31 protein-coding genes, 1 tRNA gene and 4 pseudogenes (1 of these 36 cut by a window edge) are annotated in these 41,564 nt (G+C 69.3%); 19 read left to right on the top strand and 17 right to left on the bottom strand.

The annotated features are described in order from the left end of the window. Positions 1–144: 144 nt before the first annotated feature. The 3 genes from K228_RS26910 to K228_RS0109365 all read right to left on the bottom strand — a co-directional run bounded on the left by K228_RS26910 (position 145) and on the right by K228_RS0109365 (position 1,298). Positions 145–567 carry an MmpS family transport accessory protein gene (locus K228_RS26910; protein ID WP_080671566.1) on the bottom strand — a complete coding sequence of 141 codons (423 nt, stop codon included), beginning with the start codon at positions 565–567 and terminating at the stop codon, positions 145–147. A 318-nt stretch (positions 568–885) separates the two neighbouring features. Then, positions 886–1,119 (bottom strand): hypothetical protein, encoded by a 234-nt coding sequence (locus K228_RS0109370; protein WP_025618211.1) that lies wholly within the window; start codon positions 1,117–1,119, stop codon positions 886–888. After that, complete coding sequence (locus tag K228_RS0109365; protein WP_025618210.1) at positions 1,119–1,298, bottom strand: hypothetical protein; 180 nt, start codon at positions 1,296–1,298, stop codon at positions 1,119–1,121. The genes K228_RS0109370 and K228_RS0109365 overlap by 1 nt, the downstream gene beginning before the upstream one ends. 126 nt (positions 1,299–1,424) lie before the next feature. Here K228_RS0109365 and K228_RS0109360 point away from each other — a divergent pair, with 126 nt between their 5' ends. After that, the gene (locus K228_RS0109360; protein WP_025618209.1) at positions 1,425–2,504 is read left to right on the top strand and encodes a helix-turn-helix domain-containing protein; all 1,080 of its coding nucleotides are present in this window, start codon (positions 1,425–1,427) and stop codon (positions 2,502–2,504) included. A 421-nt stretch (positions 2,505–2,925) separates the two neighbouring features. Then, positions 2,926–3,342: a hypothetical protein gene (locus K228_RS28785; protein ID WP_245603437.1), complete on the top strand. Its 417-nt coding sequence runs from the start codon at positions 2,926–2,928 to the stop codon at positions 3,340–3,342. Positions 3,343–3,424: 82 nt separating this feature from the next. Here K228_RS28785 and K228_RS0109350 read toward each other — a convergent pair. After that, a tRNA-Leu gene (locus K228_RS0109350) sits at positions 3,425–3,508 on the bottom strand. A 213-nt stretch (positions 3,509–3,721) separates the two neighbouring features. On the opposite strand from K228_RS0109350, the gene K228_RS0109345 reads away from it, so the two are divergent. The 5 genes and pseudogenes from K228_RS0109345 to K228_RS0109325 all read left to right on the top strand — a co-directional run. Further along, complete coding sequence (locus K228_RS0109345; protein ID WP_025618208.1) at positions 3,722–5,017, top strand: tetratricopeptide repeat protein; 1,296 nt, start codon at positions 3,722–3,724, stop codon at positions 5,015–5,017. Positions 5,018–5,166: 149 nt separating this feature from the next. Further along, positions 5,167–7,767, top strand: a complete 2,601-nt coding sequence (locus K228_RS0109340) for a fibronectin type III domain-containing protein (RefSeq protein WP_025618207.1) — start codon at positions 5,167–5,169, stop codon at positions 7,765–7,767. Between the two features lie 25 nt (positions 7,768–7,792). After that, positions 7,793–8,788, top strand: a complete 996-nt coding sequence (locus K228_RS0109335) for an AAA family ATPase (RefSeq protein WP_025618206.1) — start codon at positions 7,793–7,795, stop codon at positions 8,786–8,788. A gap of 3 nt (positions 8,789–8,791) precedes the next feature. Beyond that, a pseudogene (locus K228_RS25460) lies at positions 8,792–9,956 on the top strand (DUF58 domain-containing protein). Further along, positions 9,932–12,118, top strand: a pseudogene (locus tag K228_RS0109325) (transglutaminase TgpA family protein); the annotation flags it as partial. The pseudogenes K228_RS25460 and K228_RS0109325, both read left to right, overlap by 25 nt. Here the strand turns inward: K228_RS0109325 and K228_RS25455 are convergent. Then, positions 12,118–12,617, bottom strand: a pseudogene (locus K228_RS25455) (SDR family oxidoreductase); the annotation flags it as partial. The pseudogenes K228_RS0109325 and K228_RS25455 sit on opposite strands and share 1 nt — an antisense overlap. Beyond that, entirely contained in the window at positions 12,614–13,588 is a 975-nt protein-coding gene (locus K228_RS0109315; RefSeq protein ID WP_025618204.1) for an LLM class F420-dependent oxidoreductase, read from the bottom strand. The pseudogene K228_RS25455 and the gene K228_RS0109315, both read right to left, overlap by 4 nt. Positions 13,589–13,688: 100 nt before the next feature. Here K228_RS0109315 and K228_RS0109310 point away from each other — a divergent pair, with 100 nt between their 5' ends. Further along, positions 13,689–14,567: a DUF1028 domain-containing protein gene (locus tag K228_RS0109310; protein ID WP_029723435.1), complete on the top strand. Its 879-nt coding sequence runs from the start codon at positions 13,689–13,691 to the stop codon at positions 14,565–14,567. A gap of 90 nt (positions 14,568–14,657) precedes the next feature. On the opposite strand, the gene K228_RS0109305 is transcribed toward K228_RS0109310, so the two are convergent. Together K228_RS0109305 and K228_RS0109300 are read right to left on the bottom strand one after the other, a co-directional pair. Continuing rightward, a complete protein-coding gene (locus tag K228_RS0109305) occupies positions 14,658–15,359 on the bottom strand; it encodes a maleylpyruvate isomerase N-terminal domain-containing protein (protein WP_025618203.1) in 702 nt (233 codons plus the stop codon). A gap of 18 nt (positions 15,360–15,377) precedes the next feature. Beyond that, positions 15,378–16,265 carry a phosphatase PAP2 family protein gene (locus tag K228_RS0109300; protein WP_025618202.1) on the bottom strand — a complete coding sequence of 296 codons (888 nt, stop codon included), beginning with the start codon at positions 16,263–16,265 and terminating at the stop codon, positions 15,378–15,380. Positions 16,266–16,515: 250 nt separating this feature from the next. Between K228_RS0109300 and K228_RS0109295 the strand changes: the two genes are divergently transcribed. Further along, positions 16,516–18,633 (top strand): MMPL family transporter, encoded by a 2,118-nt coding sequence (locus K228_RS0109295; protein ID WP_025618201.1) that lies wholly within the window; start codon positions 16,516–16,518, stop codon positions 18,631–18,633. 29 nt (positions 18,634–18,662) lie between these two features. Here K228_RS0109295 and K228_RS0109290 read toward each other — a convergent pair whose 3' ends face one another. Then, positions 18,663–20,120: an MFS transporter gene (locus K228_RS0109290; RefSeq protein ID WP_025618200.1), complete on the bottom strand. Its 1,458-nt coding sequence runs from the start codon at positions 20,118–20,120 to the stop codon at positions 18,663–18,665. A 492-nt stretch (positions 20,121–20,612) separates the two neighbouring features. Here K228_RS0109290 and K228_RS0109285 point away from each other — a divergent pair, with 492 nt between their 5' ends. Continuing rightward, on the top strand, positions 20,613–21,503 hold the full coding sequence (locus K228_RS0109285; protein WP_025618199.1) for a PhzF family phenazine biosynthesis protein: 891 nt from the start codon (positions 20,613–20,615) through the stop codon (positions 21,501–21,503). Between the two features lie 795 nt (positions 21,504–22,298). On the opposite strand, the gene K228_RS0109280 is transcribed toward K228_RS0109285, so the two are convergent. After that, on the bottom strand, positions 22,299–22,940 hold the full coding sequence (locus tag K228_RS0109280; RefSeq protein WP_033776694.1) for a GCN5 family acetyltransferase: 642 nt from the start codon (positions 22,938–22,940) through the stop codon (positions 22,299–22,301). 250 nt (positions 22,941–23,190) lie between these two features. Next, on the bottom strand, positions 23,191–23,541 hold the full coding sequence (locus K228_RS0109275; protein WP_018223563.1) for a histone-like nucleoid-structuring protein Lsr2: 351 nt from the start codon (positions 23,539–23,541) through the stop codon (positions 23,191–23,193). 450 nt (positions 23,542–23,991) lie between these two features. Between K228_RS0109275 and K228_RS0109270 the strand changes: the two genes are divergently transcribed. After that, positions 23,992–25,542, top strand: coding sequence for an MFS transporter (locus K228_RS0109270; RefSeq protein WP_025618197.1), 1,551 nt, complete (start codon positions 23,992–23,994; stop codon positions 25,540–25,542). Positions 25,543–25,546: 4 nt separating this feature from the next. Here K228_RS0109270 and K228_RS0109265 read toward each other — a convergent pair whose 3' ends face one another. Then, on the bottom strand, positions 25,547–26,338 hold the full coding sequence (locus tag K228_RS0109265; RefSeq protein ID WP_025618196.1) for a YaaA family protein: 792 nt from the start codon (positions 26,336–26,338) through the stop codon (positions 25,547–25,549). A 138-nt stretch (positions 26,339–26,476) separates the two neighbouring features. Here K228_RS0109265 and K228_RS0109260 point away from each other — a divergent pair, with 138 nt between their 5' ends. Further along, positions 26,477–27,040: a CDP-alcohol phosphatidyltransferase family protein gene (locus K228_RS0109260; RefSeq protein ID WP_025618195.1), complete on the top strand. Its 564-nt coding sequence runs from the start codon at positions 26,477–26,479 to the stop codon at positions 27,038–27,040. Continuing rightward, positions 27,037–27,670 (top strand): annotated as a pseudogene (locus K228_RS29420) (hypothetical protein). The gene K228_RS0109260 and the pseudogene K228_RS29420 overlap by 4 nt, the downstream one beginning before the upstream one ends. A gap of 83 nt (positions 27,671–27,753) precedes the next feature. Here the strand turns inward: K228_RS29420 and K228_RS0109250 are convergent. From K228_RS0109250 to K228_RS25450, 4 genes are all read right to left on the bottom strand, one after another. Then, positions 27,754–30,150 carry an arylsulfatase gene (locus K228_RS0109250; protein ID WP_025618194.1) on the bottom strand — a complete coding sequence of 799 codons (2,397 nt, stop codon included), beginning with the start codon at positions 30,148–30,150 and terminating at the stop codon, positions 27,754–27,756. A gap of 61 nt (positions 30,151–30,211) precedes the next feature. Continuing rightward, on the bottom strand, positions 30,212–30,886 hold the full coding sequence (locus K228_RS0109245; RefSeq protein ID WP_025618193.1) for a hypothetical protein: 675 nt from the start codon (positions 30,884–30,886) through the stop codon (positions 30,212–30,214). A gap of 132 nt (positions 30,887–31,018) precedes the next feature. Beyond that, positions 31,019–32,281, bottom strand: a complete 1,263-nt coding sequence (locus K228_RS0109240; protein ID WP_025618192.1) for a DUF2254 domain-containing protein — start codon at positions 32,279–32,281, stop codon at positions 31,019–31,021. 209 nt (positions 32,282–32,490) lie between these two features. After that, on the bottom strand, positions 32,491–33,000 hold the full coding sequence (locus K228_RS25450; RefSeq protein WP_025618191.1) for a GNAT family N-acetyltransferase: 510 nt from the start codon (positions 32,998–33,000) through the stop codon (positions 32,491–32,493). A gap of 199 nt (positions 33,001–33,199) precedes the next feature. On the opposite strand from K228_RS25450, the gene K228_RS0109230 reads away from it, so the two are divergent. Further along, on the top strand, positions 33,200–33,541 hold the full coding sequence (locus tag K228_RS0109230) for a hypothetical protein (RefSeq protein ID WP_025618190.1): 342 nt from the start codon (positions 33,200–33,202) through the stop codon (positions 33,539–33,541). Between the two features lie 14 nt (positions 33,542–33,555). Beyond that, complete coding sequence (locus tag K228_RS0109225; protein WP_025618189.1) at positions 33,556–34,026, top strand: DUF6328 family protein; 471 nt, start codon at positions 33,556–33,558, stop codon at positions 34,024–34,026. Here K228_RS0109225 and K228_RS0109220 read toward each other — a convergent pair. After that, on the bottom strand, positions 34,016–34,891 hold the full coding sequence (locus tag K228_RS0109220; protein WP_188116183.1) for a formylglycine-generating enzyme family protein: 876 nt from the start codon (positions 34,889–34,891) through the stop codon (positions 34,016–34,018). The two genes, K228_RS0109225 and K228_RS0109220, sit on opposite strands and share 11 nt — an antisense overlap. 261 nt (positions 34,892–35,152) lie before the next feature. On the opposite strand from K228_RS0109220, the gene K228_RS0109215 reads away from it, so the two are divergent. The 4 genes in view from K228_RS0109215 to narI are tightly spaced (each overlapping or abutting the next) and all read left to right on the top strand, a layout consistent with a single transcriptional unit that may run on beyond the window. Then, on the top strand, positions 35,153–38,818 hold the full coding sequence (locus K228_RS0109215) for a nitrate reductase subunit alpha (RefSeq protein ID WP_025618187.1): 3,666 nt from the start codon (positions 35,153–35,155) through the stop codon (positions 38,816–38,818). Further along, positions 38,818–40,545 carry a nitrate reductase subunit beta gene (narH, locus tag K228_RS0109210; protein ID WP_025618186.1) on the top strand — a complete coding sequence of 576 codons (1,728 nt, stop codon included), beginning with the start codon at positions 38,818–38,820 and terminating at the stop codon, positions 40,543–40,545. Before K228_RS0109215 ends, narH begins: the two co-directional genes overlap by 1 nt. Continuing rightward, a complete protein-coding gene (gene narJ, locus K228_RS0109205; protein ID WP_025618185.1) occupies positions 40,542–41,168 on the top strand; it encodes a nitrate reductase molybdenum cofactor assembly chaperone in 627 nt (208 codons plus the stop codon). Before narH ends, narJ begins: the two co-directional genes overlap by 4 nt. Further along, a protein-coding gene (gene narI / locus K228_RS0109200; protein WP_025618184.1) for a respiratory nitrate reductase subunit gamma crosses the window boundary here: on the top strand, positions 41,165–41,564 show its 5' portion. Its footprint extends 359 nt past the window's final position; only the first 400 of its 759 coding nucleotides appear in the window; its start codon is at positions 41,165–41,167; its stop codon lies beyond the right edge, outside the window. The genes narJ and narI overlap by 4 nt, the downstream gene beginning before the upstream one ends.

The following is a 41,564-nucleotide window of genomic DNA, read 5'->3' as shown; positions in this document are numbered from 1 at the left end:
TTAGTGTACGACACAAACTCTAATAGTGCACGACAAAAACGCGCCCTGGCATGGATTCACCTCGCGACCTGGACGGGTGTCGACTGACATCGAAAGCGCCCCGCCTGGCCTTACGGCCGGGCGGGGCGCTTCTGCGCGTGCGGGTCAGAAGTTGTCGGCGGTGCAGGTCACGATCGCGAACTCACCGGAGGACGCGTTTTCCTTCGCCAGCTCCCCGTCAACCGTGATCCTGCATTCGATCTTGCCGGAGCTAGACCCCATCAACTGCGCTGAAACCATCGGGAGCGCGAACGAATCGTTTGACGTCAGTTCCTTTTTCCACGGCAACTTCGCGCCGTTCTCTTGTGACTGATCCGAGCCCAGGCTGTAGGTGATGTCGGCTGTCTTCGGCCCGGTCACCTCCATGACAATCGTCTTCTCACCCTCGGTCTTTTGATCCGTCCCGGCTACCTGCTCTTGGGCGCCGGGACCTGTCGTGTCGCTCTCGCCACCAGCAGAGCAGGCAACGGCCATAAGGGATACAACGGCCACAACGGACACGCCGGCTACGATCAACTTGGTACGCAACAGATCTCCTCAGATCGGCAAAAGCACGAGGTCCGCGGCCTCAGGCCGCTACAGCTCTTAACTGCCAGGCCGCCGCCGCGACACGCCTTGCCTGGGGCCGCAGCCAGGCTCCCGGCAACCGCAGAACCCGCCCGTCGGGCGTAGCTCGTTGTCCCCGGCGCACTGGTGCGTTTTGACCACGATTCCGGGGGCGCAGCCCAGGCACTGTACGGCCGGATCGGTTGCGGGTTTCACGTCGCCTCCAGAGATAGGGATGGGCCGAGAAGGTCATGGGTGAGTAGTCCGGCGTGGCCGTCGATCTGCCGGTGGTCGTGCAGGTCAACGCCGGCTCCCGGCCCGCTGTGGGGGCGCCCAGTTGCCCTGCCCGGCCGTGGCGAGGTAGCCGTAGGCGGTCTCGGTGGGCGGACACGGCCACCCGGACCCGCAGATCGGGCACCGATCGACGCGCGGCCAGTGCTCGGTGATGATCCGCCGGGCGGACAGGATCATCCGGTTGCGTAGCTGGACCGTCGACAGGCCGGCCGGGCTGCTGGGCCGGGCGTGGGTGGCCATCACCGCTGGTTGGCCCGTTGCCGGGCGAGCGGGGTCAGCAGCGGCCGGTTGTCGAAGATGACCGTCGGCTGGTTGTGCAGCGGGGAGTAGGCGCCGGCCCGCGCCACGTACCGGGTGGCGGGGCCGACCTGGTCCAGCCGTGCGGGCCGGCGGCGGAGTCGGCGGAGTAGCCGGATCATGCGCGTGCTCCCTCACCCTGGCGCCTCGGACATCCATCCGACCGCGTCGTGTGATTTCAGCGTGCGACGACGGGACTACGCTCGGAAGGAGGTCGATGTTTTCAGGCTTTTTCAGCAGGGGGACGTGTGGACGATCTCGGCGCCCAGCTCCGGCAGACTCGTACCGAGGCCGGGGTTACGTTGGCCTCAATGGCCGCTCGAACCTCGTATTCGGTGTCACATCTGAGCAATGTTGAGGCTGGGCGGAGGACAGCAACGCCCGACATCGTGCTCGCCTACGCGCGGCTCCTCGGGGAGGGTGAGATGAGGCGTCGACAGATGTTCGGCTTGGCGGCCGGCGTCGTCGGCCCGGTCGTGGCCGGCGAACTGATCCGGGCCGGTTTCAGCGCTGCGCTACGCGGCCGGACTGCTGAGGAGGACTGGCGGGAGCGGGTCGACCAGTACGGTCGGGACTACATGGCGGTGGGAGCCGTGGCGCTTCAGTCCCGCCTCGCGAACGACCTTGTGATCCTGCAACAGCACTTGGATACGCCGGTCATGTGGTCACACGCCGCCAGGGCGTTGGTGACCTACGGCAAAACCACTCCCAACCCCACCGAGGCCATCCGGTGGTACGACCTAGCCGGCGTGGCCGCCGACCGCTCCGACGATCTCGCCGTGCGGGTGTGGGTCCGGGGCCGGGCCGCAATCGCGTTGGCCTACGAGGGGGCGGCGCTAACCACGGCGCGGCGATACGCCGATCAGGCTGTCGCACTGTCGGACCGGCCGTCACTCGGGAGCGTCCAGGCGTTGATGGCGCAGGCACACGTGGCGGCCGGACGCGGGGACCGCAGCGGCGCTGTCGCGCTCGATACCGATGCTCGGCGGGTGTTCGACCAGGTGGCATCGCCGGATGGCGAGGTGTCTGATACCGCCGTCCCGCCGTGGCGGATGGCCACGTTCCGGAGCATGTTGTATGCCCGTCTCGGGATGCCCGGCCCGGGTGCCGAGGCCCAGGAGGAGGCCGACCGTACGCGACCTGTTGATCTGCCGCGTTTCGCTACTCATATTGAGCTGCATCGTGGACTCACGATGGTTAGAGCCGGTGACAGCGCGGCCGGGGTCGCCTACGCCCAGCGGGCAATGGATGCCCTACCGGCCGACCGTCGATCGCAGAGTTTGGTACTCATGCTGCGTGAGGTGGAGCAGGCCGCCTCGCGGCGGTAAACCCCGGCGCCCTGCCGCCATCGACGGTACTCCCCGCCTGCACGTCACGCCGTCACCTGTCCGTATGGATGTTCCGGCGCGTCGCGGCGTACGCCCTACCACGGAATGATGGTTCCGAACAGGTTCGAGCTGTCCGCTACGAAGTAGCGGACATTCACAACGTCACTGGGACGACCAAAACCATTCGCCGATATCACTTGTCGACTATGGATAAGCTACTAAAATTGTTCCGGCTGATCAGTGATCACGAGCAACGGTGACGGGGGACCTTCGTACGGGGTCGTGGCCCTCGGTCGCGCACCATCGCCGCCCCCAACCGGGCGAAGATCCATCGACACACCCACGAGAAGTCTTCCCATTCATTCGTACGTGTGTTCGACTAGCACGCTCCTGTCAGCACTCACTGGAGGTCTTCGACAGCGTGAACTACCCCTCCCGCCCCCACCGTCGCCCCGCCATGCCACTGGTCGCCCGCGCGGCACACGCCGCCACCGCCGCCTACCAGCGCGCCATGACCAGCAAGCGCGAACACCTATACCAGCAGGAGATCTACCGGCTCCGGCAGGAGGTACAGCGGCTTCGGGGCGAGGTCCGGGCCTGCTTCGATGTCATTGACACGATGGGACACGACATGGAGGCGCGGCGCCAGGAATTCGTCCTGGGCGAACTCTCCCGACTAGACGCCCACAGGCGCACGGTGATCGTCGATCAGCGGCGCCTGCTGGAGGTTCACCTTCGCGAACAGCTCGCCGCCGAGGCCGAGAAAACCGTCCGGGCCACCTACGCGGAGGGCTACGCCGACGGGATCATGCGCCGCAGGACCCACGGCCAAAACTGAGTTCCCCTACCTGTCCCCTACAACGAATCAGGCCCCCTCACTGGAGGGGGCCTGACCTGCGGTGCAGGAGATCATATTTGAGTGTCCGAGGGGGGACTTGAACCCCCACGCCCTATACGGGCACTAGCACCTCAAGCTAGCGCGTCTGCCATTCCGCCACCCGGACTTGCTTCATCCAGCCTACCGTTGACTACCGAAGTGATCTTCTCACCTGTCGGCTACCCGGCGGGCCGCACGAGGAGTTACTCTACACCGCCTGGATGGATCATGCACATCGGCTCTCGGCGGGTGGCAATACCGGACAGGAGCGCTGTTGCAGTAGCGTCGGGGCACGTCGGGCCGGCAGCATGACCACGTGTCGTATCCCTCGCCCTCTCCCTTGGCCGCGGTGCAGCATCGGGCTCTCGCTCTGCGTCACGCCGGTGACCTGGCCGGCGCGCGTCAACTCCTCACTGACACCGTGGAGTCGGCCCATCCGCCACCGTACGGCCCGGACCATCCCGAGGTGCTCAGTGCCGCGCACCTCCTGGCGCGACTGCACCGGGAGGCCGGCGACCCGAGCGCCGCCCGCCGGGTGTTGGAGGAGGCGCTCGCGGCGGGTGAGCGCCTCCGGTCGGACGCCGATCCCCTGTTGCTGGCGCTCGTCTTCGAGCTGGCGACCGTGGCGGACGAACTCGGCAACCGACACGAGGCCCGCCGCAACTTCAACCGGATCTTGACCGCCGGCCCAGCCGCGCTCGGGGCCGACCACTCGTCGGTCCGGGCGGCGCGGGCCTACCTCAACGAGGCCGTCCTGGCTGACGGCTCGTCCGGTACGCCGAACCCTCCACTCCCCACGCAGCACAGTCCGGGGCGTCCGGGGGCTGGGGCGGTCGCGGCGCAGCCCTCGGACGTTCGACGGGCGCAGCCGCCTTTTCCACCGGAGTCCGCGCCGGCTCCACCGGGGGCCCCGCCGGTTCCACCGGTGGCCGCGCCCGTTCCACCGGGTCCGTCTCCCGATCATGCCGGCCACGCGACACCACAGCGGCCGGCGGTCAGACCGAGACCGGGCGGGCACGGCGGCAGGCCACGGCCCCGACCAGACCAATCCTGGGGGCCACGTTCCCCGTACGGCCCTGTCGACGCCCGCCCCGCACCTGGGGTTTCAGCCAGTGACCCCGCGCCGGGCCCAGCCCGGATGACGGACGACACCGTTGTCGGTCTGCTGCCTGCCGCGCGTCCGGCACGGGAGCCGCAGCGGCGGGGCCGGAGCTGGACCGCGGTGGTCGCGGTGCTCGCCGCGGCGGGCGTGGCTGCGGTGGCGATCGTCGGCACGGGCCTGGTGGTGTTCTTTCGGACCGGGCCGACCGAGCCGGCGGCCGCTCCGCTGCCGGAGGCGCCGCGGGCGTCGGCGGCGCCGAGTGCACCACCGCCGACGGACCTGAGTCTGCGGGATGACCTGACCTCGGTGACTCTCACCTGGACGGACCCGTCCGGCGGCGCCGTTCCGTTCGTCGTTGCCGCCGGCCAGGCGGGGCAGCAGCTGGGGCCGAAGGACCAGGTGGAGCCGGGGCGGACCAGCTACACGCTCAATGGTCTGAGCGCAGGGGTGGACTACTGCTTCACGGTGCTGGCGGTGTATTCAACGGAGACGTTCACCACGTCCGGGCAGGTGTGCACCGATCGCGAGCGGTAAATTGCCAGACAGTACGCTGCGTACACACGGGTGGACGGTACGGGATTCCCTGTCGTTGCTGAGCCAAATAGGATGGCACCCGACTTCTGGGAGGGCCGCCGTCTTCGGACCCGTCAAAATGTTCAAACGATACGGGGAGGCAGTTGGTTGTGGCCGCCGTCAACGATGTCGGGACTCCACGCCGCCGGTTTCGTGGTGGGCTGGTCACCATCGCCACCGTGACGGCGCTGCTGGCGGCGATGGGGCTCACTGTGCTCGGAGTGGGCGCCGCTGACAACGCGGTGGCCACCTTCGACGCCAGCTCCTGGCTGTGGAGCAGTGTTCGCGGTGAGTTGGCTCGGGTCAACGGGGTGACGGCGCGGGTGGACACCCGGCTGGAGGTTCCGGGTGCGCGGCAGCATCCGGTGCAGGTCACCCAGACCGACCGGCTGCTCGTCCTGCGGGATTTGAGCACGGGCCAGGTCAGCTCGCTGGACCTCGCCACGTTGCGGATCCTCGCGACCTCCCCCACCACGCCCGGTCTTGGGGTGAACGTCGTGCTGCACGACGAGGCGGCGTTCGTGGTGGACGCGGTGCAGGGCGTCATCCGGCAGCTCGACCCGCGGTCCCTGACACCGATCGGCAACTCGGTCCACTTTCCGCCCGGCATCACCGGTGGGTCGTTTGATGGTGAGGGTCGGCTGTGGATCGCGGTGCCGAGCGAGGGAACTGTCTCGGCGATCAGCGCCGCGCCGCTGCCGTCCTCGTCGGCCTCGGCTGAGGAGGGCCTGAACCCGGAGTTGATCGAGACGTACGACATCACCGAGCCGCAGCACGAGTTGATCGTCTCCGCGTTGGACGACGGGGTGGCGGTGCTCGACCGGACGGCGGGCTCCCTGATCATGGTGCGCCAGGGGGATGTGACGCGGACCCCGTTGGTGACCTCCGGGCCGGCGGTGCTGCCCACCCGTACCAATGGGTCGGCGGTGCCGGTGACGGTGCCGTCGCAACGGCAGGTGCACGTGGTCGCGGGCGGGGTGGTCACGAACTTCACGGTGCCCGGCGATGGGGGCGACCTCAGCCCGGCGGTGTCGTGGGCGGGTCGGTTCTACTGTGCCGACGAGGCCACCGGCACCGTCTACGTCTTCGACGACTCCGGTCAGCTGGTCGATTCGATATCCGGCGCACCGGCTGGTCCGCTTGAACTGGAGGTTCGGGAGAACCACCTGTTCATCAACGCTCCGGACGCCTCGACCGCCCGGGTGGTGGACGACCGGCACCGGATGCGGGAGGTCGACAAGTACGCCAACGACGTGCTCGGCGGTGACCCGCCGCCCGCTCCCCCACCGCCGCCCCCGCCGCCGAAGAAGCCGAAGAAGAGTCGGCCGGGTCCACCGGAGGCGGTCACCGCGGCGGCCGGGGACGCCCAGGCCCGGGTGAGCTGGCGGGCCGCCGCCGCCAACGGCGCCGAGGTCATCAAGTACGTGGTGTCCGGTGGCGGGCAGCGCGTCGAGGTCGGCGCCAACCAGCGGGCGGTGGAGATCAAGGGGCTGACCAACGGGGAGACGTACGCGTTCTCGGTGTTCGCCGTCAACGCCAAGGGGGATGGCCCGGCCCGGACCAGTAATCCGGTGACGCCGACGGCGGAGGTGCCGGACCCGCCGGCTAGCGCGACCGCCGAGGCGCGCCCGGACGGGACGGTCGCGGTGCGCTGGCCGGCGGCGAACGGGCAGGGCAACACGATCGACCGGTACGTGGTGACGGCCACCTCGGCCGGCACGAACTCCCTGGCCGGGGAGGCGACCGGGACGGAGTTGGTGGTGCCGGCGGGCGAGTTGGAGTTCGGCCGGCAGTACGCGTTCTCGGTCGTCGCGGTCAATGACAAGGGTGCGGGTTCGGCGGCCTCGCCGGTGAGTAACACGGTGGTGCCGTATGCACCGCCGGGGGAGCCGGTGGAGCTACAGGCCACGACGGTGGCGGAGCAGTCGGGGACGGTCGCGGTGCGGTGGGGGCCGGCGGCGGCGAATGGCCGGCCGGTGACGGCGTACCTGGTGGACGTGGGTGGCCAGCAGAGCGAGGTGACCGATACTCAGACAACGGTCAGCGGGCTGGGTGACGGGCAGCAGGTCACGGTCAGGGTGCGGGCGGTCAACGAGGCCGGGCCGGGGCCGGAGGGGACGGCTACCGCGCGGACCGTGGCCGCGCCGAAGGTGACGGTGACCGGTTCGTCGGCGACCGCCACGTCGGTGACGGTGAATTTCACTGTGGATGCTGGCGGCGGCAAGGCGACCTGCACGCTGAGCACCAGCGGCAAGCCGGCGAAGTCCGGCCCGTGTTCCCGGATCACGTTGTCCGGGCTGACGTCGAGCACGGCGTACACGTTCACGGTGACGGCAACGAACGCGGCCGGCCCGGGCAGCGCGACCCGAGCGCAGTCGACCGCGGTGGCGCTCGGGACCGCTACCTGCGAGAACGGCGACTCCGGGGACCAGGCGACATATTGTGACGCCGATATCGATGGCCGCAACGGCAACGAGATCTTCTCGGTGCCGCGGCAGGATGACCCTCGGCAAGTCGGGTGGGCCAAGCCGGGCACGCGGTTGAAGGCGCACTGCCGGAAGGCGGGCGAAGAGGTGTACGCCTTCGTCTACAACGGGCACAAGAGGAGCACGTGGTGGGTGCAGGTCGACTTCCAGGGGCGCAACTACATTCCGTGGGCCTGGCTGAACCTCGACGGCGGTGACGACATCAACGTTCTGCCAACCTGCTGACCGACGCCAGGCAAGGAGCACCAGCGTGAGTTCCCCCGAGTTGCTCAGTCAGTCGGAGGTGCAGGGCTTCGCCGCCCTCGCCGCCCGGCTGGCCGAGAACATCAACGCGGTTGTCCTGGGCAAGCCGGAGGTGGTCCGGTTGGCCCTGACCGCCCTCTTCGCGCGGGGTCATGTGCTGCTGGAGGATGTGCCGGGGGTTGGCAAGACGACGCTGGCCCGGGCGGTCGCCGCCACGGTGCAGGGTCAGTGGCGGCGGATCCAGTTCACCCCGGACCTGCTGCCGTCGGACGTGTCCGGGGTGACGATCTACAACCAGGCCAGCCGGGAGTTCGAGTTTCATCCGGGGCCGGTCTTCGCCAACATCGTCATCGCCGATGAGATCAACCGGGCCTCACCGAAGACCCAGTCGGCGCTGCTGGAGGTGATGGAGGAGCGCACGGTGATGGTGGACGGGGTGCGCCATCCGGTTCCGCAGCCGTTCCTGGTGGTGGCGACGCAGAACCCGGTGGAGATGGATGGCACGTACCGGCTGCCGGAGGCGCAGTTGGACCGGTTCCTGGTGAAGTTGTCGGTTGGCTATCCGGATGAGGCGGTTGAGGTGGAGGTGCTGCGGGGCGCGACGGCGCGTTCTCCCGAGGCGCTGACCCCGGTCACCGACACCACGGCGGTCGAGGAGATGGTGCGGATGGCGCGCCGGGTGCACATCGCCGAGCCGTTGTACGCGTACGCGGTGCGGGTCGCCGCGGCGACCCGCGACCATCGGCAGGTCCGGGTGGGGGTGAGCCCGCGTGGGGTGATCGCGTTGACGCGGGCGGCCTGCGCGTACGCGCTGATCGACGGACGGGGTTGGATAATGCCGGAGGATCTGAAGCTGCTCGCGGAGCCCGTCTTCGCGCATCGGCTGCTGCTCACCCCGGAGGCGCAGGTGCGGGGGGTGACCCCGACGGAGGTGCTGCGCCAGGCCATCGCCTCGGTGCCGGTGCCACTGCCGTCCGGGCAGGCCGCTGCGGTCCGCGGTTGAGCTGTGGGGGTTACTGCCCGGGGAGTCGGGTTGCTTGTCGCTGCCGCTGCCCTGCTGGCGGTGGGCTTCCGGTTCGCGTACCCGGAGTTGGCCTTGTTGGGTGCGGCGGGGGCGACCGCGGGCGGCTACGCGTTGGCCGTAGCTGCGTGGCGGCCCCGGTTGGCGGTGGTTCGCCGGGCCGAGCCGGACCGGGTTTCGCGCGGTGAGCCGGCGACGATGACGGTGACCGTCCACAACAGTGGCCGGCTCCGGTCGGCGAACCTGGTCGCTGAGGACCGCTGTGGTGGGGTGCCGGTGCCGGTGCCGGTGTTGCGGTTGCGGCCGGGGAAGGACACCACGGCCCGGTACGAGGTGCCGACGACCCGCCGGGGTGTGGTGCCGGTGGGGCCGCTGCGGGTGACCCGGCGGGACCCGCTGGGGCTGGTGTCGTTGTCGCGCCCGTACGGCGAGACGGTGCCGGTGTGGGTGCACCCACGGGTCCATCCGCTGAACGTGATGCCCACGGGCGCGGGGGCGCAGCCTGGACGGTCGGGTGGATTCCGTCCCGCACGGTTCGATCACCTTCGACTCGCTGCGGGAGTATGTGGTCGGGGACGAGCTGCGTCGGGTGCACTGGCGGACCAGCGCGCGGGTGGGGGAGCTGATGGTCCGGGAGAACGTGGACACCAGCCTGCCTCGCCTGGTGGTGTTGCTGGACAACCGGGCGGTGGCTCACCCGCAGCGGTCGGCTGGTCCGGCGGAGTCGTTCGAGTCGGCGTGTGAGGCGGCGGCATCGGTGCTGACGGCCGCCTACCGGGCCGACCTGCCGGTGGTGCTGGTGCTGGTGGCCCCGGAGGAGGAGGTCAGCGCGGCGGGTGCGCCGGATGCCGGGGCGGCGGGCCCGCTGGACCGGTTGGCGGCGGCGGGGCTTGGGGCCGACACCCTGGACGCCACCCTGACCCGGCTGCGGGGGGACCGCCTCGGCGACACGCTGATCGCGCTCACCGGCCCGGGCGGGCGGGCGACGCTCGGCCGGTTCGGTGCGCTCCGCGGCGCGTACCCGTCGGTGGTCGTCGGGGTGTTCGGGGCGGCGGAGCCGGCGCAGCCGCCGACGACCGGCCTGGTGGTGATCGACGCTGTGGACGGGGCCGCGTTCGCCGCCGAGTGGGATCGGGTGCGGCGGTGGTGAGGATGGCCGAGCGCGGTGCCCGCCGCGATGCCGATCTCCCCGCGGGCAGAGGCCGCGGGGTTGCACAGCTGCCCGCACCCGGGTCGTTTCTGACCTCGGAGCTGCCGCTGGCGGTGGTGTTGGTCGTGTTGGTGGCGCTGGCCGGGGTGGTCCTCGGGCGGATGTACGCCGGCGGGCTGCTCACGCTGCTGGTTGCCGGTGCTGCGACCGGCTCGGTGCTGGTGGGAGTGCTCTGTCGGCGGCTGCCCTCGTGGCTGGTGGCGCCGCTGTCGGTCCTGGGCCTGGCGGCGTGGACGCTGTGGTCGTTGCGGCTTGCCGCCGATCGCTCCGACCTGCCCGGCCCGCTCATGGAGATCGCTGGCGAGGCCGCCCGCAACGGCATTCCCCGACTGTTGACCGCCATGATTCCGGTGGAGCCGACCCCGGACACGATCCTCGTTCCGGTGGTGGCCGCCTGGTTGGCCGGGCTGGCCGCGAGTGAGGTGACGTTGCGGGCGGGTCGGGTGCTGGTCGGGTACCTGCCGCCGGTGCTGCTCTTCGCCGGCGCCGTCTACCTGGTCGGGCCGAACGCTGAGCCGGCGGTCGGGCCGACGCTGGTCTTCGTGGCGGTGGCGGTGCTCGGGCTCGCGTTGCCGGGACGGGTCCGGCCGGCCGCTGCGGACCGGATGGCGGGGCTGGCGCCGAAGGCTCGCGCGGCGACGCGGATCCGGCTCGTCGGGGCGTCCACGGCCGGTATCGCGGTCGTGGTGGCACTGGCGGTCCTGCTCGGTCCAGCGCTCACCGGCATGATCGGAGGCCGGCCGGTCGACCCGCGCCGGTACGTGGAGCCGCCCCGCGTGGACTCGCTGGACGAGAATCCGTTGATCCGCATCTCGGGTTGGGCGCTGCATCCGGAGCAGCAGCTGCTGGAGGTGACGACCCTCTCCACCGCCGGGGCAGACCCGGCCGGCGCCGGGACGCGGATCCGGCTGGCGGTGCTCAGTGACTACGACGGGGTTACCTGGCAGGTCGGCGCGACGTACCGCAACGCCGGTCGGGTCCTCCCGGCGACGGACACCGCCCCGGGGAGCATCGTCGAGACGGTCCGCCAGGAGCTGACCGTCGCCGAGTTGACCGGGCGGTTGTTGCCGGCCGTCGCCACCCCGCGGGAGGTGACCGGGGCGCGGGTGGCGTACGACCCGGCGACCGGGACCCTGATCCACCCGGAGGGGCTGGCCCCCGGGCTGCGGTACACGGTGACGTCCGACCGGGAGCGGCCGGAGGCCAACCTGCTGGCCATCGCGGATGCGCCGGCCGGCGCGGAGGTGGCGCGGGTGCTGCGGGTCGCCGACGGGGTGCCGGAGTCGCTGCGCCAGTTGGCGGAGCAGCTCAGCGAGTCGGCCGGCACCCCGTACCAACGGGCTGCTGCGGTGGAGCAGTTCCTCGCCGAGCACTACCGGCTGGTTCCGGACGCGCCGAGCGGGCACGCATACCCGAATCTGGAGTTCTTTCTGTTCGGCCCACGCAACGCGGGTGGGCAGCGGGGAACGTCGGAGCAGTTCGCGGCGGCGTTCGCGGTGCTGGGCCGGTTGGTGGGGCTGCCGACCCGGGTGGTGGTCGGCTTCCGGCCGCCGGGCGACGGGCCGGTGCGGGCCGGGGACGCGTACGCCTGGCCGGAGGTGTTGTTCGACGGGCTGGGCTGGGTGCCGTTCGATCCGCTGCCCCAACCGGACGCCGAGCCCCGGCCGGTCGAGGAGGGGTTGCGTCCCCCACCGGACGAGCCGCCGTCGCCGACACCGACGCCGAGCACGGAGCCGACGGCCACTGCGCAGGCCTCCGGCGCACCGGTGGGGCCGGCAGACACCACCGGCGGGTCCCCGTCGGTGCTGCTGGTGGCCGGTGTCGCGGTCGGCGGTGGGCTGGTCCTGGCGGCGATGCTGCTGCTGACGTTGCTATGGCTACGCCGGACGCTGAGCCGGGGCCGGCTGGAGCGCGGCTCCCCCGGCGAGCGGGTGGGTGGCGCCTGGCGGGAGGTGACCGACGCGCTGCGGCTCGCCGGGCAGCCAGCCACCGGTGACTTGGCCGCCACCGAGGTCGCGGTGATGGCGCGCGATGTGTTGGTGCGGGCCCGTGGGGCCGACGGCGAGCCGACGCCGGTCGTGGCGGCGGGGGTCACCGAGTTGATGGCGAGCCACTCGGCGAAGGCGACGGCGGCATGCTTCGTGGCGGTGTAGGGCGCGTCGGCCACCGCGGTCAGACACCCGCGGCCGAACAGGTCATCAGCAGGTGCCCGCCACCGCGGGCGAGCATCGCCGGCAGCACCGCCCGGGCGGTGTAGACGTGGGAGAGCACATTGACCCGCCAGGCCCGGTCCCAGTCGGCGTCCGGGGCGGCCACTCCCCCACCGGTAGCCACGCCGGCGTTGGCGCAGAACAGGTCGATGCGCCCGTAGCGTCGCTCGGTCTCGGCGACCAGCGCGTGGACCTGCTCCTCGTCGGCGACGTCCACCTCGACAGGCCGGGCGACGGGGCCGACCGCGTCGGCGACCGCGCAGGCGGCCGTGGGGTCCAGATCCGCCACCACCACGGCCGCCGCTCCCTCCGCCGCGAACCGCCGGGCCAGCGCGGACCCGATCCCTCCGGCCCCGCCGGTGATCACCGCCACCCGGTCGGTGAGGTTCATCGGGGCTCACCCCCGCCCAGCCCGGCGAGCACGTCGAGGAGCGCCGCCGCCGCACCGGCCGCCAGCTCGGGCGTTGGCAGCAGCGCCAGTACGGGGACGTCCACTCCGGCCGCGGCGTACCGCTGCACCTGGGCCCGGCACTCCTGCGGGCTGCCGTGCAGCACGAGCGCGTCCACCACCTCGTCCGGCACCGCCGCCCCGGCGCCCCGCCGGTCTCCCGCGGCCCAGGCGGTCCACATCGGGTCGAAGACCTCGGCGCGCCCCAGCCAGCGGTGGAACTCCGCGTACGCCGGGACGGTCAGGTAGCTGGTGATGAGCCGGCGGCCCAGCGCGCGGGCGTATCCGGCGTCCGTGGTCGGGCAGACGAAGATCCGGGCGACGACCTCGAAGCCGGGGCGAGCCCGGCCGAGCGCGCCCAGCACCTGCGGCAGGTCGGTGGCGGCGAGCCAGTTGAGGATCACGCCGTCGGCTTCGCCGGCGGCGAGCCGCAGCATGCCGGGGCGCAGCGCGGCGAGCAGCAGCGACGGGGGTACGGCCGGCGGGCGTTCCAGGGTGAAGCGCCGGACGGCGAAGGTGTCGTACGCTCCGTCGACTGTCTCTCCGGCCAGGGCGGCGCGCAGGAAGCGGAGCACGTCGCGGGTGCGCCGGTACGGCTCGCTGAACTCGCCGGCGTTCCAATCCTGGACGATCACCGGTGCGGAGGCGCCGATGCCGAGGGCGAACCGATCGGGGGCGGTCTCGGCGAGGGCGGCGGCGCTCATCGCGAGCAGCCCCGGTCCGCGGGTGAAGACCGGCGCTATCGCGGTGCCTAACCGCAGCCGCGGCGCCCAGGCGGCGGCCAGCGCCAGCGGTGTGAAGGCGTCCGCCCCGGTCACCTCGGCCGACCACACGTCGGTGAAGCCGACCTGGTCGAGTGTGCGGTAGACCGCGGCGTGGTCGGCCAGCGGGATCCCGCTCAACGGTACCGTCATGCCCCATCGCGTCGTCATCGGTCGATGATGTCGGGCCGGCGGGCGGTGGGCAAGATCTGGTCTGGTCTCCCGGACCGGTCACCGCGCTACGCTGCGGCTCGTGACTTTCTCCCTCGTCGCCCGCTCCGCCGACGGCCGGCTGCACGGAGTGGTCGTGGCCAGCAGGTTCCTCGCCGCCGGGGCGCTGGTGCCGGCCGCGGAGGCCGAGGTGGGCGCGATCGCCACCCAGGCGCACGTGAACCTGGCCTACCGGCCGCAGGGCTTGGCGCTGCTCCGGACCGGGGTTGGCGCGGCGGGTGTGGTCGCCGGATTGGTCGCCGCCGACGACGAGCGCGACCACCGCCAGGTGGGTGTCGTGGGGGCGACCGGCCCGGGTGCCGGTTGGACCGGGCCGGCCTGCCGCCCCTGGGCGGGCGGGCAGTCCGGGGAGGGCTGGGCTGCGCAGGGCAACATCCTCGCCGGTCCGCAGGTGATCGACGAGGTCCGCGACGGCTGGCTCGGTGGCCGGGGGCTGCCGTTCCCGCAGCGTCTCCTGGCCGCGTTGCGGGCCGGGGACGAGGCGGGTGGGGACCGGCGCGGGCGGCAGAGCGCCGGGCTGCTGGTCGTCGAGCGCGGCGCCGGGTACGCCGGCACCGGCGACGTCCTGATCGATCTGCGGGTCGACGACCACCCGGATCCGGTTTCCGAGTTGGGCCGACTTCTCGCCGCGCACACCCGACTGTTCAGCCGTCCGGACCCGGGCACCCTGCTGGATCTCACCGGTGCGCTCGCGGTCGAGGTGGCCGGCCGGCTCACCGCGCTCGGGCACCCCGCCGATCCGGCCGCGCCGCAGGAGGCGCTGGTCGCTTGGGCGGGTCTGGAGAACCTGGAACGGCGACTGGTGCCGGGCCGAATCGACCCGGTGGTGCTGGAGCAGCTACGCCGGGCCGCCCCGCAGGTTCCCGCGCCGCGCGCTGCCCGTACCCGGCCCGCGCCCTGAGCCGGGCTGACGCGAGGCTCCAGCAGCGCGGCGGCTCGGCCGGCTGGGGCCAAGCCCAGCAGCGCGGCGCTCGGGGCGCCCCGGGAGCCCTCAGGGCGCGAAGCTCAGCCAGCGGAAGTCGACGGCGGCAACGGTCGTCTGCTCCGCGGAGGTCAACGGCGACCGGCCGGTCGTCTTGCGAATCAGGGTCAGCCGATCCCAGCCCAGGGCGGCCGGCACCGGATGTCCACCGGTGAGCAGGTCGGCCACCACGGTGGCGGCGGCCGGGGTCAGCCACGGTCGCCGGTCGAGCGCCGCGGCCAGGTCCAGGCCGTGCACCCCCACCTCGACCACCCGGGTACGCAGAAACTCCACCATTGTCATCGCGTCACCGTGCCGGGTGCGGACCAGCCGGCCGGGGGGCTGCGCGTCGACCGCGTCGAGGGTGGCCCGCTGGGCCCGGTCCAGGTTGTCGGCGAGCGTCGTGGCATCCAGGGACCGTCCCACTCGGTGGCCACCTTCGATGCGGTCGGCGTCTACCGGCGGGGTGAACTTGGCCGCGCCGAAGTAGCCGGCGGCGTCAACCTGCACCTGGGGCGGGGCAGGGGCAGCGAGCATCCCGGCGAGCCGGCCGACGCCGGTGTGCACGTGGGCGAGGAGGTCTCGGACGGTCCACGGCGGACAGTTGGTGGGCCGGTCCAGGTCGGCCTCGGTCAGGTCCCGCAGCTCGGCAGCGAGCTGGGCGCATTCGTCCCGAAACGCCGCCCGCACCGGCGTGAGCTCCGGCAGGCTACCGACGGCCGCTTCCACCATGGCCGGCTCCACCACGGCTCAGCCCGCGTTTCGGGGGATGAGACGGTGCGCACTGACCAGGACCAGGGCCATCACGATGGCCATCGTACCGGCGATCTCGGCGGCACCACCCGCATAGCCGGCGAAGAGGGGCCGGCGGGCCAACTCGTTCGGGGCGATCCGGGGGCCGTCGGCGAGCCAGGCCAGGGCGAGACCGCCGGCGACGACCGCGAGCAGGCCGCCCGTGCCGAGTAACACGGCGGCGAGCCGGTGCGCGTCGCCGGGGTCGACCTTCGCCCGTTCTCGCTGCATGATCAACAGCACCAGCCCACCGAGCGCCGCCCAGACCCCGACCACCAGGTACGCGGCGATGGCGTCGCTGGGTCGGTGCCATCCGGCGGAGAGGGTGGCCACTCCGACGGCGGCGGCGTAGCCGGTGCCGAGCAACGCGCCCAGGACTCGGACCGTCGGTGGCAGGACGAGGACCAGCGCCACCGCGAACGAGGCGGCGACGGTGGCGTGACCACTGGGCAGACTGTTGCCGGCGAAGATCCGTTGCGGGTCGATGCCGAAGTCCGGCCGGGCGAGGCCGTACTTGAGCGCCTGGGTGGTGAGGTTGGCGCCGACGATGAGCAGGGTTGCGGTGACCGCGAGCGCGACGCGGCCCCGGATCAGCGCGATGAACCCGATTACGGCGGTGGCGGCCAGCAGCGCCGCCAGCGACATGGCGTTGAGGATGTGGTTGACCGGTCCGTCGATGCGGTCCTGGCCGATCTGGTTGCCGGTGAGGGCGACCGTGTCGAGCCACTGGCCGAGTTCGGTGTGCAAGGCGGTGCGCCACACCACGATGAGGGCGACTGTCTGCGCCAGCACCAGTACGGCCAACCAGACCGCCGTCCCACGCCTTGCCGTGTCATGCACCCGCACAACCTAACGGGCTGTGACATCGACTGCCCGGGTGGCCCACCCGTTACGACTTTCACCTGTTCAGCGGAGAACGGCGGGAAGTCGGAGTGTGCGCAGCCGATACCCCAGATAGTTGACCCATGTCAGATCCGGCCGGGCGCTCGCGCCCGAGTGAACGGAGGGCACTGCTGTCGGGCCCGCTGCTGATCGCGGGGCCGGGCGGCAGGTCGGGGCGCCGGTACCAGCAAGCCGAACGTTGACAGGGGCCGCAATGCCTTCCCGCCACGTCGGCACCCTGGTCGCGGTGGTGGTGACCCTCGGATGGCTCGTGATCGGCGGTGTGGCCCACTCCTTCCCCGGCCGCCTCGACGAGGTCGAGACCGACAACTTCCAGACGTTCCTTCCCGCCGATGCGGAGTCCCAGCAGGCGCAGCGGGACAGCCGGGACATCACCGGTGCGGATACCACGCCTGCCCTGGTGGTCTACGAGCGTTCGGCGGGGATCACCGTTGACGACCAGGAACGGGCGATGTCAGACCTGACCCACTTCGGTCAGGTGCAGTGGGTTGTCGGGCCCCTCGCGCCCCCCGTCCAGAGCCAGGACGGGCAGGCCCTGCTGGTGGTCGTCCCGATCGACAACGCCGTGGGGCAGGCGGAGAACGACGTCATCGATCAGCTGCGCGCGATCACCAGTGGCGACCAGGGTGGACTGACCATCGAGGTCACCGGCCCGGCCGCCCTACGTGGCGACCTGATCACGGTGCTGGCCGGGGTGGGCGGCGAGTTGCTGGTCGTCACCCTGGGCGCGGTGCTGGTAGTTCTGCTGATCATCTACCGAAGTCCGGTCTTGTGGGCGCTTCCACTGATCTCCGCCGGGCTCTCGTACGTGTTGGCCACGGTCTTCGTGTATTGGCTGGCCGACGCGGATGTGATCAAGCTGAGTGGGGAGTCGCGGGGGATCCTCACCGTGCTCGTCTTCGGCGCGGGTACCGACTACGCGCTGCTACTCATAGCTCGCTATCGGGAGGAGTTGACCAGGAGGGAACGCCCCGTTGACGCGATGAAGGTGGCGTGGCGCGGTGCCGCTCCCGCGATCGTCGCCTCCGGCTCGACGGTCATCCTCGGCCTACTCGCCCTGCTGTTGTCGGTGCTCAGCTCCACCCGCTCCCTCGGGCCGGTCTCCGCCATCGGCATCGCCTGCACGCTGCTAGTGATGCTCACCTTCCTCCCCGCCCTGCTCGTCCTGGGTGGGCGGCGGGTTTTCTGGCCGCGGACTCCGCGCCCGAAACAGCGGGCCGCAACCACCTCGCATCGCTTCTGGACCCCGGTCGCCCGCCTCATCGGCCGGCGAGACCGACTCGTGTGGGTGACCGCCGTCATCGGCCTCGGCGTGGCCGCGATCGGGGTCACCCAGCTCGGAAAGCAGGCAGTCAACCAGGATGACCTGCTCTTCTCCGGGAACCGGTCGTCGGTCAGCGGGCAGCGTCTGCTCGACCAGCACTATCCCGGCGGCACCGGCAGCCCGGCGATCATCGTGACCAACGCGGAGACCGTCGACCAGGTCACCGCCGCGGCCCGTCAGGTGTCGGGAATCGTCTCCGTGGCAGCGGTCACCTCAGCGGGTGGGGCCTCGACCACGGCGGAGGAAGCAGGGGCCGCGCCGAAGGTCGTCGACGGACGGGCTCAGCTCAACGCGACCATGAGCGACGCACCGGACGGCGACAGCGCTGAGCAGACCCTGCGGCGGCTCCGCACCGCCGTGCACGCGGTGCCCGGCTCCGACTCCGTGGTCGGTGGCTTCACGGCAACAAATGTGGACACGGCCAACGCCGCCGACCGGGATCAGCAGGTCATCTTTCCGGTCGTCCTGGCCGTGATCCTGCTCTGCCTGGCGGTGTTGTTGCGCGCCCTGCTCGCACCGATGCTCCTGGTCCTGACCGTGGTGCTCTCCTTTACCGCCACCGTGGGAATCTGCGTGCTGATCTTCCGGTATCTGCTCAACATCCCCAAGGTGGACCCGGAGTTCCTCCTGTTCGCATTCGTCTTTCTGGTCGCCCTGGGGGTGGACTACAACGTCTTTCTGATGAGCCGGGTTCGACAGGAGTCAGAGCGGCTGGGCACCCGACGCGGAGTACTGTCCGCACTCACCGTAACCGGCGGGGTGATCACCTCAGCCGGTGTCGTGCTCGCGGCGACCTTCGCGGCACTGACCGTGCTCCCGGTTCGAATCCTGGTGGAGCTGGGCATCGCCCTTCCAGTCGGGCTTCTCATCGACACCATCGTCGTGCGGTCCCTGCTGGTGCCGGCCCTCACCCATGACGTTGGTCGCCGAGTCTGGTGGCCGAGCCGGCTTGAGCGAAGCGGCGGTGGCCCGCCCGGCACCGGTTGACCGAAGTGGCAGCCGACCGGGGAGGGCCGTCACCGCGATCGGGAACGGATAGCCAAGTCGATCAGAACAGCGACAAACGCGATGACGAAGAAGCAGATAATGATCGCCATCGGAATTCGGAAGGCGAGGAGCCAGTCACCGGTTCTGTCCAGGCTGGTGAAGAGCGCGGTGCCGACGAGGGCGACCCCGAACCCACCCCCGAAGCGCTGCCCCGTCTGGAGCATCCCCCCGGCACTGCCGCCCTGGGCCGGCGGCACGTGCGCCAGGGCCAGGGTCTGGTTCGGCGCGATAACCAGCCCACCCCCGACGCCCGCGGTGACCAGTCCACCGCCCAAGCCGGCCAGGAGCAGTGGCAGCGTCGCCGCGTGCGGGGACTGTGGATCCGGCAGGAAAAGATCTGCGATCAACAGCATGGCGAGCCCGACCACCCCGCAGGCCAACCCCACAGCGATCAGTCGCCGCCCGATCTGGTCGGCCTTGGCACCGGCGGCCACCGAGCCGACGGCCATACCCAGAGCCAACGGCATGAGGGCGATGCCCGTCACCAACTCGTCGTGCCCGAGCCCGTGCTGCAGATACTCCGATACCAGGTAGTAGACGGCCTCGTAGCCGGCGAAGTAGAACGTGGCGATGAATGTGCCCAGGGCGAACGACCGGATCCGGAACAGGCCCAGGTTGAATATCGGCTCGCCGCGGCGGGCATAGGACCGTTCCCAGTAGAAGAAGGCGACCAGGATCGCCAGGCCGGCCGGTAGGAGCAGCCAGCGGAGCAGCCCCGGCCACTGTTCTCCCTGCATCAGCCAGAGCAGCCCCAACCCGCACATCAGTAGGAGGGCACCGATCAGGTCCAGGTCGGGTCGCTGCCCCCGTTCGGCGACGGGGAACAGCCGCCACCCGAAGCCGGCGACGACGATCCCAAGCGGAACATTGATCAAAAAGATCCACCGCCAGCCCTGCTCGCCGCCGAGGGCGACCAAGGCGCCACCGAGTATCGGACCGGCCAGTCGGGAGCTACTGACTCCGACGGCCACCAGCCCGAGCGGGCGCCCCCGTTCTCCGGGTGAGAACATCCGCTGGATCGTCCCGAACACCTGGGGTAGCGCTATCCCGATGCCAACTCCCTGCGCCAACCGGCCAATAATCAGCCACTCCCCGGAGGGGGCTAATCCGGAAACCATGCTCGCCACCACGAACAACATGACGCCGGCCACAAATATGTTGCGCCGGCCACGCTGGTCGCCGAACCGGCCAGCTGGCACCAGCGTCAGTCCGAAGGTCAAAAAATATCCGGAGACCAGCCATTGCTGACCGCTCGAGCTCAGGTCGAACACACTTCGGATCGTCGGCAAAGCGATCACGATCAGGGAGATGTTCAACCCGCCCAGAAACAACGCCAGCAGCCCGACGGTCGCCGCCGGCCAGGGTCGGACCGGCCGCCCCGACCCGGTCCGGGGGGCTTCCCCCGCCTCCAGCTCACCCTCGTTCATCCGACGATCCGGCACCAGGAAGAACCATCGTGGTCACACTCTTCGGACAGGCGGTGGCGAGTGCGATCACTCCGACGTGCATCGCCAACCCCACTCACCCCGTAGCCGCACGTCAGCTTCCGACCGAACAGCATCGACTTGGCGGCCGGACCACCGGCGCTCCCCAACTCGAAGAGTGCCCCAAAGCCCACCATATGGGTGACACCAACAGACGGCCGGATCATTCGAACCGACTCACCCCAACGTGCCGGGCGAAGCGCTGGCGTTACCCCGGAAGCGTCCGCCCGCTGCGGGAGCTGACTCTCGAGCCAGCCACGGACATTGGATCACCCGGATTCAGCCGAATCTAGCTGGAGACCGGGTGAACTCGGATTTAATACCGGACTCTATGTCGCACCCACCCAGGCAACAAGCATCGAACTACCCCGGCGGTGACCACCGGGAGTCAATTGGCACTCGGTCACAGGGAGACTCCACCCTAGAATCGCGATCATGGAGATCCTGCGGTTCGCCGCGTTCACCACCGATCCCGCCGGCGGCAATCCGGCTGGTGTCGTGTTGGACGCCACCGGTGCTGACGACGCGGAGATGCAGCGCGTCGCGGCCGAAGTCGGGTATTCCGAAACGGCGTTCCTCGTGCCCGGCGACGCCGGGCATTTCACGGTTCGCTACTTCAGTCCCAAAGCAGAGGTCCCGTTCTGTGGCCACGCGACCATCGCGTCAGCCGCGGCGTACGCCGCGCGACACGGCTCAGGAGTGTTGCATCTGAGCACCCCTGCCGGCCCGGTCGAGGTCTCCACCACGGTACGGGCGGACGGCACCATCACCGCGACGTTGGTCAGCGTCGAACCACGCACCCAGCCGATCGCCGCGGACGACTTCGCGGCACTACTCGACGCGTTGCGCTGGAAGCCGGAGGACCTGGCGACGACGCTGCCACCACGGGTCGCCTTCGCCGGGGCATGGCACCCGATCATCGCCGCTGGAAGCCGAGCCCGCCTGGCCGACCTGGACTACGACATGGCAGCGCTGACCAACCTGATGGCCGAGCGGGACTGGACCACCATCAACCTGGTGCACCGGGAGTCCGCACAGGTCATCCACGCGCGGAACCCGTTTCCCCCCGGGGGCGTCGTGGAGGACCCCGCCACCGGTGCGGCCGCCGCGGCGCTCGGCGGCTACCTGCGCGAGCTCGGCCTGGTCGCGCCGCCCACGACGGTAACCGTGTACCAGGGTCAGGAGATGGGCCGTCCAAGTCTGCTCACCGTCGGCATCCCCGACCAGCCCGGAACCGGAATCTCGGTGACCGGCGCCGCGGTTGCCCTCGCCCCGCTCGGAGCCACCGGTGCGGACGCGGCTGCTCGGGGCCGGGCTCCAGCATGACCGGAGCCACGATCAGCTGAGGCGCTGTGCCTCCGACCCGACCGCGGTGGTGGCAGGTTCACCCGCGCCTAGTCGCTGATCGCCGCCACCGCGACGCCACGGGCTCGACGACAGCCCCACCGCGATCGTCCGGTCTGCCGAGGGTGGGGGTCAGTCGCAGGTAGGCCACGCTTGCGTGCGCCTGGGGATAGTCGAATGACGAAGAACGGTTGGTCGTTCGCTGACCAGTCTCACCGCGCCGGTCGGGGTGCTGCTCGGGGCCTGGCGCTGGTCGCTGGGGCCGCCAGGAGGCGTCACGCCACCTGGCCAGCCCAGCACCTCTGGATCCGACGGTGTCGGGGGGCCATTGGCCCTGACTCCGGCGGCATGCCAGCCGAGCCGGGCAGCGAGTGCTGCGGGATGCATCCCCCCGTTGCGCTCCGAGTGGAGCTGATCCATCCCGCTGGCAATCCCCGTCCGGGTCAGCGACCCGTCGCCAGATGGCTCTGGAAACGTGCGTTCGGTGTGCAGAGCTTCCACTAAACACATGTTTCTCAGCGCAGAGTCGATCTTACGCTCACGTTCGGTGCTCCTGTCAACACCTGCGTCGGGGGCACCCGTGACTGCGACACTGTCGTTTACGTCACCGACGGGAAAGATCACAGTGGACGACCAACCCCGGGGAGCGGGTGTTACCGTCCGGTCAGCGGCGACCGCCACCCGCGTCGCCGGCCCGTTCACCGGCCAGCCCGGCGGCATCAACGGCGCCGGAAGTACCTTCCGGCAACGAGGCCACCCCGTCCGGCCTGCGCGTCGCTACCTCTCGAAGAGCTGTGCTTCTGCGCCGACCGGTCGGAACCCCGCCGCCTGGAACGCGCGTACACTGCGGGCGTTGCCCGCTGCCTGCTGCGCCCAGACCGGCTGCCCGGTCGGCACCAGGTGCCGCGCAGCCCTCGCCAACTCCCGTCCGAGGCCCGCTTCGCGCCGTCCCTCGTCAACCTCGATCGCCGCCTCCCATCGTCCGGCCACGCCCCGGCCAAGGATGACCACTCCCCCGTCGGCTGCCCAGACCCGGATGTCGTCCCGATGCTGGCGCGCCCGGGCTTCCCGGGGATGGGCGGCGTCGGTGAGCTCGGTGAGCCGCAGCGGTGGTGCACCCGCCAGCGAGCTTGCGACCGTCAGTAGGTCGATCGTGTCCATGCGACGTCCGGTGCGCTCGAGCAGGGCGCCCAGGAAGTGTGGATGCATCGTGGCCGCCAGGGGGTCGCAGTCGAGAGCGGCCAGAACTCCACGGACCCAGCGCGGATCCTCGTTGGTGAAGACCACGGAGTGGGCGGTGAACGCGATCACCCCGGCGTCGCGGTCGCAGGGCTGCGGCAGCACGGTCATCCCGCCGTCCGGTGCCGGAAAGCGCCCGGCGGCCACGGCGTCCAGGATCTCGGCCAGCTCACTTCCCATGGTCATCTCCTTTTCGGCGCGGCGTGGCCCGGGCTGGGGCCGGTGACCGACCACACCTCCCCGCACCAACGGCCAGCGCGCCCCGCACGGTGACACCAACCGATGGTAAAGCCCCTTCGCCGAGGGAAGAGGCTTCGCAGCCCGGGCCAACGCGGGTGGGACACAGCGAAGGGCCCCGGTCCGGGGCCCTTCGTGCTGTGTCGGGGCTAGCTCAACCGGGGCCATTGCGGGCAAACCAACCGCCGGCCCTCTACTGCTTGTCGTACGCCTCCATCACGCCGACCGGGATGCGTCCGCGGTCCGAAACCTGGTATCCGTTGGCCCGCGCCCACTCCCGGATCTCCTCGTTACGCGCGCGGGTGGAGCGCTGCGCGGTCGCTGCGGCTCCCCGCACCGCCCTCGTGATCCCACCGTGGCCACTGGCCCTGCCGACGCGCTGACCAACGGCGATATAGGGGGCAAGCGCCTGCCGAAGTGTGGATGCGTTCTCGTCCGATAGTTCGATGGTGTATGCCCTGCCGTCGAGACCGAACTCAATCGTCTGGTCGGCCTCGCCACCGGTTAGGTCGTCAATCAGTTGGGTGATTACCTGTCGCGCCATGCTCGGGTTAGCTCCATTTCACGAGTACGAAGACGAGGACATTAGCATCCAGACAGGGTAGTTGCTAAAGGACCCACAGGCGGGATTCGCCCGACCACCAAATCTTTCCCGTGGGTAGCGGCTACCACACCCGCCGTGGCTGTTCCTCAGACCGCCGATCCGGGCCACCGAGCGCCGACGGCGAAGTTTCTGGAACCGTCTATCCCCGCCGCCCCCGTGCCATGTCGAGAACCGAGGCCATCAATTGCGGGCACGACGACTTTTTGTGGTCGTGCTGGCCGGCCCAGCATTCCCGCCGATACCACGCCACCGCCACCAGCGCCCGCGCACCGGGTTCGGCACCCAGCGCAGCACCATCGCCGAACCCCGGCGCGGCCCGCCGTCCAGACTGACCCGACCACACCTAGCTTACGACCACCTGGTAGAGCACTTTCCTATATTGTCGGGTTTATGCACTCCCGGTCCCGCCGGTCATCGCCGTCCCGACGGGCCGCCCTGATCAGCCTCTGCACCGCCGCCACACTGGTATGGCTCGCGTTCTCCAACCTCGGGGTGGCGTTGCCGACCATCGCCACCGAGCTGAACGTCAATCTGACCGATATGCAGTGGGCGAACAACGCCCTGAGCATCGCCTGCGGAACACTCCTGTTGGCCGGCGGTCGCCTCACCGACCTACACGGTCATCGAAAGATGCTGCTGCTCGGCCTGGTGATCTTCGGTGTCGCCGCCCTGGCGACCGCCTTCACGCCCAACCTCGCCGGCCTCATCGCCGGCCGAGCCCTGATGGGCCCCGGGAGCGCACTCATCCTGCCCGCCACCCTGGCGATGATCCCGGCGCTTTTCAAACGGACCGAACAGCCCCCGGCCTTCGCCGCGTGGGCCGCGGCGACCTGGGCCGGGCAGGCGATCGGGCCAGCCATCGGTGGAACCCTGACCACTCTGCTGGGCTGGCGGTCACTGTTCTGGTTGACCGCACCGGTGGTACTCGTCCTGTACGTCGTGACCAAACGAAACGCACCCGAGGCGCACAGGGGCAATGGACGGATCGACCTAATCGGGCTGGTCACCGGGGCCGGGGCCGCACTGTGCCTGCTCTTCGCGCTGACCGAGGGGCAACAGGTCGGCTTCACCGATCCGCTGATCATCGCTCTCTTCGGCGCCACCGCGGCGCTCGCCGTGGCGTTCGTCTTCGTCGAGTTGAGAATCACCGACCCACTGGTGAATCTACGGCTGTTCCGCACCCGCAGCTTTGACGGCGCTCTCATCGTCAACCTGACGATGAACATGTCCTTCGCCGGCACCCTCTTCGTGCTGTCCCTCTACCTACAGGATGTCCGGGGCTACAGCGCGTTCACGGCCGGCCTGCTCCTGGTTCCGGCCGCCGGAACTATCCTGGTGTTCAACTCCATCGGCGCACGGATCGTCACCCGACACGACGCCCGTTCCCCCTCGGTCTGGGGCCTCGTCCTGGTCGGCGTCGGCGGCTTCGCCATCAGCGCCCTACTGCCCTCCCTGTCGGTGCTCGCGGTGATCCTGGGCCTACTCATCATCGGTGCCGGGCTGGGCATACTCTCCGTACCCGTGGCCGACACCATCGTCGGCGGCCCACCGGTCGCCCTCGCCGGCGCCGCGTCCGGGCTCTACAAGACCAGCAGCATGCTGGGGGGCGCGCTCGGCGTTGTCCTGCTTACCGCCGCGACCACCCGCTTCGGTCGGGCCGAGGCCGCCCCGGTGAGCACCGCGGCCGGGCTTACCGAAGCCGAGTCCAACCAGGTCGTCAACGCGCTGACCAACTCCCAGACGGCGAACGCCGTCCTCGACAAGCTGCCAGCGAGCGAGCGGAGCCTCGTGATCACGGCCTACCACCAGGCATTCTCGGACGGAGTGTCGACAGCCCTCGTGCTCGGTGGTGTGATCGCGGTAGTCGGCGCGGTGCTGGCCGCCTGGATCTGGCCCCGCCAACGAAAGGGCCGCGGCCCGCGGCAACCCCAGCAGACCTGACCGCTCAGCCCAGATCGTGCCGTCGGACGCTGAGCCCCTTACCCCCGAACTCCTGACAGACGAAAGCAGGCTGGCGGGGCCTACTGAGAGCCGACTCATAGCGGTAGCCGATCTCGGCGAAGTCGACGATGTCCGCCGGGTCCTCAACCTGAGCAGTCAGCAGCCACCGGGCGAAGGCACCGCGGGCGATCTTGGCGTGCACGACAACGAACCGCGGCTCGCCGGTCTTCGGGTTGACCGTCAGGAAGCGGGGGCTGACGAACCGGTCGCGGGGCAGAAACCGGGTGACGGTCCGGTTGTACTCGATGGCGGCCAGATCAATGATGACGCCGGTCGGCGGAAGGCACCGGGCAACAGCATCGCCCCAGAACTGGTAGAGGTTGGCATACGGCGGATCCGGCAGGCGATAGCCCATCTCCAGCCGGTACGGCTGGATGCCATCGTCCGGGCGCAAGATGCCGTACAGCCCAGAGAGGATTCGCAACCGACCTTCGGCGTACGCCCGGTCGGCGGGGGTGAGGTCGCAGGCGCGGAGCCCGCTGTAGATGTCACCGGCAAAGCTGTCGATCGCCGGTGACTGCCGCTCTGGATCGGTACCCCAGTCGGCGAAGAGCCCGTGCGTTCGGTCAGCCAGCTCCGGGGAGAGCTCCATGACGGCGGCGAGCTGCTCCACCGAGAGGGTCTTGAGGTATGCCGCTAGCTCTTCGGCCCGGTCCCGTAGGGCGGGCACGGTGAGGGTCGCGCCGCCCTGGGGCGCCGGCCGCATCGCCTTGGAGGTGTGAATCAGAATGATCATTTTCGCCTCGTGCCGAGATCAAGATCCTCTGAGCATAGCGGCCCGATCGGCAACTTCACGGCGGCGAACCGGGAGGGCAGCGCCGACGAGCGCAGCTCCCCGGGCCCAGTGGCGGCGGTGGCGCCCCTCCCGGCTCGGATAGTGCAGGCCGCTAACACGGTGACCGCGGTACGCACGATCGGCGCGGTCACCGTCGCGATCGCCGCGGTCGCCACCCGGGACCCAGTCCTGGCGGTAGCCGCATATCTTGTCTACTGGGTCGGCGATATGTTGGACGGCTGGACGGCCCGCCGAATGAACCAGGAGACCCGCCTCGGCGCGGTCTTTGACATCCTGGCCGATCGGCTCTGCTGCGTCCTCTGCATCATCCCGCTGCTGCAGGTACGACCAGGAATGGTGGCTCCTGTCGCAGTCTTTCTGCTGCAGTTTGTCGTCGTAGATCTGGTCCTCAGCCTGTCGTTTCTACGGTTCGGGCTACTGAGTCCGAACTATTTCTTCCACGTACACCATGGCGTCTTCCGGTGGAACTGGTCCCCGGCGGCAAAGGCCACCAACACCAGCGCTCTGGTGCTGCTCGTGCTCCTCGTGCCGAGCCCCTGGCCACCGCTCGCGCTGGCCCTGGCGGTGGTCGTGATCAAGGTCGTATCCCTGGTGGTGGTACGGCGGCTGGTCCCGGTCCGCAGGAACGGGGCCGAATCATGATCGAGGCAGGGATCGCGACCTTCCTGATGGCGCTCACCTCGGCCTTCATCCCCGCGGTTCCAGTGGAGCCATACCTCATCGGCGCGGCCGCCGTAACCGGACAGAACGCCTTCCTGCTGGGTGTCACCGCTGGCGCCGGGCAGACCATCGGCAAGGCACTGATGCTGCTGGGCCTACGCGGCACCCTCCGCTCCGTGCGGCTGCACCGCTGGCTACAGCGGCACAGCGCCCGCTTCGCGCGGGCGCCGGAGCCGGCGCCGGCAGTGGTGACCATGGCGGGAGCGCCGCGAGGGACAGGGCCGAGCGGGCCGGGCTTCGGCGCCGTGGAGGCTGCGGCCCAGCCGCCCCGCACGACGGTCCGCACGGCCATCCGCCGGTCGATCGCCGTCGTCGTCACGGTGACCCGCCGCTGGAACAACCGACTCATCGCCCTGCTCGACCGGCCTTTCGTGGCGGTACCGGTGGTGTTGCTAAGCGGCGGTCGGCCTGCCCCCACTTCTGCTGGTCGTCTTCTGCATCAGCTCGACCCGGATGACGGTGAGCGTGTTCGCGGTCACGTGCTTCGTCGGCCGCACGGTGCGATTCGCCACCGTCAGCATGGCGCCGGAACTCGCTCACGTCCTCGGATAGTGCAGGGGTATCCGCCAGACAGCGGATACCCCCACGCCCGAGCTCCAGCGACCCCAGCCAGCCGTCGGAGCTGTCGGTCGCGCTCAGTCGCGGGCCATCATGGCGGCCGCCTCCCGCTCGACGTCAACGTAGGCCTCACCGGAGACATCCGCGATGACCTGCTTGATCGTGGCGCCGGTCAGCTTCCAGGGACGGGCGCCGGAGTAGTCATAGGTGACGGGTGCGCCGCGGTCCTGACCGACGTTGAAGCCTTCCCCGGCGAGGGCGAACTTGCCAAGTTGGGTCTGCATTCCCTTGCACTCACCCACCTTCTTCTTGCCGATGAACAGTGAGGCGTTGCCGATGCAGGCACTGGGCCGGTCGGAGCCGGGTGGAGTGATCAGCTTCTCCTTCTCGAACGCGACGCCGAGCACCACCTTCCCCTTCGGCACGTCAACGTTCGAGGCGATGACCTGTTCCTTCTCCCCCAGGTAGTTGTAGACGTACTTCAGTTTGCCGTCCTTGAGGTAGAGGGCGTGCCCGCCGAAGTTGGAGCCCTGCGCGAAGAGGACACCTTCCGCGTCGGGACCATCGATGACCACATCGGCTGCCAGGATGTAGGACCGCCCCCGGATGTTGACCGCTACCGCCTCGGGAACCTCCAGTGTGTTCGGATAGTAGACGTAGTGGTCTCGCGACGGCGCCACCTGCGGTCGCGGCGTGCTGAGCAACTCGGCAATGGCCCGGTCGTCCACCGGTAGACCAAAGAACTTGCCGGCCTGGTGATACCAGAGCGCCGCCAACTCCGCGGCCAGCTCGGGGTGCTGGTCGGCCACGTTGTGGATCTCGGCACGGTCGACATCGGTGTGGTAGAGCGCCCACTGGTCCAGACCGAAGTGACCCCAGTCCGCCGGGGAACTCGGGTGCAGGGCGTCCACCTTCCAGCCGTCCCGCCACAGCGCCCGCGTACCCAGCATCTGGTAGAACTGGCTCTGCTTCGCGGTCTTGGCCTTCGGCTTTTCGAAGGTGTGCTTGAAGCTGGTGCCCTCCAGTGGCCACTGCTTGAAGCCCTTGACCGTCTCCGGCAACTCGATGCCGAGGCAGTCGTACACCGTGGGCACGATGTCGGTGACGTGCGCGTACTGGTCGCGGAGCTCGCCTTTTGCCTTGATCCCCGCCGGCCAGTGCACGATCATCGGGTCGCAGATTCCCCCCTCCCACACGTCCTGCTTGAACAGCTTGAACGGGGTGTTGAAGGCAAAGGCCCAGCCGGTCGAATAGTGGTTGTATGTGCCGGGAGAACCAAGAATATCGAGCATCTTGATGTTCTCGTCGATACTGCTCGAGACACCGTTGAAGAAGGTGTTCTCGTTGACGGCACCATCCGCCCCACCCTCACCCGACGCGCCATTGTCCGAGATCACGAAGATGAGGGTGTTGTCCAGCTCTCCGGCGTCCTCAAGGTAGGTGATCAGCCGGCCGATCTCGTGGTCGGTGTAGCTGGAGAAGCCGGCGAAGACCTCCGCCATCCGAATCTGCAACTTCTTCTCGTCGGCATTGAGCGAATCCCACGGCCGTACGTCGCTCTTGGCGGGCGAGGGTTTGCCGTCCGCGCTGCGTACGTCGCTGAGCGGGTTGATCGGTGAGAGCTCGGTCCCCTTCGGGAGGATCCCCAGCTTGATCTGCTTCGCCAGGATCTTCTCCCGGATCGCCTCGTACCCCATGTCGAACTTGCCCTTGTACTTGTCGGCCCAGGCCTTCGGTACGTGGTGCGGGGCGTGGTTCGCCCCGGGGCAGAAGTACATGAAGAACGGCCGGTCCGGAGCGACCTGCTTGGCGTCGCCGATCATGCCGATCGCCCGGTCGACGAGGTCGGCGGTGAGCAGGTATCCGTCCTTGCCTTCCTTCCACTCGTCCACGCTGACGGGGTCGGCGGGCTGGTCGACGAACTGCTGGTCCTGAACGAGGTTCGGGTAGTACTGGTTGGCCTCTCCACCGAGGAAGCCGTAGAAGCGTTCGAACCCCCGGTGGGTGGGCCAGTTCCGCTTGGAGGAGGCCATGTTGGTCTCGTCTTCGGCGACACAGTGCCACTTGCCCAGCGCATAGGTGTTGTAGCCCCGGTCGCTCAGGATCTCGCCGATGAGAGCCGCCTCCCCGGGGATGTGCCCGTTCATCCCCGGGAATCCCTGGGTCGCCTCGGCGACGCAGGACATGCCGACCGTGGTGTGGTTGCGCCCGCTCAGCAGCGCGGCCCGGGTGGGCGAGCAGAGCGCAGTGGTGTGGAACTGGGTGTACTTCAGTCCGTTGTTGGCGAGCTTGCTCATATTCGGCATCTCGATGGGCCCACCGAAGAAGTCCCAGGAGCCGAAGCCCGTGTCGTCCCAGACCAGGACCAGCACGTTCGGCGCGCCTTTCGGAGCCTGGGGCTGGGCGTAAGGGTCCCAGTCCGGCGTCGAGTCCGTGGCGCCCAGATTGATGACGCCCTTGAATTCTTTACTCATGAACGGCTTCTCCTTCTCCCGCTCCCACAGCGGGACACGCGACCTGCCCGTACTTTGCCGATCAACTCTTCGCGGTGTCGGATGGCGCCACCTGGCCGGTGATCAACATTCGGATGCTCACCAGCAGAACCCAGGCGGGGAAGATGAGCGTGAACCAGAGGTTCTGGTTGGTGACGACGAGAAGCAACACGGCGAGAACGTAGGTCAGAATCCAGAGCCACTTCGGCATCAGTCGGGTCTTGAGCCCCACCGTTCCGAGGGCGAACATGAACACCGCGGCCATGCGGACCGCGTAGACCCCACTCGCCTCGAGCATGAGCGAACGGCCGAACCCGACCGTCTCGGTACCCAAGGACTGGGACCCACCCTCGGGGACACCGTCCAAGATGGCCCCCGCGACCACGACGGCGACGAATATCATGGCCAGGAAGAGAACCCCACTCCCGATGAGCAGGGTGGAGAAGAACCAGTCTCCCAGGTTGCCCATGTACTCCCGCACCACACCCATGAACCAGAGGAAGAAGATTCCGGCGAACGGGATCAGGAACAACGCCACCCGCATCCGGCCAGCTTCTTGCCGCACCCACTCCACATCGGCGAAAGGCTCCTTCGGAAGCGCCGACCGAAGCAGGATGATACTGATCGAGAAGACCACTGCGAAAAGTATGCCCGCAACCGCGACGCCGCGCGGATTTCGGAGCGCCCGAAACGATTCCTGGTCAGAACTCTTGCCCATCGACAACACCCTTCACCAGCCGGATCCACTGTCCCATAGAACGCGCACCCCTCCCTTTCTCGTTCTACCAGAGAACGGGGCAAGCAGTGGCCGGAATACGTCCGGCCGTGAGCCGGGCTCGGAGCCGCAGCCTCAGCCCCGCCCCGGACCGCCGATTCCCTGCCGGTCCGACACCACGGCCCGGTCGTGGTCGACCTTGCCCCCGAAACTCGCGGCCAGGGTCTGGTCGAGCCGGTCGAGCTCGGCGTCCACCGCTGGTCGCCGGTCCGCCGGAAGCACCTCGCGAAGGTCTTCGAGCATGGCGCGGAGCCGCCGCATCACCTGGACGGAGCTGGCCCCGTACTCACGGATCTCGGTGACCGCCAGGGTGAGGTAGTCCTCCCACGTCCGGCCCGGCACAACCAGCCGTGGCTGGCCGGATTCGTCGCAGTACCGCATCGTGCCGAGGGGCTGCGCCCCGATCATCCGGAGCAGTTCCTCCAGATAGTCCATCATCTGCACCGCTGTTGTCGGATCATTAATGGCCGAGGAGAGCGCCCGCGCTGCGCTGTCCACCAGAATCCGCACCGGAAAGGCCGGGTCACGCTCGACGGTCCGCTCGGTACCCATGGCCACCATGGCGTGTATCTGGTCGGTGGAGTCAGCCGACGGCCTCGTACCGAATACCTCCATCACGGGTTGCCCAGTGATGAGGTAGTCGCCGGCCGCCACCTTTGACCGGAGCTGACAGCCGTGCTGGCTGGCCCAGCGGACCAGGGCTGCCTCATTCAACGCCTGCACCGACCCGGATCGTTGGGACTGAATCACCATGGTTGGCTCCCCGGCCGATTCCTCCTTGCTCACCACCGAGCCGGCCGACTGGTCCCGCGCCGCCATCAGCTTCCGGGCGGTCCTGGTCACGTCGGCCGCGACCGCCACCGGTCGCAGTTGATGCACCAAGTGGTTGAGAAAAACCACGAAGAGCACGAAGCTGACGATGAGGAAGATCCCCGAGATGCCGACACCGAGCGGCGGGATCTCCGCTGACCCACCCAGAGCAAGAAGCGTGAAAGCGAAGGAGACGGTCCCGAGGATGAACGTCACCACGGCCAGGTGGAATCGGTCCCGGTACAACAACCGCAGATAGCGAGGAAAACTGTCGGCATGGAGTTCGAGCACCACCACGCTCACGGACACCACAAATCCGGCCAGCACCCCGGCGACCTCGACCACGATCGTGAGGAGCTCCTGCGCCGCGGACGCCTCGAACTCCCACGCCGACGGCAGGGTGATGACGGCGTCAACCTCGCGGACCGCGAGGGCGAGCAGCCCTCCCACCACCAGCCCCAGCAGCGGGAAGAACCACAGGCTCCCCACCAGGTTCTGGCGGATTCGGAAGAATTTTGCCCACAGCATCTTCGAACTCCTCGCCGCTTCGGGTAAGGACCCGACCGGAGCGTGCTGACGACCCGCCGCCGCATTGCGCTGGGGCAACCGATGTCTGCGGTTGTCCCCTGAGGGCCAGAATCACCCCTGGACCGAGCGGCTGAATGTGAGCCTTCCACACGTTCCGGCTCCGCTTGGGCGGAACCGTCAATCCGGCCGCGGCGGGTCGTCGTCCCGCGCTACCTCGAGCAGGTGTAGCGGACGGTCGTCAGCCGGTGACCGCCGATCTCGTAGCTGCCGGTCGCCCCATCCAGGACGAATCCCCGGCGCTCGTAGAACCTTCGGGAGTTGTTGTTCGCGGCGGCGCACCAGAGCCGGACAGCCGCTGCGTCGAGTGGGGCGATGGCGGCGTCCAGCAGGGCCGCACCGACCCCCTGGCCCTGGATCTCCGGCAGCACGTAGATCGCGTAGATCTCGGCCAGTAGCGGATCCTGCCGGTCCGGCCCGGCCATCACCACACCGACGACGCGGCCCGGGGTGAACGCCAGCAGTGTGCTCCGGGCCGGGTCCCGCCGGCTGCAGAAGCGCCGAGCCCAGTCCACCTCGTCCAGGGACGCCAGCACCGCCTGGGGCAGGAGTTCCGCATAGGCGGCGCGCCAACTCCGCACGTAGACCGCCGCGACCGCCGCCGCGTCCGCGGCGGTGGCCGGCCGGATGGCAGCCCCACCGGCCGGTTCTGAGCCATTCATGATCACGATAGTGCCTTATCCGAGATCGCACCCGAGTCGGCCCCCTCGCACCACCGGTGTCGGTGCGTTGGGCGATTCCCGCGGCGAGGTAACGCATCGGTGACAAAATGCAACTGGATGGTGCGGTTCCCCGCACAGCCTCCCCACCCGGAAGGGACGGTCGACCGTGCAAGCCTGGGAGACGCCGGCGGGAAGGAGCGTGGAGTGGAAGGGGGTCCACCACTCCACGCACGGCGACTTCGCCGACATCTCCACGCATACGGTCAGCTACGAGTCCCGGGACCGGTGCTATGTGACGACGGACGGGCGGATCGTGGCCGATGGCGTCAGCTACACGTATCAGAAGCTGGACCATCGCATGGCGATTCTGATCTACCGTCCCAAGGTCTACCAGGGGAGATCCGGTGTCGTCCTCTACTCGATGCTTGACTTTGCGAGCGCGACGGACCGCGCCGTGATCCTCGCCGACGGCGAGCCGTTCGCCGTCGCGGATGGGACGTTTCGCGAGGTGCAGACTCCCTCCCGGCCCGGACCGCACTGAGTGCGGAGGCAGGGGTGGCGGAGGAGTCGGAGACCCGCTGGCGGCGTCGGTACGCCGAGCTGTTGCAGGAGCTACGGATCGCGCAGACGGGGGTGCAGATCCTCTTCGCCTTCCTGCTCGCCCTCCCGTTCAGCTCCGCGTTCGGCGAGACCAGCGCATTCCAGAAGACTCTCTACATCATCTCGTTCCTCGCTACCGCCGCCGCGGCAGTGGCGACCATCGCCCCGGTGGCGTTCCACCGAGCGCTGTTTCGGCAGGGGCGTGATCCGGAGCTGGCCCGCTTCACCCACTGGATGACCACCACCGGCTTGTTGCTGCTGGTCTTGGCCGTGGTCGTCGCGGTGCTCCTCGTCACGGACTTCGTTCTCGAGCTGCCGATCGCGCTCGCGCTGACCGGCCTGACCCTGCTCTGGCTGCTGCTGCTCTGGGTACTCGTGCCGATTGGCCGCAGCCGGGCCGACGGTGACTCCGGTACTACCGAATGACGCACCGGAAGCCGAGGTGGCAGGTCGAGGTGTCGATCGCTTCACCCTGCCGGGCCGCCGGCCGGTACCGCATGCAGTAGTTGGGGGCGCACAGGTGGGATCCGCCCTTGATGACATGGCGAGGAATGACCGCGCTCGGTCCGTCGGCGGTGACCGGCGTCGTACAGCACGCCTTCGCCGACGGGTCAGCGGGGTACGTGAAGACGTCCCGGGTCCACTCCCAGACGTTGCCGGCCATGTCGTAGAGGTGGTGACCGTTGGGCGGGAAGGCTCCCACCGGGGAGGTTCCGGCGTACCCATCGAGGAGGAGGTTCTGCCAGGGAAACGCCCCCTGCCAGGTGTTGGCCATCATCCTGCCCTTGGGGGCGAACTCGTTGCCCCAGGTGAAGGCGGCGCCGTCGAGCCCGCCACGGGCGGCGAGTTCCCACTCGGACTCGGTCGGGAGTTCCTTGCCGGCCCAGGTCGCGAAGGCCACCGCGTCGGAGTACGCGACGTGGGTGACCGGGTGCAGGTCTCTGCCGTCGATGGTGCTACCCGGCCCCTCGGGATGACGCCAGGTCGCGTCGGGGGTCCACGACCACCAGTTGCGGTAGTCGGCGAGGCTGACCGGCCCGGAGGCCTTGCGAAACACGAGGGAGCCGGGGACCAGCAGCTCCGGATCGGCGTCGGGGTAGTCCGCCGCCATCGGTGCCACCTCGGCCATCGTCACATGGCCGGTCTCCCGGACGAATCGATCGAAGTCTCGGACGGTCACCAGGTACTGGTCGATCCAAAACCCGTCGACCTCGACCCATCGGACGGGCCCTTCTTCTGGATAGAAATCAGCTGACCCCATCCGAAACCGTCCGCCCGGGATCCAGACCATCTCCGGAGCCGGACGGGTCGTCGCTGGCGAGCTGAGCGCCTCGTGCACCACACCCTCACCCTAAACTACACAAAGCGCTACAACTCAGTGATTATCGGATCACCTGGATTAGCACCGTTCCGTCGGACGGGAGAATCCGCCCGCGCCACTGAGATAGGCGATCGCGTCGATATGGCCTGATTTATCCGGCTATCTGCGTCAAGCTGGGGGACGAGTCATCCCATCGGGTGTTCTCGCGGTCACCGGTGAGGAATGAGGCGTATGACGGGCACGACGGAGCACGCGAGCCGGGCGCTGCTGGCCGTGGGCGGCCTGGTACGCCGGGCCGAGGTCGCCCCCGACGGCCGGGCGCTCTACCAGGTCGGCGGGCGGGAGGCGGATGCCTTCTATCGAGACCGTTGGTCGTACGACAAGGTGGTGCGCTCCACCCACGGCGTGAACTGCACCGGTTCGTGCTCCTGGAAGGTGTACATCCGCGACGGCATCATCACCTGGGAACAGCAGCAGACCGACTACCCGAGTGTCGGCCCGGATCGGCCGGAGTACGAGCCGCGGGGCTGCCCCCGGGGGGCGGCGTTCTCCTGGTACACCTACTCGCCGACGCGGGTGCGCTACCCGTACGCCCGGGGTGTGTTGATGGAGATGTACCGCGAGGCCCGGCAGCGGCTGGGTGACCCGCTGGCGGCGTGGGCCGAGATTCAGGCCGATCCGCAGCGGCGACGTCGGTACCAGCAGGCGCGGGGCAAGGGCGGCCTGGTCCGGGTCTCCTGGGACGAGGCGCTGGAGTTGGTCGCCGCGGCGCACGTGCACACCATCGCCGAGTACGGACCGGATCGGATCGCCGGCTTCTCCCCCATCCCAGCCATGTCGATGGTGTCGCACGCGGTGGGGGCGCGGTTCCTGTCGCTGATCGGCGGATCGATGTTGTCGTTCTACGACTGGTACGCGGACCTGCCCGTGGCCTCCCCGCAGATGTTCGGCGACCAGACCGACGTGCCGGAGTCCGGGGACTGGTGGGACGCCTCCTACTTCATCATGTGGGGCTCCAACGTGCCGGTGACCCGCACCCCGGACGCGCACTGGATGGCCGAGGCGCGGTACCGGGGCCAGAAGGTCGTGGTGGTCAGCCCGGACTTCGCCGACAACGTCAAGTTCGCCGACGAGTGGATGCCCGCCCAGCCCGGCACCGACGGGGCGCTGGCGATGGCGATGGGGCACGTCATCCTCCGGGAGTTCTACGTCGACTGGAACACGCCCCGGTTCTTCGACTACGCGCGCCGCTTCACTGATCTGCCGTACCTGGTCGGCCTGGAGCCGGCAGCCGATGGCGGCTACCGCCCCGGAAAGTTCGTCACCGCTGCCGACCTGGGGAAGGACGACAAGGAGGCGGCCTTCCGGCCGGTGCTGTGGGATTCCGTCGCGGACGGGCCAGCGGTGCCGAACGGGTCACTCGGGGACCGCTACAGCGAGGCCGGCGTCGGTCGGTGGAACCTCGAGCTGGGCGAGATCGTGCCCCGGCTGAGCTGTGCCGGCGGCGAGGCGGTGGAGGTGCAGCTGCCCCGGTTCGACACCGACCAGCCGGAGGTGCTGCGTCGCGGCGTGCCCACCAGCCGGGTCGGCGGACGGCTGGTCACCACCGTGTTCGACCTGATGCTCGCCCAGTACGGCGTCGCCCGTCCCGGCCTGCCCGGTAGCTGGCCGACCGGGTACGACGATGCCGCCGAACCGTACACGCCGGCGTGGCAGGAGCCGATCACGGGCGTACCGGCGGCGCAGGTGGCCCGGGTGGCCCGGGAGTTCGCGGACAACGCCGAACGCTCCGGTGGCCGCTCGATGATCGTGATGGGGGCCGGTACGAACCACTGGTTCCACTCCGACACCACCTACCGGGCGATGCTGGCGCTGACTACGCTGACCGGCTGCCAGGGGGTCAACGGCGGCGGGTGGGCGCACTACGTGGGGCAGGAGAAGTGCCGGCCGGTGACCGGCTGGCAGCAGCTCGCGTTCGCACTGGACTGGGTCCGTCCGCCCCGGCAGATGATCGGCACCGCCTTCTGGTACGTCCACACGGACCAGTGGCGCTACGACACGTACTCCGCCGACGCCATCGCCGCTCCCACCGGCACCGGCGCCTTCGCCGGCAAGCACACCATCGACCTGTTGGCCCAGTCGACCCGGCTGGGCTGGATGCCCTCGATGCCCACCTTCGACCGGAACCCGCTTGATCTCGCCGACGAGGCGCTCGCCGCGAACCCCGACGACCCGGCGCGCTACGTCGCCGACGCACTGGTCGATGGCCGACTTGGCTTCGCCGGCACCGACCCGGACGCCCCGGCGAACTGGCCCCGGGTGTTGACGGTCTGGCGGGCGAACCTGCTCGGCTCCTCCGGCAAGGGCAACGAGTACTTCCTGCGTCACCTGCTCGGCACCGAGTCGAACCTGCGGGCGGAGCAGGCTCCGGCCGACAGTCGCCCGGCCGATGTCGTGTGGCGCGACGAGGCCCCGGAGGGCAAGCTCGACCTGCTGCTGAGTCTCGACTTCCGGATGACCTCGACCACGCTCTTCTCCGACGTGGTACTACCGGCGGCCACCTGGTACGAGAAGCATGATCTCAGCACCACCGACATGCACCCGTTCGTGAACGCCTTCACCCCGGCGATCAACCCACCGTGGCAGACCCGCACCGACTTCACCGCCTTCCACGGGATCGCCAAGGCCTTCTCCGCCCTGGCCCGCCGGCATCTCGGGGTGCGCAAGGACCTGGTGGCGACGTCACTGCTGCACGACACCCCAGATGCGATGGCTACTCCGGGCGGGGTCGTGCGCGACTGGCGCACCGGCGACGCTCCCGCGGTGCCGGGCCGGACGATGCCGAAGTTCGTGGTCGTGGAGCGAGACTATGGCGCGGTCGCCGACCAGATGGCCGCGCTGGGCCCCCTGCTGGACCGGCTGGGAACCACGAACAAGGCGGTCACCGTCGATGTGAACCGAGAGATCGACTATCTGCGGCGGGTCAACGGCGTGGTGCGGGGTCGCGCAGCCGACGGCCGGCCCCGGCTGGACACCGACATCCGGGCGTGTGAGGCCATCCTGGCGCTGTCGGGCACCACCAACGGCCGCATCGCCACCGAGGGCTTCCGATTTCTGGAACGGCGCACCGGTCAGCGCTTGGCGGACCTCGCCGCCGAGGCGGAGGGGAAGCAGATCACGTTCGCGGACACCCAGTCCCGTCCGGTTCCGGTGATCACAAGTCCGGAGTGGTCGGGCAGTGAGCACGGTGGTCGCCGGTACTCGGCGTTCACGATCAACACGGAGCGGCTGAAGCCGTGGCACACATTGACCGGGCGGCAGCACTTCTTCCTGGACCACGACTGGATCCACGAGACGGGCGAGGCGCTGCCGATCTTCCGGCCGCCACTGGACATCCACCGGCTCTTCGGTGAGCCACGGCTCGGCGCCAACGGCGAGTTGGAGATCACCGTACGGTATCTGACCCCGCACTCGAAGTGGGCGATTCACTCGGAGTACCAGGACAACCTACTCATGCTGACGCTGTCCCGCGGTGGGCCGACGATGTGGATGAGCGAGGCGGACGCGGCGAAGATCGGGGTACGGGACAACGAGTGGATCGAGGCGGTCAACCGCAACGGTGTGCTGGTCTGCCGGGCGGTGGTCAGCTACAAGATGCCCGAGGGCACCGTCTACGTCTATCACGCGCAGGAACGGGTGATCGACGTACCGAAGGCGCAGATCAACGGCCGTCGCGGCGGGATACACAACTCGCTGACCCGGCTGCTGGTCAAGCCCACCCACCTGATCGGCGGATATGCGCAGCTCGCCTTCGCGTTCAACTATCTCGGGCCGACCGGCAACCAGCGCGACGAGGTGACGGTGGTCCGACGCCGTTCGCAGGAGGTGCGGTACTGATGCGGGTGATGACGCAGATGGCGATGGTCATGAACCTGGACAAGTGCATCGGGTGTCATACCTGCTCGGTGACCTGCAAGCAGGCGTGGACCAACCGATCCGGGGTGGAGTACGTCTGGTTCAACAACGTGGAGACCCGCCCCGGCCAGGGCTACCCGCGTACCTACGAGAACCAGCAGCGATGGCAGGGCGGCTGGGTGCGTACCCGCTCCGGGCGGCTCAAGCCCCGCTCGGGCGGACGCCTGAAGCGGATGTTCACCATCTTCGCCAACCCGAAGCTGCCCTCCATGCAGGACTACTACGAGCCCTGGACCTACGACTACGAGCACCTGATCACCGCGCCGTCCAGCGACGACATCCCGGTCGCCCGGCCGAAGTCCCTGCTCACCGGCGAGGACATGAAGATCACCTGGAGTGCGAACTGGGACGACTCCCTGGCCGGCGGGAACGAGGTCACGGCGGGTGATCCGGTGCTGGCGAAGGTGTCCGAGCAGGTACGACAGGAGTACGAGAAGACCTTCATGTTCTTCCTGCCCCGAATCTGCGAACACTGCCTCAACCCGTCCTGCGCCGCGTCCTGTCCCTCCGGTGCGATCTACAAACGCAGCGAGGACGGCATCGTGCTGGTCGATCAGGACCGCTGCCGCGGCTGGCGAATGTGCATCACCGGCTGCCCGTACAAGAAGGTGTACTTCAACCACCGCACCGGCAAGGCGGAGAAGTGCACGTTCTGCTTTCCCCGCATCGAGATCGGGCAGCCGACCATCTGCTCCGAGACCTGCGTCGGCCGGCTGCGCTACCTCGGCCTCATGTTCTACGACAGCGACCGGGTGGCCGAGGCCGCCGCCACCGAAGCCGAACAGGATCTCTACGCGGCGCAGCGCTCGGTCTTCCTCGACCCCCACGACCCCGACGTCGTGACCGCCGCGCGGGCCGGTGGGATCCCCGACGACTGGATCGAGGCCGCCCAGCAGTCCCCGATCTGGGACCTGATCATGAAGTACGAGGTGGCGTTGCCGCTGCACCCGGAGTACCGGACCATGCCGATGGTCTGGTACATCCCACCCCTGTCCCCCGTGGTGGACGTGCTGCGCGACACCGGCCACGACGGTGAGGCGGCCGGCAACCTCTTCGGCGCGATCGACGCCCTCCGCATCCCCGTCGACTACCTCGCGGAGCTCTTCACCGCCGGCGATCCAGCACCCGTACGCGCGGCGCTCGGCCGGCTCGCCGCCATGCGTGCCTACCAACGCCGCAGCAACCTCGGCGAGACACCGGACGACGCCATCCCCGCCAGCGTCGGCATGACCACCGACGAGGTGGACGACATGTACCGCCTCCTGGCGGTCGCCAAGTACGAACAGCGCTACGTCATCCCCGCCGCCCACGCCGAGGACGCCCACCGCCTGGAGAAGATCGCCACCGAGTGCGCCCTGGACTACGAGGGCGGCCCCGGGATGGGCGGCGGCGGACCCTACGGACAGGGCCCCTTCGGGGAATCCTCCGGCACGCCCGTACCGATCCAGGTGGAGACCTTCGACGCACAGCGCAGCCGGCAGCGGGCCGACTCCCTGGCCGAACCCAGCAACCCGGCCCAGCGGACCAACCTGATCGACGCCGGTGGTGCGGGCAACCGGACCGGAGCCCGGCCGCAGAAGGACCCGGCCGGCGAGGGCGGCGACGTGACCAGCCCCGGCGTCCTCGACATCAACCGGGACCAGCCATGAACACCGAACCGATGACCTGGCGGCCCGTCGCCGCCCGCGCCGCCTCGCTGCTGCTGCGCTACCCCGACGAGGAGGTCCTCGCCGCGCTGCCGATCATCCGGGCCGCCCTCGACGCACTACCCGATGCCGTGGCGGAGCCGCTACGGCAGGTGCTGACCCATCGTGAATCAACCGCTCCCGGCGACCTGCGCGCCGGGTACGTGCAGCTGTTCGACTTCCGCCGCCGGTGCTGCCTGCACCTTAGCTACTACACCTGCGGCGACACCCGCCGCCGCGGCGAGGCGCTCGTCGGCTTCGCCGCCGCGTACAAGGCCGCCGGCCTGACGGTGGTCGACGGCGAGCTGCCCGACTACCTGCCGGCACTGCTCGATCTGGCCGCCGAAGACGACACCGGATGGCGGCTGCTGCACGACAACCGGGTCGGCCTCGACCTACTCGCCGAGTCGCTGGGCAAGGAGGAGTCCGCGTACCGGCACGCAGTAGAGGCGATCCGAGCCATGCTGCCCGCCCCGCGCCCCGCCGACCTCGCCGCCGCGCTCCGGCTGGCCCGCACCGGTCCGCCGGCCGAGGAGGTCGGCCTCGAACCGTACGGACTCGTCGACACCACCGGGGGGCGCAGATGAACACGGTGCACGTGCTGCTCTGGGTGGTCTACCCGTACCTGGCCATCACGATCCTGGTCGGCGGGCTGATCTGGCGCTATCGCTACGACAAGTTCGGCTGGACCACCCGCTCCACCCAGCTGTACGAGACCGCCTTGTTGCGCTGGGGCAGCCCACTGTTCCACTTCGGCGTACTCATGGTGTTGATCGGACATGTGGTCGGCCTGCTCATCCCCAAGTCCTGGACCGAGGCCGTCGGCATCACCGAGCACAACTACCACTTCATGGCCGTCTTCATCGGCACCATCGCCGGCTTCTGCACCCTCGCCGGAATGGTCATCCTGATCGCCCGCCGCCGCTTCACCGGCCCCGTCTTCGCCGCCACCACCCGCAACGACAAAGCGATGTACGTGTTTC

Origin of the sequence: Salinispora cortesiana, assembly GCF_000484695.1 — a bacterium.
In the GTDB taxonomy this organism is placed as follows: Bacteria; Actinomycetota; Actinomycetes; order Mycobacteriales; family Micromonosporaceae; genus Micromonospora; species Micromonospora cortesiana.
Note: the sequence above shows the minus strand (reverse complement) of the source record. Positions and strands in the feature narration are given on the sequence as shown.

Coding starts and splice junctions, on each gene's coding strand:
- K228_RS0109370 (WP_025618211.1), bottom strand. CDS start 1,119: ATGGCCACCCACGCCCGGCCCAGCAGCCCGGCCGGCCTGTCGACGGTC.
- K228_RS0109365 (WP_025618210.1), bottom strand. CDS start 1,298: ATGATCCGGCTACTCCGCCGACTCCGCCGCCGGCCCGCACGGCTGGAC.
- K228_RS0109315 (WP_025618204.1), bottom strand. CDS start 13,588: ATGACGGTACCGTTGAGCGGGATCCCGCTGGCCGACCACGCCGCGGTC.
- K228_RS0109305 (WP_025618203.1), bottom strand. CDS start 15,359: ATGGTGGAAGCGGCCGTCGGTAGCCTGCCGGAGCTCACGCCGGTGCGG.
- K228_RS0109295 (WP_025618201.1), top strand. CDS start 16,516: ATGCCTTCCCGCCACGTCGGCACCCTGGTCGCGGTGGTGGTGACCCTC.
- K228_RS0109290 (WP_025618200.1), bottom strand. CDS start 20,120: ATGAACGAGGGTGAGCTGGAGGCGGGGGAAGCCCCCCGGACCGGGTCG.
- K228_RS0109285 (WP_025618199.1), top strand. CDS start 20,613: ATGGAGATCCTGCGGTTCGCCGCGTTCACCACCGATCCCGCCGGCGGC.
- K228_RS0109280 (WP_033776694.1), bottom strand. CDS start 22,940: ATGGGAAGTGAGCTGGCCGAGATCCTGGACGCCGTGGCCGCCGGGCGC.
- K228_RS0109275 (WP_018223563.1), bottom strand. CDS start 23,541: ATGGCGCGACAGGTAATCACCCAACTGATTGACGACCTAACCGGTGGC.
- K228_RS0109270 (WP_025618197.1), top strand. CDS start 23,992: ATGCACTCCCGGTCCCGCCGGTCATCGCCGTCCCGACGGGCCGCCCTG.
- K228_RS0109265 (WP_025618196.1), bottom strand. CDS start 26,338: ATGATCATTCTGATTCACACCTCCAAGGCGATGCGGCCGGCGCCCCAG.
- K228_RS0109250 (WP_025618194.1), bottom strand. CDS start 30,150: ATGAGTAAAGAATTCAAGGGCGTCATCAATCTGGGCGCCACGGACTCG.
- K228_RS0109245 (WP_025618193.1), bottom strand. CDS start 30,886: ATGGGCAAGAGTTCTGACCAGGAATCGTTTCGGGCGCTCCGAAATCCG.
- K228_RS0109240 (WP_025618192.1), bottom strand. CDS start 32,281: ATGCTGTGGGCAAAATTCTTCCGAATCCGCCAGAACCTGGTGGGGAGC.
- K228_RS25450 (WP_025618191.1), bottom strand. CDS start 33,000: ATGAATGGCTCAGAACCGGCCGGTGGGGCTGCCATCCGGCCGGCCACC.
- K228_RS0109220 (WP_188116183.1), bottom strand. CDS start 34,891: ATGGTCTGGATCCCGGGCGGACGGTTTCGGATGGGGTCAGCTGATTTC.
- K228_RS0109215 (WP_025618187.1), top strand. CDS start 35,153: ATGACGGGCACGACGGAGCACGCGAGCCGGGCGCTGCTGGCCGTGGGC.
- narH (WP_025618186.1), top strand. CDS start 38,818: ATGCGGGTGATGACGCAGATGGCGATGGTCATGAACCTGGACAAGTGC.
- narJ (WP_025618185.1), top strand. CDS start 40,542: ATGAACACCGAACCGATGACCTGGCGGCCCGTCGCCGCCCGCGCCGCC.